Source organism: Chitinophaga pinensis (assembly GCF_007896845.1).
GTDB lineage: Bacteria > Bacteroidota > Bacteroidia > Chitinophagales > Chitinophagaceae > Chitinophaga > Chitinophaga pinensis_C.
Genome location: NZ_VOHS01000021.1, coordinates 1 through 57,671, shown reverse-complemented (window position 1 = coordinate 57,671; position 57,671 = coordinate 1). Strand labels below are relative to the sequence as shown.

Annotated in this window: 48 protein-coding genes; 30 read left to right on the top strand and 18 right to left on the bottom strand. The window is 44.9% G+C overall.

What is annotated here, in order from left to right:
* The first annotated feature begins 642 nt into the window (after window positions 1-642).
* The 12 genes from FEF09_RS19415 (at window position 643) to FEF09_RS19360 (ending at window position 12,435) form a co-directional block, all read left to right on the top strand.
* Window positions 643-1,197 carry a peroxiredoxin gene (locus FEF09_RS19415; protein ID WP_012790730.1) on the top strand — a complete coding sequence of 185 codons (555 nt, stop codon included), beginning with the start codon at window positions 643-645 and terminating at the stop codon, window positions 1,195-1,197.
* 87 nt (window positions 1,198-1,284) lie between these two features.
* Complete coding sequence (locus FEF09_RS19410; protein WP_146306656.1) at window positions 1,285-1,872, top strand: carboxymuconolactone decarboxylase family protein; 588 nt, start codon at window positions 1,285-1,287, stop codon at window positions 1,870-1,872.
* Between the two features lie 247 nt (window positions 1,873-2,119).
* The gene (rpmB, locus tag FEF09_RS19405) at window positions 2,120-2,356 is read left to right on the top strand and encodes a 50S ribosomal protein L28 (RefSeq protein ID WP_012790732.1); all 237 of its coding nucleotides are present in this window, start codon (window positions 2,120-2,122) and stop codon (window positions 2,354-2,356) included.
* 32 nt (window positions 2,357-2,388) lie between these two features.
* Window positions 2,389-2,571, top strand: a complete 183-nt coding sequence (gene rpmG / locus FEF09_RS19400; RefSeq protein WP_012790733.1) for a 50S ribosomal protein L33 — start codon at window positions 2,389-2,391, stop codon at window positions 2,569-2,571.
* 111 nt (window positions 2,572-2,682) lie between these two features.
* Window positions 2,683-2,856 carry a DUF4295 family protein gene (locus tag FEF09_RS19395; protein WP_089814156.1) on the top strand — a complete coding sequence of 58 codons (174 nt, stop codon included), beginning with the start codon at window positions 2,683-2,685 and terminating at the stop codon, window positions 2,854-2,856.
* A gap of 239 nt (window positions 2,857-3,095) precedes the next feature.
* Window positions 3,096-4,058, top strand: coding sequence for a signal recognition particle-docking protein FtsY (ftsY, locus tag FEF09_RS19390; protein ID WP_146306655.1), 963 nt, complete (start codon window positions 3,096-3,098; stop codon window positions 4,056-4,058).
* A 213-nt stretch (window positions 4,059-4,271) separates the two neighbouring features.
* Entirely contained in the window at window positions 4,272-5,147 is an 876-nt protein-coding gene (locus FEF09_RS19385; protein ID WP_146306654.1) for a cupin-like domain-containing protein, read from the top strand.
* Window positions 5,148-5,405: 258 nt separating this feature from the next.
* Window positions 5,406-6,713, top strand: coding sequence for a 30S ribosomal protein S12 methylthiotransferase RimO (rimO, locus tag FEF09_RS19380; protein ID WP_146306653.1), 1,308 nt, complete (start codon window positions 5,406-5,408; stop codon window positions 6,711-6,713).
* A 123-nt stretch (window positions 6,714-6,836) separates the two neighbouring features.
* Window positions 6,837-8,582, top strand: a complete 1,746-nt coding sequence (locus FEF09_RS19375; protein WP_146306652.1) for a DEAD/DEAH box helicase — start codon at window positions 6,837-6,839, stop codon at window positions 8,580-8,582.
* Between the two features lie 151 nt (window positions 8,583-8,733).
* Window positions 8,734-10,674 (top strand): 1,4-alpha-glucan branching protein GlgB, encoded by a 1,941-nt coding sequence (gene glgB, locus FEF09_RS19370; RefSeq protein ID WP_146306651.1) that lies wholly within the window; start codon window positions 8,734-8,736, stop codon window positions 10,672-10,674.
* A 154-nt stretch (window positions 10,675-10,828) separates the two neighbouring features.
* Window positions 10,829-11,725 (top strand): DUF4382 domain-containing protein, encoded by an 897-nt coding sequence (locus tag FEF09_RS19365; protein WP_146306650.1) that lies wholly within the window; start codon window positions 10,829-10,831, stop codon window positions 11,723-11,725.
* Window positions 11,726-11,820: 95 nt separating this feature from the next.
* Window positions 11,821-12,435 carry a toxin-antitoxin system YwqK family antitoxin gene (locus tag FEF09_RS19360; RefSeq protein WP_146306649.1) on the top strand — a complete coding sequence of 205 codons (615 nt, stop codon included), beginning with the start codon at window positions 11,821-11,823 and terminating at the stop codon, window positions 12,433-12,435.
* A gap of 192 nt (window positions 12,436-12,627) precedes the next feature.
* Here FEF09_RS19360 and FEF09_RS19355 read toward each other — a convergent pair whose 3' ends face one another.
* The 4 genes from FEF09_RS19355 to FEF09_RS19340 form a co-directional block, all read right to left on the bottom strand.
* A complete protein-coding gene (locus FEF09_RS19355) occupies window positions 12,628-13,296 on the bottom strand; it encodes a phosphatase PAP2 family protein (protein ID WP_146306648.1) in 669 nt (222 codons plus the stop codon).
* Between the two features lie 117 nt (window positions 13,297-13,413).
* Window positions 13,414-13,815 carry a KGG domain-containing protein gene (locus tag FEF09_RS31640; RefSeq protein ID WP_222597040.1) on the bottom strand — a complete coding sequence of 134 codons (402 nt, stop codon included), beginning with the start codon at window positions 13,813-13,815 and terminating at the stop codon, window positions 13,414-13,416.
* Between the two features lie 622 nt (window positions 13,816-14,437).
* Complete coding sequence (locus FEF09_RS19345) at window positions 14,438-16,750, bottom strand: glycoside hydrolase family 31 protein (RefSeq protein ID WP_146306647.1); 2,313 nt, start codon at window positions 16,748-16,750, stop codon at window positions 14,438-14,440.
* A 295-nt stretch (window positions 16,751-17,045) separates the two neighbouring features.
* Window positions 17,046-17,954 carry a WD40/YVTN/BNR-like repeat-containing protein gene (locus FEF09_RS19340; protein ID WP_146306646.1) on the bottom strand — a complete coding sequence of 303 codons (909 nt, stop codon included), beginning with the start codon at window positions 17,952-17,954 and terminating at the stop codon, window positions 17,046-17,048.
* Window positions 17,955-18,262: 308 nt separating this feature from the next.
* On the opposite strand from FEF09_RS19340, the gene FEF09_RS19335 reads away from it, so the two are divergent.
* Window positions 18,263-21,376, top strand: coding sequence for a triple tyrosine motif-containing protein (locus tag FEF09_RS19335; RefSeq protein WP_146306645.1), 3,114 nt, complete (start codon window positions 18,263-18,265; stop codon window positions 21,374-21,376).
* Between the two features lie 108 nt (window positions 21,377-21,484).
* Window positions 21,485-22,117: a response regulator transcription factor gene (locus tag FEF09_RS19330; protein ID WP_044221676.1), complete on the top strand. Its 633-nt coding sequence runs from the start codon at window positions 21,485-21,487 to the stop codon at window positions 22,115-22,117.
* An 89-nt stretch (window positions 22,118-22,206) separates the two neighbouring features.
* Here the strand turns inward: FEF09_RS19330 and FEF09_RS33270 are convergent, their stop codons facing one another.
* Complete coding sequence (locus FEF09_RS33270) at window positions 22,207-22,329, bottom strand: hypothetical protein (RefSeq protein WP_261387605.1); 123 nt, start codon at window positions 22,327-22,329, stop codon at window positions 22,207-22,209.
* Window positions 22,330-22,360: 31 nt separating this feature from the next.
* Window positions 22,361-22,516, bottom strand: a complete 156-nt coding sequence (locus FEF09_RS30810) for a hypothetical protein (RefSeq protein WP_012790749.1) — start codon at window positions 22,514-22,516, stop codon at window positions 22,361-22,363.
* Between the two features lie 435 nt (window positions 22,517-22,951).
* Between FEF09_RS30810 and FEF09_RS19325 the strand changes: the two genes are divergently transcribed.
* The 5 genes from FEF09_RS19325 (at window position 22,952) to FEF09_RS19305 (ending at window position 31,482) form a co-directional block, all read left to right on the top strand.
* Entirely contained in the window at window positions 22,952-24,874 is a 1,923-nt protein-coding gene (locus FEF09_RS19325; protein WP_146306644.1) for a DNA topoisomerase IV subunit B, read from the top strand.
* Window positions 24,875-24,894: 20 nt separating this feature from the next.
* Window positions 24,895-25,764, top strand: a complete 870-nt coding sequence (locus FEF09_RS19320; protein ID WP_261387604.1) for a DUF1835 domain-containing protein — start codon at window positions 24,895-24,897, stop codon at window positions 25,762-25,764.
* A gap of 10 nt (window positions 25,765-25,774) precedes the next feature.
* Window positions 25,775-26,173, top strand: a complete 399-nt coding sequence (locus FEF09_RS19315; RefSeq protein WP_146306643.1) for a hypothetical protein — start codon at window positions 25,775-25,777, stop codon at window positions 26,171-26,173.
* A 4-nt stretch (window positions 26,174-26,177) separates the two neighbouring features.
* Window positions 26,178-28,718: a DNA gyrase/topoisomerase IV subunit A gene (locus FEF09_RS19310; RefSeq protein WP_146306642.1), complete on the top strand. Its 2,541-nt coding sequence runs from the start codon at window positions 26,178-26,180 to the stop codon at window positions 28,716-28,718.
* 115 nt (window positions 28,719-28,833) lie between these two features.
* Window positions 28,834-31,482, top strand: a complete 2,649-nt coding sequence (locus tag FEF09_RS19305) for a carbohydrate binding domain-containing protein (RefSeq protein WP_146306641.1) — start codon at window positions 28,834-28,836, stop codon at window positions 31,480-31,482.
* Between the two features lie 47 nt (window positions 31,483-31,529).
* Here the strand turns inward: FEF09_RS19305 and FEF09_RS19300 are convergent, their stop codons facing one another.
* From FEF09_RS19300 to FEF09_RS19260, 9 genes are all read right to left on the bottom strand, one after another.
* Window positions 31,530-32,513, bottom strand: coding sequence for a hypothetical protein (locus FEF09_RS19300; protein ID WP_146306640.1), 984 nt, complete (start codon window positions 32,511-32,513; stop codon window positions 31,530-31,532).
* A 51-nt stretch (window positions 32,514-32,564) separates the two neighbouring features.
* Window positions 32,565-33,104 carry a D-glycero-alpha-D-manno-heptose-1,7-bisphosphate 7-phosphatase gene (locus FEF09_RS19295; RefSeq protein ID WP_146306639.1) on the bottom strand — a complete coding sequence of 180 codons (540 nt, stop codon included), beginning with the start codon at window positions 33,102-33,104 and terminating at the stop codon, window positions 32,565-32,567.
* An 18-nt stretch (window positions 33,105-33,122) separates the two neighbouring features.
* On the bottom strand, window positions 33,123-33,818 hold the full coding sequence (locus FEF09_RS19290; protein ID WP_146306638.1) for a nucleotidyltransferase family protein: 696 nt from the start codon (window positions 33,816-33,818) through the stop codon (window positions 33,123-33,125).
* On the bottom strand, window positions 33,815-34,390 hold the full coding sequence (locus FEF09_RS19285; protein ID WP_146306637.1) for an SIS domain-containing protein: 576 nt from the start codon (window positions 34,388-34,390) through the stop codon (window positions 33,815-33,817). Before FEF09_RS19285 ends, FEF09_RS19290 begins: the two co-directional genes overlap by 4 nt.
* Before the next feature lie 28 nt (window positions 34,391-34,418).
* Complete coding sequence (locus tag FEF09_RS19280; protein WP_146306636.1) at window positions 34,419-35,438, bottom strand: dehydrogenase; 1,020 nt, start codon at window positions 35,436-35,438, stop codon at window positions 34,419-34,421.
* 163 nt (window positions 35,439-35,601) lie between these two features.
* Window positions 35,602-36,735, bottom strand: coding sequence for a glycosyltransferase (locus FEF09_RS19275; RefSeq protein WP_146306635.1), 1,134 nt, complete (start codon window positions 36,733-36,735; stop codon window positions 35,602-35,604).
* 6 nt (window positions 36,736-36,741) lie between these two features.
* Window positions 36,742-37,689, bottom strand: a complete 948-nt coding sequence (locus FEF09_RS19270) for a glycosyltransferase family 2 protein (protein WP_146306634.1) — start codon at window positions 37,687-37,689, stop codon at window positions 36,742-36,744.
* Between the two features lie 50 nt (window positions 37,690-37,739).
* The gene (locus FEF09_RS19265; protein ID WP_146306633.1) at window positions 37,740-38,279 is read right to left on the bottom strand and encodes a DUF4199 domain-containing protein; all 540 of its coding nucleotides are present in this window, start codon (window positions 38,277-38,279) and stop codon (window positions 37,740-37,742) included.
* Between the two features lie 15 nt (window positions 38,280-38,294).
* A complete protein-coding gene (locus tag FEF09_RS19260) occupies window positions 38,295-39,554 on the bottom strand; it encodes a dihydroorotase (RefSeq protein ID WP_146306632.1) in 1,260 nt (419 codons plus the stop codon).
* Between the two features lie 420 nt (window positions 39,555-39,974).
* Here FEF09_RS19260 and FEF09_RS19255 point away from each other — a divergent pair, with 420 nt between their 5' ends.
* The 5 genes from FEF09_RS19255 to FEF09_RS19235 all read left to right on the top strand — a co-directional run bounded on the left by FEF09_RS19255 (window position 39,975) and on the right by FEF09_RS19235 (window position 48,956).
* Window positions 39,975-40,517 carry an RNA polymerase sigma-70 factor gene (locus FEF09_RS19255; protein ID WP_146306631.1) on the top strand — a complete coding sequence of 181 codons (543 nt, stop codon included), beginning with the start codon at window positions 39,975-39,977 and terminating at the stop codon, window positions 40,515-40,517.
* A gap of 127 nt (window positions 40,518-40,644) precedes the next feature.
* Window positions 40,645-41,589: a FecR family protein gene (locus tag FEF09_RS19250; RefSeq protein ID WP_146306630.1), complete on the top strand. Its 945-nt coding sequence runs from the start codon at window positions 40,645-40,647 to the stop codon at window positions 41,587-41,589.
* A 253-nt stretch (window positions 41,590-41,842) separates the two neighbouring features.
* Window positions 41,843-45,208, top strand: coding sequence for a TonB-dependent receptor (locus FEF09_RS19245; protein WP_186774414.1), 3,366 nt, complete (start codon window positions 41,843-41,845; stop codon window positions 45,206-45,208).
* A 21-nt stretch (window positions 45,209-45,229) separates the two neighbouring features.
* On the top strand, window positions 45,230-46,696 hold the full coding sequence (locus FEF09_RS19240; RefSeq protein WP_146306628.1) for a RagB/SusD family nutrient uptake outer membrane protein: 1,467 nt from the start codon (window positions 45,230-45,232) through the stop codon (window positions 46,694-46,696).
* Window positions 46,697-46,769: 73 nt separating this feature from the next.
* A complete protein-coding gene (locus FEF09_RS19235; protein WP_146306627.1) occupies window positions 46,770-48,956 on the top strand; it encodes an alpha-N-acetylglucosaminidase in 2,187 nt (728 codons plus the stop codon).
* A gap of 56 nt (window positions 48,957-49,012) precedes the next feature.
* Here FEF09_RS19235 and FEF09_RS19230 read toward each other — a convergent pair whose 3' ends face one another.
* The gene (locus FEF09_RS19230) at window positions 49,013-49,381 is read right to left on the bottom strand and encodes a winged helix-turn-helix transcriptional regulator (protein ID WP_146306626.1); all 369 of its coding nucleotides are present in this window, start codon (window positions 49,379-49,381) and stop codon (window positions 49,013-49,015) included.
* Window positions 49,382-49,490: 109 nt separating this feature from the next.
* On the opposite strand from FEF09_RS19230, the gene FEF09_RS19225 reads away from it, so the two are divergent.
* Complete coding sequence (locus tag FEF09_RS19225; RefSeq protein WP_186774413.1) at window positions 49,491-50,435, top strand: alpha/beta hydrolase family esterase; 945 nt, start codon at window positions 49,491-49,493, stop codon at window positions 50,433-50,435.
* A gap of 6 nt (window positions 50,436-50,441) precedes the next feature.
* Here FEF09_RS19225 and FEF09_RS30805 read toward each other — a convergent pair whose 3' ends face one another.
* On the bottom strand, window positions 50,442-54,137 hold the full coding sequence (locus FEF09_RS30805; protein WP_186774412.1) for a glycosyltransferase family 2 protein: 3,696 nt from the start codon (window positions 54,135-54,137) through the stop codon (window positions 50,442-50,444).
* Window positions 54,138-54,231: 94 nt separating this feature from the next.
* Entirely contained in the window at window positions 54,232-55,329 is a 1,098-nt protein-coding gene (locus FEF09_RS19215) for a glycoside hydrolase family 2 TIM barrel-domain containing protein (RefSeq protein ID WP_186774411.1), read from the bottom strand.
* 538 nt (window positions 55,330-55,867) lie between these two features.
* Here FEF09_RS19215 and FEF09_RS19210 point away from each other — a divergent pair.
* The 5 genes from FEF09_RS19210 to FEF09_RS19190 all read left to right on the top strand — a co-directional run bounded on the left by FEF09_RS19210 (window position 55,868) and on the right by FEF09_RS19190 (window position 57,528).
* A complete protein-coding gene (locus FEF09_RS19210; RefSeq protein ID WP_146306623.1) occupies window positions 55,868-56,059 on the top strand; it encodes a hypothetical protein in 192 nt (63 codons plus the stop codon).
* A complete protein-coding gene (locus FEF09_RS19205; protein ID WP_186774410.1) occupies window positions 56,046-56,438 on the top strand; it encodes a hypothetical protein in 393 nt (130 codons plus the stop codon). The genes FEF09_RS19210 and FEF09_RS19205 overlap by 14 nt, the downstream gene beginning before the upstream one ends.
* Before the next feature lie 8 nt (window positions 56,439-56,446).
* Window positions 56,447-56,674 (top strand): hypothetical protein, encoded by a 228-nt coding sequence (locus FEF09_RS19200; RefSeq protein ID WP_146306621.1) that lies wholly within the window; start codon window positions 56,447-56,449, stop codon window positions 56,672-56,674.
* Between the two features lie 164 nt (window positions 56,675-56,838).
* Window positions 56,839-57,195, top strand: a complete 357-nt coding sequence (locus FEF09_RS19195) for a hypothetical protein (RefSeq protein WP_146306620.1) — start codon at window positions 56,839-56,841, stop codon at window positions 57,193-57,195.
* Between the two features lie 105 nt (window positions 57,196-57,300).
* Complete coding sequence (locus FEF09_RS19190) at window positions 57,301-57,528, top strand: hypothetical protein (protein WP_146306619.1); 228 nt, start codon at window positions 57,301-57,303, stop codon at window positions 57,526-57,528.
* The last annotated feature ends 143 nt before the right edge of the window (window positions 57,529-57,671 follow it).

The window sequence follows — 57,671 nt, the reverse complement described above, 5'->3', positions numbered from 1 at the left end:
GTTCATCCTTTGATAAAAGGAGCGCCTATATACGTTCGCTATGCGGGTAGTTCCCCGCTGATAGCTACTAATGAGACATTAGTAAATTGGCAGAGGAAGAATACTGACCAGCATAACGGCGCCAGCTCTCCGTGAGGAAAGTCATTCTTACAGGATACGGCACCATCTGCGCGTTAACCATTAGATGAACAGGTCTTGTGTAGCATCAAATTCATCATGTTTACCCAGACCGTTTTTAATTAACGGGATAAGTGCAATACCAATCGTAAAAATCACCAAGAGTACGTTTTTTAGTTTCATAGCCTGTCGTTTTATAGTATTCGTTAAAGTTTTGGTACTATATATAACTAAATAGCGTGCCAAATTGTTCCGTTTGGCTTCACATTATGTTAAGATTGTATTAATGAGACAAAATAAAAATTAAAAAACGTGCTAAAGTTAGGAGGAGGGCCATTTTTAGCCTCATATAGAGAATTTCAATGCACAGGTATTCAAAATCTATTTGATTAATAATAAGGAGACATGCAATTTTGCACCCGAATAACCATAAAGGACATATGTAATTCTTGTGAATGTAATACAGGTCCGGAAAGTTGGATATATAAAGAGGATATAACGTAAATAATAAATCATATACGCACAATGAAGAATGTAACATTATCTTTAGGAGCAAGCTTTCCTGAGTTCAAGAAGACCGCTGTAGTATCTATCGAGAAAGGTAAAGAGTTCTATGAACTGTCTTCCGAAGAGCTGAAGAATTCCGGCAAATGGTTAGTAATGTTCTGGTGGCCAAAAGACTTTACGTTTGTTTGTCCTACTGAAATAGCTGAATTCAACAAACATTATCAGGATTTCGTTGACCGTGATGCAATCTTAATTGGGGCTTCTACTGATTCTGAATTCGTACACGCTGCATGGAGAAGAGACCATGAAGATCTGCGTAACCTGCAGTTCCCGATGCTGGCTGATACTTCCAAGTCTCTGGCTGAAGAGCTGGGTATCCTGGAAGCAAATGAAAAAGTTGCTTACCGTGCTACATTCATCGTTGATCCTCAGGGTATCGTACGCTGGGTATCTCTGTATGACCTGAACGTAGGTCGTAGCGTGAAAGAGGTACTGCGTGTACTGGATGCACTGCAGACAGACGAGCTGTGTCCTTGTAACTGGGAAAAAGGCCAGGCTACACTGAACGCTTAATCTTTTTTAAGGTCCATAGTCAGTACCTGAAAGGGTCGTCCGGCTATGGACTTTTTATTTTTTACAGACATTTGAAAAATAATTATTATGTTCGCAACTTCAAATACTGATACGGCTGTACAGTTGCTGGAAGCAGTAGGGTTAACCGACGCGCATCTTTCTGATCGTTTACGTACCCTCGCCAACACTGATGCCCGTTATCTGAAAGATCTTAAGATAAACGTTACCAACTCATTATCAGCCTCTACACTGACCAAAAAGGAAGCTTACCTGTTGGGTCTGTCAGTAGCAGCAAATGAGAAACACGTTGACCTGCAGGCGGCTTTTGAAAAGCTGGCTACACAGGAAGGTGCTACAGACAAGGAGATTGCTGAAATCTACAGCTGTACATCCCTGATGAATGCAAACAACGTGTACTACCGTTTCCGTCACTTCGTGAATAAGGAGTTCTACACTGCTACACCAGCAGGTATCCGTATGAGCATTATGGCGAATCCGGTTTTAGGTAAAGAGTTTTTCGAACTGGTGAGCCTGGTGGTATCGGCGTTGAATGGCTGTGAAATGTGCGTGACTTCACACGAAGATGCGTTACTGAAACACGGTACTTCACAACAGCGAGTGCTGGAAGGGGTGAGATTGGGTGCTGTATTGAGAAGCCTGGTAGTACTGCTGTAAGGCAGCAAAGGATCGCATAAATTGGCCCTGTTGTAAAAATAGATCGCTGATTTTGTGCGAATTTCAAAATGTGGATATCTTTATACTTCAGAAATTCTACCGATGGATTCTGTTGATATTCAGATATTTACGCGATGTGAATTCTAATTTAGATTTACACATTGCGTAAGTGTTAATAAAATCGGATTACAATTATTTGCAAAATCCACAATAAAGTGCGACTTTTGCAATCCAAAATTTTTCTATCATGGCAAGAGTATGTCAGGTGACAGGAAAGAAGCCGATTACGGGTCACCATGTTTCCTTCTCTAATATTAAGACAAAGAGGAGATTTCTGCCTAACCTGCAGAAAAAGCGTTTTTTCCTGGCGGAAGAAGATCGCTGGATTTCTTTGAAAGTATCAGCTGATGGTTTAAGAACCATCAACAAGAATGGTTTGTATGCAGTAGTTAAAGACTTGCGTGCAGCTGGAGAGAATATCTAATTGTTGGCATTCAACTTTAATTTGTATACAAAATGGCAAAAAAAGGTAACAGGGTGCAAGTGATATTGGAATGTACAGAGCATAAGACTTCAGGTCAGCCAGGTACTTCCCGTTATATCAGCACCAAGAATAAGAAGAACACTCCAGAGCGTCTGGAGCTGAAGAAGTACAACCCAATCCTGAGAAAGGTAACTGTACACAAAGAAATTAAGTAATTGATCGTTAATGTTGAGCGTTAATCGGTAGCATGTTGGTGCATTCGGTCGCGATTAGCAATTAACAGGTAACTTTTGACGATTCACTTTAACTTTTAATCTAATAATATTATGGCAAAAGCGGCATCTAAGAACTCGAAAGTAAAAGACGCGAAGGCAGCAGCTGAGTCCAAAGTTTGGACAAAAGTAATCAGAGCTGTACGTTCTCCTAAAACCGGTGCATACTCTTTCAAAGAGGCTATCGTGCACAAGGATAAAGTTGTGGAGCACATTAACCAGAAGTAATTCGGCTTTACCAATTATACTATAAAAGCTGTCCGTTATCAGGACAGCTTTTTGTGTTGGTAATAAGTAAGGCCATCGTAGTTATAGCTTAATTTGCATATAACGATCATTAATCGCTGAGCCCCAATAGTCAATACTCTTCTATTATGGAGTATTTTCTGTAACTTAACGCCTTAACAATCGACTACCGTCAATACATATCCTATTGACGCCAGACTGTCGGTCGCAAAAGAATAACCATGAGTTTTTTCAATAAGCTATTTTCAAGGGAGAAGAAAGAAAGCCTGGACCAGGGATTACAGAAGACGAAAGATAGTTTTCTCACCAAAATCGGCCGCGCCATTGCAGGTAAAACCACTGTTGATACAGAAGTACTGGACAGCCTGGAAGAAGCACTGGTATCTGCTGACGTAGGTGTAGATACAACCGTACAGATCATTGACCGAATAGAAAAGCGCGTATCGAAAGATAAATACCTGGGTACCGCAGAACTGAACAAGATCCTGCAGGAAGAAATTGCAGGTCTGCTCGTAGATGCTCCGGATAGCGGATTCCGTGATTTCGATGTTCCGGCAGATAAGAAGCCTTACGTAATTATGGTTGTCGGTGTGAATGGTGTAGGTAAGACCACCACCATCGGTAAACTGGCCTATAATTTCAAAAAAGCGGGTAAGTCCGTATTACTGGGTGCCGCAGATACTTTCAGAGCAGCCGCTGTTGATCAGCTGACTATCTGGAGTGATCGTGTAGGGGTACCTATCGTAAAACAACAGATGGGTTCCGATCCGGGAGCTGTTGCCTTCGATACCGTACAAAGCGGTGCTGCCAAAGGATCTGAAGTTATCATTATCGACACCGCAGGTCGCCTGCATAACAAGGCCCATCTGATGGATGAGCTGAGCAAGATCAAACGTGTGATGAAAAAAGTAATTCCTGATGCACCACATGAGGTATTGCTGGTACTGGATGGTTCTACCGGACAGAATGCACTTGAACAGGCCCGTCATTTTACAGCAGCAACTGAAGTAACCGCACTGGCTATTACAAAGCTGGATGGTACCGCTAAAGGTGGTGTCGTACTGGCAATAGCCAACCAGTTCAAAATACCGGTGAAGTATATCGGTATCGGTGAAAAGATGGAAGATCTGCAGGTATTCAACAAGGAGGAGTTTGTAGACTCGTTGTTTAGCATAAAAGACTAATGAACACATAAGTGTTTGCAGATAATGAAAAGAGACCTTAAGGGTCTCTTTTTTTGTTAGTAGCCATCAGGGCACAGGTGATAAAAGCAGCGGCATTATTATTGCGGTGTTTGCTGCTGCAGACGTTAAAATCTGTTTTACATACAATATCCTTACCCGGTAAAAGGCCGGTGTGTATCTATTGTTTCACGTACGTATTAATGTCTCTTCTTTATGCATTTAACCTCCATAGATCGCGTAGAGAGTATTTCAGCTGAAGTATTCCGTAAAGAGTATTTTGAACCACGGAAACCATTAGTGATCACCGGACTTAGCAAAAGCTGGCCGGCGTATCAGAAGTGGACATGGGATTATTTCAAATCCATCGTGGGACAGCAGACAGTAGGCTTATACAACAATGAACGTGCAGGGGCCAAAACCCTGGTAAATGGGGCAGATGCCTTCATAAGTTTTGGGGAATACCTTGATATGGTCAGAAAAGGACCTGTACAGCTCCGCATATTCCTTTTTAACATCTTTCAGCATGCCCCGGAAATAGTACAGGATTTCATCTGGCCGGATCAGCTCTTGTCCGGTTTTCTTAAAAAGTATCCCATGCTCTTTGTGGGAGGGGCGGGGTCCGTAGCGCATATGCACTACGATATTGATCTTTCACACATCTTCCATACACAGTTTCTGGGCCGCAAGAGGGTCTTATTGCTGGAAAACAGACAATCTCCGTATATATACCGGATGCCTTTTACGGTGGAGAGTGCGGCCAGTTTTGTAAACTGGCATGAACACCTCGATACAGAGCACTTTCCGGCACTCGAAAAAGCAGAAGCATATACCACGGTGCTGGAACACGGAGATACTTTGTTTATGCCGGGTGGTTACTGGCACCATATGGAATATATGGACGGCGGTTTTGCGATGAGTCTGCGGGCATTGGATGAAACTCTGGCGGGAAAGCTGAACGGATTATACCATATTGTCGGGCTCCGGAGCATGAACAATCTGCTTATTAAGCTGGCGCCGGAATGGTGGTATCATTACAAACGAAAAGTTGCCAGACGAAGAGCAGAAAGGGTATTGGCAGCTGCCGGATGAGGCCGGAGAGGGCTGATAATAGGAAGAATTCATATATTTCACATCATCAAAATATTGTTTTAACATACAATTCGCAATTGGTAATTGACAATTCACAATTAAGTATTACCTTTGCAATTCTTTAGTTAAATAACCCCCACTTAGGCTCATAGTCACATAACAGTAAGTCTCGCTGTTCTCTTCAATTCGTGTCTGGATGTCTTCGTGGCGGTAAGCAACCGGGTGTCAGGCCCTTTTGCCAGATTAAAATATTCGCGCTTGAAGACAAAAACTTTAAAGAAAGATAAGGTTAATATTATTACGCTTGGCTGTTCCAAGAATATGGTTGATTCTGAAGTGCTCAGCGGTCAGTTACTGGCCAATGAAATCGATGTAGTGCATGAAAGTGCCAAAAAGGATCACAATATTGTTGTTGTCAATACCTGTGGCTTTATTGATAAGGCCAAGGAGGAATCTATCAACACCATCCTGGAACAGATCGAGTTGAAAAATCGGGGCCGACTGGAAAAAGTATACGTAACAGGTTGTCTTAGCGAGCGTTATCGCGGAGATCTGGAAAGTGAAATTCCCGGTGTGGATGCCTGGTTTGGTACAATGGAGTTGCCATTGATCCTGAAAAAGTTCGATGCTGACTACAAGGCAGAGCTGATCGGTGAACGTCTGCTGGCTACTCCGACGCATTATGCTTACCTGAAAATTGCTGAAGGATGTAACCGTACCTGCTCATTCTGCGCTATTCCGTTGATGCGCGGTGGTCACGTATCGCGTCCTATCGAGCAACTGGTAGCAGAAGCAGAAAAACTGGTGAATTCAGGTGTGAAAGAGATCATGCTGATTGCACAGGAGCTGACCTACTATGGTCTGGATCTGTACAAAGAGCGCAAACTGGCCGAACTCTTAAGAGCGCTGGCACAGGTAAAAGGTCTTGAATGGATCCGTCTCCATTATGCTTACCCGCACAAATTCCCGATGGAAGTGCTGGACGTAATGAATGAATTCCCGAACATTTGTAAGTATATTGATATGCCGTTGCAACATGCGGCCGATAATATGCTCAAATCCATGAAACGTCAGATCACACGCGTTGAAATGGAGGATCTGATTACCGCTATCCGTGCAAAAGTACCCGGCATCTGTCTGCGTACCACGCTGATCACCGGTTATCCGGGTGAAACGCTGGAAGACGTGGAAGAGACCAAACGTTTCCTTGAAAAGATGCGTCTGGACAGGGTGGGCGTATTTACGTATAGTCACGAGGAAGGTACCAGTGCTTACGAGCTGGAAGATAATATCCCTGCAGAAGAGAAAGAACGCAGGGCGCAGGATATCATGGAAACGCAACAGGAAATTTCTCTCGAGAAAAATCAGGAAAAAGTTGGCAAGGTATTCCGTGTAATCGTAGACAAAAAAGAATCAGGCCGTTATCTGGCGCGCACAGAATTCGATTCTGTGGAAGTAGATAATGAAGTAATCATTAACACCAGCAAACGCCTGAAACCCGGAGAATTTGTTAATGTCAGGATCACTAAGGCATATGATTATGACCTGGAAGGGGAACTGGTGTAAACAAATAACAGTGCGATCCATTGTGATTGTTGACCGGCACTAAATTTTATTTCAAGAGTAATCAGTTTAACAAAACTGAATAGTATACCAAGGCTCCCGACGGGGCCTGATCAAAGCAAATCAATGACTACATTTGAAACTTTAGGCTTACAGGAGCCCATCTTAAAAGGAATCCAGGACCTGGGATTTATTGCACCTACGCCAATTCAGGAAAAAGCTATTCCTGTGTTATTGGGTGGAGACCGGGACTTTGTAGGTTTGGCCCAGACGGGTACAGGAAAGACGGCAGCATTTGGCCTGCCTCTGTTACAGCAGATTGATATTAAACAGCGTCATCCCCAGGGATTGATTTTGTGCCCAACACGTGAATTATGTTTACAGATCACCAATGACCTGAAGAATTTCAGTAAACATCTGGGTGATGTAAGCATCGTGGCTGTGTATGGTGGTTCAAGCATCGTACAGCAGTTGCGCGATCTGAAAAGAGGAGTGCACATCGTAGTGGCTACTCCCGGCCGTTTGCTCGATATCATCGAAAGAAAGGCAGTTAATTTTGCGAATGTACGCTATGTTGTACTGGACGAAGCAGATGAAATGCTGAACATGGGTTTCCAGGAAGACATCAACAATATATTATCCAATACGCCTGAAGAGAAAACCACCTGGTTGTTCTCAGCTACCATGCCTCAGGAAGTACGCCGCATTGCGCAGAAGTACATGTCAGATCCTTTCGAACTGACCGTAGGTAATAAAAACAGCGGTAACGCTAACATCGAACACGAATACTATGTAGTACGTCCGCGTGAAAAATACGCAGCACTGAAACGTATCGTGGATTTCAATCCTGAAATCTTCGGTATCATCTTCACCCGTACTAAAATAGAATCACAGGAAATCGCAGAATCACTTATCCGTGACGGTTATAATGCAGATGCTCTGCATGGTGACCTGACGCAGCAGCAGCGTGATAAAGTAATGAAACGCTTCCGTGAAAAATCATTACAGGTACTGGTAGCAACTGATGTTGCTGCACGTGGTATCGACGTTGATAACGTAACACACGTAATTAACTACGAACTGCCTGATGACGTAGAAAACTACACACACCGTAGCGGTCGTACTGCACGTGCCGGTAAGTCTGGTGTTTCCATCGCGATCATCACTGGTCGTGATACCGGAAAGATCCGTCAGATCGAAAGAGTGATCGGTAAGAAATTCACCAAAGTTGATGTGCCAGATGGTTTCGCAGTATGTGAAAAACAGCTGTTCGGCCTCGTTCATAAAGTACATAACGTAACCGTAAACGAAGAGCAGATCGAACCATATCTGGAACGCATATTCGAAGAGTTTGCATCCATGACCAAAGAAGAGATCATCAAACGTTTCGCTTCTCTTGAGTTCAATCAGTTCCTCGAATACTATCAGGATGCACCTGATCTGAACGTGAAAGAAGAAAGAAGATCTGCTGAGGGTGGCGAGCGCAGAAGCAGCAACGGTAAATTCACCCGTCTGTTCATCAATCTGGGTTCAGTAGATGACTTCACCCGTGGTGATATGTTACGTTATCTGTGCGACACCAGTGGTGTACGTGGCAACAAAATCGGTCGTATCGATCTGAAAGGTGTTTACTCCTTCTTCGAAGTAGAAAACGATGTTGTGGAGAAATTCCAGCAGACTTTCAAGAAAGCAGAATACAACGGTCGTAGCGTGCGTATCGAAATGTCTCAGGATGGCGATAAACGTCGTTCCGGTGGCGGTGGCCGTCCTCCACGTGAAGGTGGTAGCGGTGGCAGACGCTGGGAAGGTAGCAACAGCGGTGGCTCCGGCTCCGGTGGTAGCCGTCCCGGTGGTTTCAGAAAAAGATACTAGTCGGTAGACTGAAGTAATAATAATTGAGCGTCCGTAGGAGATAGTAAAACTATTTCTTACGGACTTTCTCTTTTAATTATGATTCTTTCCGGTCTGATACTTGATGGTGTTAGTATTTACGCTATATTGTTACTCTTAGCAGTACCCTATTATGACAGCAAATAAAAAGTCGAAGTTACAGCCGGTAGTACCCTTTTCCCTGCTTTCCGCAAGGGATGTAGAACTGTTTCAGGAAGGAACCCATGCGCATCTGTATGAAAAATTCGGGGCGCATACATTGGAATATGAAGGCGTAAAAGGAACCTATTTCGCTGTCTGGGCACCGAATGCTGCTTACGTCTCTGTGATCGGTGATTTCAACGAATGGGATCATTATAGTCACACTTTGTACCCAAGATGGGACAAGTCCGGCATATGGGAAGGTTTTATCCCACAGGTTAAAAAAGGCACACTCTATAAATATTTTATCAGATCCAATTCCGGGGAAGAACTGCGAAAAGGAGACCCTTATGCCAACTACTGGGAACAGCGTCCGCTGACGGCTTCTGTGACCTGGCAGCTGGATTATAAATGGAAAGATAAACGCTGGATGGAACAGCGTCACAAACATAATAGTCTGGAGAGTCCTTTCAGTGTATATGAAGTACATCTGGGCTCATGGCGTCGTCCGGATAAATCAAACCACGAAGTATTCTACACATATGCGGAGATTGCCGCCATGCTGGTGCCCTACGTAAAAGATATGGGTTTCACGCATGTGGAACTGATGCCGGTAATGGAACATCCTTTTGATGGATCGTGGGGCTATCAGGGCACCGGTTATTATGCGCCTACCTCCAGATATGGTTCTCCACAGGATTTCATGGCTTTTGTAGATGCTTTTCATCATGCAGGAATTGGTGTGATACTGGACTGGGTACCATCCCATTTTCCTTATGATGCACACGGTTTATACCGCTTCGATGGTGCACATACTTACGAGTATGCGGACATGCGTAAAGGCTATCATCCTGACTGGAACAGTTATATTTTCAATTATGCCCGTAGCGAGGTACGTTCATTCCTTTTGAGTAATGCCGTATTCTGGCTTGAGAAATTTCATATAGATGGCCTGCGTGTAGATGCAGTAGCCTCCATGATACACCTGAATTACTCCCGTGAAGCGGGCGCATGGGAACCCAACGAACTGGGAGGTGAAGAGAACCTTGAAGCGGTTTCGTTCCTGAAGCTCATGAATGAGACGATCTACAAGTTATTCCCCGACGTGCAGACCATCGCAGAGGAATCTACCAACTTTTATGGCGTATCCAGACCTGTATATATGGGCGGACTCGGATTCGGAATGAAATGGATGATGGGTTGGATGAATGATACCCTCGCTTATTTCAAACGGGATCCTGCACATCGTAAATGGCATCAGGACCAGCTGACCTTCAGTATTGCCTATGCATTTACAGAGAATTTCATGCTGCCTCTCAGCCATGATGAGGTGGTACACGGGAAGTCTCCTATGATGTACAAAATGCCGGGCGATGACTGGCAGAAACTGGCGAATCTGCGCCTGATGTACAGCTATATGTTTACCCACCCGGGTACGAAGTTGCTGTTCATGGGAGATGAATTCGGGCAGACAACTGAATGGAACTATAAATCAGAACTGGACTGGCACCTGCTGGAACATGTATCTCATCAGGGATTACAACGATACGTGAAGGCACTGAACCATCTGTATACTTCAGAGCCTGCGTTATATATCAAACAATTCGAGTACTATGGCTTCGAATGGGTGAATGTATCCGATTATGACAATAGTATACTGGCCTATCTCCGTAAAAGCTACAAACCGGAAGAGGACATGCTGATCGTCCTGAATATGACCCCGGGTGCCCATGAGCATTATCAGCTGGGTATAGACGGCGCGGGAACATGGCGTGAGATCCTTAACAGTGACAGTGAAGAGTTTTTCGGTAGTGGAGTAGTGAATAACGGTCTGCTGGAAGCACAGGCACATCCCCTGAATGGTAAAAACCATTCTTTACAGCTGCGCATACCCCCGCTGGGCGCGGCTATTTTCAAAAGAGCAATAAAATAATCATATAAATGGTTGATAGTCCCGATGTTTAAGAATATATAACAGTTTTTCCTATTCTGTTAAACTTTTGTTTATTTTTGCCATCTAAATACTGCCTTACTCAGAGAAGTACTCTTCTGACGCGGCGTATTATTAACCATAAACCATTCTTTTTATGAAGACCTATCTCCGAACCACCGGATGGGGACTAGCCGCATTATTGCTGTTGGCTTTCGTTTTCCATGCCTGCCAGAAGGACAATTCCGCGTCCTTGTCACCTGGTCCAGGGCAACAAAGACTAAACATTTATTTGTCAGATGATCCGGGATTTTTCGACAATGTATTTCTGGACATCCGTAGTGTGAAAGTGCTGGTAGATACCTGCACAAGTACCCGCGACAATGACGACAACTGGGGCGATGATTATCACCGCTGCTGGTGGTGGGAAGACCGCCGTGACGACAAAGACAGTTGTCAGGTATGGGACTCTCTGGGTATCCGCGCAGGTGTGTACGATGTACTCTCCCTGCGTAATGGTACAGACACCATTCTGGGCGATGGTATTGTTCCAAAGGGAAAGATCAAAAAGATCATGATCACTCTGGGCGACAACAATTATCTGGTAAAAGACAGTGTGACCTATCCGCTGAAGTCAGCTTCCGGACAGGTACGTCTGGTGATCCAGGTACGTCATGATGAATGGGAAGAATTCTCGGATAACAATTTCCGCCTCTGGCTGGACTTTGACGTAGATCGTTCCATCATTCAGACGCGCAGGGGAGAATTCTTACTGCGTCCGGTGATCCATGTATTCACGGTGAAACAGACAGGTAGTATTTCAGGTAAAGTCAGCCCATGGCAGGCATTCCCTGTGATCACTGTTTACAACGATCAGGACACGGCCTATGCATTACCATGGAAGAATGGAGAATATAAACTGAGAGGGTTGAAAGCAGGTACTTACAAAGTGTTTGTAAATGCTTCCAATGGTTACAAAGACACTACAGTCACGGGTGTTACTGTAAGCAGAGGTGATAATACGAAGGTAGAAGAGATTAAGTTGAAGAAATAGGAAAATCAGGTTTAAGCAAAAAGACGACTAATGATACCCGGCGCAACTTTGTTGTGCCGGTTTTTTTTATACCTACTTTTGTACAAATTAATCCTATGAGAAAACTGAGTGTATTTTTAATGCTGCAATTCATGGTACTGGCGGCTTTTGCCCAGATGCCAAAAATGCGGGTCAACAAGGTGGACGAGCAGCAGCGCAAACAAGGCGAATGGCAGGAGGAAATGCCTGAAGTGCGCGGAGAGCCGGGCTATAGCTGGGAGGGTACGTATGTCGATAACAAGAAGGAGGGAATATGGAAGAAATATGCCTTATCCGGATCCATTATCGCAGAAGAGACCTACAAACACGATCAGCTGAATGGCTACGCACGTTACTTTTATCCCAACGGTAAGATCAGTGCGGAAGGTGCTTTCGTTGCAATGGACATTAATGGTGAGGTAGACTATTTCAGAATAGTGGATCCGATCACCGGAGATGAAAAATTTGAAGAAGTAAAAAGAGATGGTAGTTCCCAGCGTAATGGTATGTGGAAAGTGTATGATGAGGATGGAAAGATGATAAAAGAGTACTACAGACGCGGAGAACCAGTAACAGAAGAAGAATTTGGGAAAGCACCGGCAAAACCGGCCGCCACTGAAAAACCTGCCACACCTCCGGCACCACCTGCATTACCTCACCAGAATCAGAAGAAAAAGGGTACTAAAGGATAATCATTCAGGTACTGTATCAAAAAGTCTCAATAGAAGCATCGAGGGCATTAGCAACGAACTGACTGTAGCCAATCAGAAGGTCTCATCACAACGAAAAGGGCAGACGAACCTACAATTTTGAACGAAGTAACCAATCATCTAAGGAGAAATATTTTGGGCGCCCTGGTCTATATGACCAGGGCGCTTTTTATGTTATGCAGCAATTTTCTTTCTGCTCAGAGAGCCATCCCAGCGCGGATCTTTAAAGAATGACCAGGTATCGGACCATGTCAGCCAAAGTAAGGTCACCACTGTTGCAACAACCGAACCTCCGGTAACATCTTCCAGAAAATGCTGACTCATATACATGCGGGAATAAGCGACCAGCAAGGCAAAGAGCAGATAGAGATATCCCATCTTTTTGTTGGGGGTGATATAGGTGAGTACTATCGCAATGGTGAATGCGCAGGCGGTATGTCCTGAAGGGAAGCTGAAGTTGTTGGACAACAGTTCCACATTTGGAACATAGTATATCGGATGCGTGTGATCAGCGAAGTAAACGCTGGGTCTGGGCGCATTAAACAGGTTTTTAAGCGTGACATTGACTGCAGTGCTCAGAATGAGGCTGGAAGCCATTAAAAAGCTGCTACGATAGCTAAAGAACAGGAGCAGCAGGCATATGACTACCGCTGAAACGGAGCTGCCCAGTTCTGTCATGTAGGGAAAGAATACATCACCTGCGGGAAAGTGCAGGCCATTGATGAAAAAGTAGATGTCTTCTTTAGACTGTAAAAGTTTAACTGCCAATATGAGTAACAGTATACTGAGATAGGGCAGGAGGAAGGGATAAAGACGACGGGAATTAGCAATAAATGTTTGCAAAGGATGCTCGTTTTAACAATTAAATATTTCAGACAAATGTATAAAAAAAGGAACGCCCGGTATGTACTTAAATACGTACCAGGCGTTCCAGTTAAAGGAAATAAACTGTGTGTTGTATTACACAGAAGAATTTGTATTATCCTTTTGTCTTTTTTTGTGAGCAGCCTCCCCGCCTTTTTTCCCTATTTCAGCCATGTGCTGTCTGTTTCTGCTAACAGCAACACCACCTTTACGGCCTGCTTCGCGGGCTTCGGCGGAATTAAACTCGTGAGCAACACCCTGTGCGTGAGCTGCGCGTCCGCCTTTACTGGCTATAGCGCGTTGCATCGCTGCATCCATGGATGCGAAACCACGTTTATCTTTACGGCTTGTTGTCGTTTTGTCTTCTGAGGGAGTTGAATGTTTGTTCTCTGCATTACTTCCATGTGCTGTTGATTCTCTTGATTCACGGTCTTGATTGTGATTTTCCCTTTCCAGTTTGTCCTGCTCTGTGAAGTGATTGCTTTGTTCTGCAGCCATAAGAAATGAATTTTGAAAGGTTAAAAAATGGGTTCCATCTAACGTAGGAAATAGAATCTGATTCGTGAAAGTAGGCACAACTATTATGCCGCGTATGAAAGATCCGTTGTATAACCCATTGGATAACAACTTTACACGTTTGATTTCTCACATTTTTATAATTAACGTGGAGTAGAATTGACAAACTGTAGCGTGAGAACGCCAGTTGAAATTAGATAATATAAAAAGTGAATGAAATGTTAAGAAATGTCACATTGACGATAGTGATTATCGGTTTGTAACGTGGCATTAACATAAGCTGAGCCGTTCACAGATTTTGCATCTGTTCATTTTGTTCATTTTGGTTATACGACGTTTGTATGCTTTGCGTATAAGTTATAACATCCTAATTTTGGATAACTCTAAAGTTGGCATAGGTTATGAAAAGGCACTAAGATCTCAATCTACAGTGCCCTTTTTTTAAATAGGGTTTAAAACTACAAAACCCAAATTCTGTGAAAGAATTTGGGTTTTATAATCAGTAACAAGTCTGTTTCTGTTACTTATCTGATAATGAGATTTTCGAATTTACGTTCCACCACAATGTTCACTACATTCCCCACAAAGTTAGCAGGAGTCAGCTTTACAACGTTTCCATCCAATACGTATTCTTTCGCTTTGAACGGTAAGCCATGTACGGAAATATTATGTTTTCTGTAAGCTGCATTGTATTGGCCGAAGTATTTTTTCTCAGAGCAAAATGAGATTTTTCTGACCGTTGTTTAAAACGGATATCATTATACTGACCATTTTTATAGCCGTAATGATCGCCTGCATCTTCGTATAATGAACTGCTATATTCTTCTGTTGAATAATAAACATGCAGCATCATTTCTTCGGTATTGCGTTCATCTACATGCTGTATCTTCGGATAGTTCGGAATAACGGCACCGGCTTTCACGAATAGTGGCATTTCATCCAGCGGTGTGGCAATCTTAATGACCTGACCGCCGGTATAGGTCTGATCATTCCAATAGTAATACCATTGTCCTTCCGGCAGGTATACTTCTTTTTCTTTCATACCCTGTTCAGACACATGACTGATCAGCAAAGAATCACCTAACATGAATTCATGCGAGCGGTCATAAGTTTGTTTGTCATGTTGTGCCACGAATGCCAGCGGACGAAGCATTGGGGTACCAAAACGGGAGTATTGCCAGAAAGTAGTGTATAAGTAAGGCAGCAGGCTGTAGCGCAGCTGAATGAACTTTTTAGCGACGGCTTCGTATTCAGTACCGAAACTCCATGGTTCCTGATTAAAGCCGGTTTCATTACTTGCGGAGTGCGTACGCATCAGCGGATGGAATACTGCCAGCTGTATCCAGCGTACGTAGAGTTCGCCATCAGGTTCTCCGATAAAACCGCCGATATCACTTCCGACGAAAGAAATACCGGACACTGCCATGCGTTGTGCCTGTACAGATGCCAGCCACAGGTGATCCCAGCTGGAAACGTTATCACCGGTCCAGAAGGATGTCCAGCGTTGTGCGCCGGCATAACAGGAGCGGGAGATTACAAACGGTCTGTTGGGCATGAGGTACTTTTTCATACCGGCAGCGGTCGCTTTACTCATCAGATGTCCGTAGACATTGTGTGCCTTACGATGGCTCACGGCTTCTCCGTCATAATCATGGCGTACATCTTCAGGGAAGGTACCCATTTCGAATACGGCGGGTTCGTTCATATCATTCCAGACACCTCTCACACCTACATCGACAAGATCCTTAAACAGACCAGCCCACCATTTACGTACTTCCGGATTGGTATAATCAGGGAACACACATTTGCCCGGCCATACATCACCTTCCATCAACGCACCATCTGCGCGTTTACAGAAGTAATTATTTTGAATACCTTGTTTATAAATGTTGTAATCCGGATCTACTTTGATACCGGGATCGATGATTACGACTACCTTGAAGCCTTGTGCCGCCAATTCTTTAATCAATCCTGCGGGCTCAGGGAAACCTTCCTTACTCCAGGTGAAGCAACGGAAACCTTCCATATAATCAATATCCAGATGGATCACGTCGCATGGAATCTCACGTTTACGGAATTCTGCGGCTATTTCTTTCACACGTGTATCCGGATAATAGCTCCAGCGGCACTGCTGATAGCCTAAGGCCCACAATGGGGGTAATTCGGCTGTGCCTGTAATGCTGGTATATCCTTCTGCCACTTTCAGCAGTTCAGGTCCGTAAATGAAGTAATAATTCATTTCTCCGCCTCTTGCCCAGAAGCTGGTAGCATTATCTCTTTCTTTACCGAAATCGAAAATTGTACGGAAGGTATTATCGAAGAAAATACCGTATGCCTTACCACGATGTAAACCATAGTAGAAAGGAATATTACGATATAATGGATCAGTATCTTTCTGGAAGCCATAAGCGTCTGTACCGAAGTTTTCCATACGCTTGCCATGCAGGTTAAGATCGGTAGGTTTATCACCCATACCAAAGAAGCATTCGTCTTCCTGAATCTGTTTACTGCAATACACGATCTTACCGCCTTTCTGCAGGTAGTACTGCCAGTGGAAGCCCAGTTCGTCCTGATTGATAATACAACCATCCAGGTCTGTGATGGTAAGACGCAGATCATCTCTTGAGATGTAAATGCGTAATGCCTCTGTATAGATTTCGAAATTTTCTTCAAACTCGTGCAGCCCGAAGTTTACAGGCGATTCTTCCAGTCTGTCACTGACAGCGTAAGAGAAGTCTCTCTGGAAATTACCGTCAGCTGCGTAGCGGAAACGAACGATCTTGTCTGAGATGATCCTTACTTCCAGGATTGTTTCTGTTGTATAAAAGTAGAAGTAGTTTCCTTCTTTTTTCCAGTCTTTGATATTATCCGGATAATGTTTCGCCGAATATTTCCCCGAGGAGGTTGTTACTTGCATTAGATCGCTTTTAAATTTCCTGAATCAATGTTCAAGTGTTACGTTTGGTTGTAGGACTGCATGAACAAGTTGATTCCCTTTCCCTGTCACTACCCAAATTAGGTAAAAAATATTGTTTTAACACGCTTTTGCGGTGGAGGCTGTTTACCAGCCGTTTACCGGTAAAAATAACACATTCGCTAAAACGTGTATGTAACATATTCGTGTATATCCTACCTTGAGTAGCATTAATGTACTTTTTGCTTTAACCTATTTTTTTCCGGGGGTGTTTTTTTGCACCCCTTCTTCATAAATATTACTGTTGCATTGTACGGAAGTGCCCGGTTTTTTTACTACCTGCCAGCCATACAAATACACCACCCGGTGCTACACCTGCAACATGAAATCCTTCCTTGCTGATATTGCGCCAGTTCAGACCGCCATCTTCAGAAATATCGGTACCTGAAGGACCTGTAGCGATGTATTTTTTACCTGCAATATGTTGCACGCAGGAGCGATAACCGCCCGGAGAAGTTGTTGCTACCTGCCAGCTGCGACCACCATCTTTTGTGATAAAGCAATTATTTGTTGTAACAGTATCCTTCAGATAATCTCCGCCGACAGCCACACCATTCAGCTGATCAGCAAATGCAACAGAAAAAGCACCCTGACTGGATTCGCCTTGTATGAAGTGCCAGTTGCTGGTTTTCCATTTGTCCCATCCTATAAAAAAGCGGCTCTGTTTGCCACCGGTAATAAAGCAGGCCTGTCCATCGGGTAACATCCGCAGACTGGTACCGCTGGCAGCAAAAATAGCTTCCCCTTCTTTAGCTACAGGTAATTTAGCAGGTGGGTCAGCCTGCCAGGTCTTACCGCTATCCTTTGTACGGATAATGGTAAATTTTCCATCTACCGGATCCCCGATGGCCATCCCTTCAGCGGCGTTCTTAAAGACCATGCCGTCAAAGAAAATACCTTTTGCTGTATTAGTGTAGACTTCTTTCCACGATTGACCGCCATCCGTGGTAAGTACAATGTGAGCAGGTTCACCTGCGTTCAGCAGCAGCGCCCGCTTATCGCTGAATGCTACCAGTGAACGCCAGTCACAGGTATCATAGCCAGGAACAGTCAGCCATTCCCAGTTGGTACCGCGATTTGCAACAGAACGTCCGACCTTTCCTTCCGTACCTGATACCCAGATAACGCTATGGTTTACAACGTTCATACCTCGAATACTCTTAATAGGCGCCTGTTCCGTCCGGATAACGTAACCGGACTGGGCAAAGAGCGGAAAAAAGGCAAATGAAAAAAGAAAGCTTAAAAAAAGTGTTTTACAGTGGGAAACCTTTACTGTGGCAGGTGTCGTTTTGCTGTACATGATGTTTTCTGGTTTGAATGGGTTAGGTTGCGGGAAGAAAAATACAAAATCATTAGAAAGTGTGCGGTAGATTTATATATTTGCAAGCACTGCGTTATGTGACTCAGTATTTTTATAACCTCTATTACTAAATAGCATTGCAATCGCGGGCGCAGATGACGAGGACCTTATTACTTTTCTTCCTATGTACCTTATCCGTATCTGTGTTGATCGCACAGGATAAGCCCTACATTTTCGACTCTTATGGCGTGAATGAGGGTTTGTCTCAGAATTCTGTCTATGATATCCTGGAGGATAATCAGGGCTTTATGTGGATCGCAACGCATGATGGCATTAACAGGTTCGACGGGTATGGTTTCAATGAATACAGGTTCAATCCGAGTTTACAGGAACGGGCCGGACAGGGGAAAGGAAACCTGGTAGTCCGGAATAACAATGGGGGACGTGCATTGATTAACCGCTTTGCCCTGAAAGGGTACAAAGGGTATTCCCTTTACCGTAACAGAAGGCATCAGCTGATGCTTACACATAATTACGGTATCAGTGTCTATGACGAGTACAAGAACTCTTTTGAGACAGTACTGGAAGACACGATGTATGAAAATAACGGTGAGCGCGACAGTGGCAATAAATTCAGAATACTCGGTGAAGACTCCTTAACCAACAGTATGTGGGTATGGCGCCCCTCCAAAGGCCTTTATATACTCGATGATTCCACTTATGTCAAAAAAAGGGTGATTCTCTATCCCAAAGCAATGTTACAACGGGGTGTTGCCGCCAATTCAATGTACAAAGACGGGAATACAATCTGGATGAACTTTGAAGCAGGTGAACTGCTGGCGATGAATACCCAAAACCTCCGCTTAACCACGTATTGTCTGCCCGGTATCACTTCTCATACAGTATTAAAAAACCTCAATAAAGATTCTTTGATCATTGCCTGCAGAGGACATCTGATCATTTTCAATAAAAAGCAGAATAAATACACGGATATACCTTTTGATCAGCGTGATCCGAAGGATGCGAATTTTATTCCTTTATGCCTTGAGCTGGATCAGAACGGTAACATCTGGATTGGTGGTACAGATGGTATTATGATCTACAATGTGAAGCGCAATGAGATTGTGACCCGGATCGTCAGCTTTAATGGCTCAGAAACACGCTCATGGAATGTAGTCACTTATCTGTACAGAGATGCTTCAGATAACATGTGGGTAGGTACAGATGGTGATGGTATCAAGAAATATTCTCCCAATAAGAAGGTCTTTAATCTCTATCGTTCGCCGGCCACTACACACAATATGGTCAGGGCTGTTTACAAGCATGACGATGGTAAATTATACGTAGGACTACTAAATGACGGACTGGATATTTACGAGAGAGGAGGGAAGTTCCTCGAGCGTATACCAAACGATGAACGCAAAGGCGTATTCCCTGCCAGAAATCTGAATGCAATCTGCCGGGAAGATTTTGAGCACCTCTGGTTCCACTTTTCTGATATGCATATTGGCTTGTTCAATGTGCATACCAGGAAATTTGAAGACCTTACCAAATATGTAGCCGCACTGGGTTTACCGCCACAGGAAGATATCTATCCATTCCTGTTTAAACGGACCACCGGTGAGGTGTATTTTAACTACGGACGTTATCTGCTGCAGATCATGCCGGGTGAACGGGGAGGATATAAAGTGGCAATTGTACACGAATTCCCTGATGAAATACTGACTACGTATTACGAAGATCTGATGGGCAATAAATATGTGGGCACGAAGGTGGCCGCATATGTAAAACGAACAGGCAGTGCGGGATGGGATATGATTACCCTGCCACAGGGTACTATTGTGAAATCGATCAGTAAAAGAGCCGGTAAGGAACTGTTGCTGGCCACGTCTAAGGGGCTGTTTGTACTGGATGAAAATAACCACAGAAAGAAGCACTACAATAGCTACGATTATCCTGCATTGATCAATGATTATCTGTATGGTGTACTGCTGGATGAGAAGGATAAAATATGGGTTAGCCACAATAAAGGTCTTTCACAGATAGATCCTTCTGATGATGAGATTACGACTTATAATCATGAGGATGGTTTGCAGTCAAATGAGTTCAATACGGGCGCCTTTTTCAAATCTGTAGACGGAGAATTGTTCTTTGGTGGCATAAGAGGTTCCAATGGTTTCTATCCGAAGGATTTCAGGAAGAATACGTCCAAGCCGAAGGTAGTAATCATGCGTATGGAAGTGCTGGACAAACCTTATGAGTCAGATACGGCCCTATCACTGTTACGCAGAATAGAATTGCCTTACAATCACAATACGATTGCGATTGAGTTCGTACCACTGGAATATACCAATCCGCTCAAGAACAAGGTGCAGTACAAGCTGGACGGGGCGGATGAAGACTGGGTACAGGCAGGTGCTTTCAGGATGGCGCGTTATACCAATCTGCGTCCGGGCACTTATACTTTTAATGTGCGTGCTTCCAATAACGACGATATTCTGAACTCGACACCTACCACGCTGGAAATCACCATCAGAATTCCATTCTGGCAATCATTGTGGTTCAGGTTCCTGCTGCTGTTGTTATTATTGGGGGTTGCTTATTATTTCTCTACGCTTTATCTTGATTACAAGATTCGTCATGAAAAACTGAAACTGGAGAAAGAACAGGCTGTGGATCAGGAGAGAGCGAGAATTTCCAGTGATATGCACGATGACCTTGGATCCGGATTGTCTACGATACGTCTGCTGAGTGAGATTGCCAAGCGGAAGATTACAGATACTTCGCAGACGAAGGAGCTGGAACGTATATCAGAAGCAGCGGGAGAGCTGGTGGATAAAATGAGCGAGATCATCTGGGCGATGAACTCTTCGAATGACTCGCTGGAGAATCTGATTGCTTACATGCGCAGTTTTGCGGCTGATTTTCTGGAACATGCGCATATTACTCACCAGTTTTACATTCCGGAAAGTATTCCAAATATTAAACTAAGTGGGGGCACCAGGCGTAATATATATCTGGCGGTAAAGGAATCCTTACATAATGTGGTGAAACATGCACAGGCATCTGAGGTAGTAATACAAATACAGATGCATAAGAACATGACGATTATGATAAAAGATAATGGCAAAGGCTTTGATCAGGAGAAAGTAAGATTGTTCGGAAACGGGTTAAAGAACATTCAGAAGAGGATGCAGGCAGTTGGCGGAAACGCTGACATCAAATCGCATCACGGTACGATAGTTTTGCTAGATATCCCGTTAATTTAATATAGATTTGTAAGATAACATAAACGTGGTATTATTACGTTGACCTCTCTCTAAACATAACAACTGATATAGATGACTGTATACTCGAAAAAGAAATCTCAGGATAACATGGATATTATTTCTGTGGCGATTGTTGAAGACAACCATGATATCCGTACAGCCATGGAATTGTTGATTAATGGCTCGGATGGGTATGCTTGTATAGGCGCTTTTAATAACGCGGAGACTGCGGTAGAACAGATCCCCAGTTTGTTACCAAACGTTGTGCTGATGGACTTTAACCTTCCGGGCGGGATGAATGGAATCGAGTGTATTGCGCGCCTGAAAGGAGAGTATCCCGATATGCATTTCATGATGTTGACGGTGTATGAGGATGATGACAAGATCTTTCAGGCACTGGAAGCCGGTGCAAGTGGTTATATATTGAAAAAAACGCCTCCCAGCGAGCTGCTGAGTGCTATCAGGGACCTGCATGAAGGCGGTTCTCCTATGAGCTCGCAGATCGCGCGCAGGGTAGTGGCTTATTTCCAGAAACAGGCGAAGCCTAATCCGGCACTGGAGGCATTGACTTCCAGAGAGAAGGAAATTCTGGACCAGCTGTCCAAAGGATTTCTGTACAAGGAGATTGCGAGCAATCTGTTTATCAGTATAGAAACGGTGCGCAGACACGTGCACAATATTTACGAAAAACTGCATGTAAGAAGTCGTACAGATGCTGTGAACAAGTATTACAACAGATAATTACGTTTTATCGTTTACATAGCGAAGAGAAAAGGGCGAAAGACAATTGTCTTTCGCCCTTTTCATTAAGTTAGTTGTTTACTGATAAATTATTTTGTTGGATTGTCGGTATTAGTCCCCAGTTTGCTCAGTGCTTTGCGTACGAAATGTGCCGCCAGCACCATAGAGGCGATCAGTAAACAGGCCAGTTTAAACAGCAGTCCTGCTTTCATAGGAAATGACTTATTAAATAACTAAATATTGTTATTTCATCATCTGCCAGGAATTGAATTTCTGGACAAGTTTGATGAAGCGTGCGCTGAGCTGACTCATGGAGCGTTGCTCTCTTCTAACCATGTAAGTAACGAGTAGCGCGATGGACAACACTGTTGCCAGTGAGATTAGGAATGTAGTTTTCATAGATCAGGAGTTAGGTTTTATCAGGTTTTTATCTCAAAAAGACGACTAACTGTAAATATAAAATATTTAGTTATATAAACTATCATTTCCCAAAAACTTTTATGGACAATTTCTTTTACAGGGGGGCGCAATATTTTGAAGAAAATATATTTGTCTTATCTTGGCAAAATCAGGCCCCGGTCTGATTGGAAAAGTCCGGTATCGGAACGGTCCTCAAATAACTGTTATTCATATATTTAAGCGTAGTGTATAACTAATACTTGGGATGAAACGCCGAAACCTGTATTTTTGCCAGCAACCGGATTTTGCTAAAAGTTTTAGTAAATTCGCTGCCCGGACATCATGCCGCAGAAATGACCCTGAGAAAGACTGGCATAGATGGTGCATTGATAGTCCGCTTGTTATAAAACTGTAAATTGGAATTTCTATATAATTATGGCTACTACGGATAAGAAAGATCTCTCTGCTGCCTATACCGAAGATTCGATCCGGTCGCTTGACTGGCGTGAGCATATCCGCCTGCGTCCGGGTATGTACATTGGTAAGCTGGGCGACGGCTCAAGTATGGACGATGGTATCTATATACTGTTAAAAGAGGTTGCTGACAACTGTATCGATGAGCATACAATGGGTTTCGGCAAGCAGATAGATATCAGGGTAACTGAACACAACGTAACGATCCGCGACTTTGGTCGTGGTATTCCGTTGGGGAAAGTGGTGGATGTGGTGAGCAAGATCAACACCGGCGCCAAGTACGACAGCAAGGCTTTCCAGAAGTCTGTTGGTCTGAACGGTGTGGGTACCAAAGCAGTGAACGCTTTGTCCAGTTATTTCAGGGTAGAATCTTACCGTGACGGACGTGGTAAAGTAGCTGAATTTGAAAGAGGTAATCTGACAAAGGAACATAAAGAAAGTAACACCAGCGAGCCCAATGGTACTCTGGTAACATTCACGCCGGATGATACCGTTTTCCGTAACTACCGCTTTATTCCGGAGTTTCTGGAAAACCAGATCTGGAACTATTGTTTCCTGAATGCAGGATTGACTGTCAGCTTCAACGGCAAGAAATATATTTCTAAAAATGGTCTGCTGGATCTCCTGCAACGTAAAACCAACGAAGATGAGCTGCGCTATCCGATCATTCACCTGAAAGGAGAAGATATCGAAGTGGCGATCACCCACGAAAATCAATACGGTGAAGAGTATTATTCTTTCGTGAATGGCCAGCACACCACACAGGGCGGTACGCATCTGGCAGCCTTCCGTGAGGCATTTGTAAAGACACTCCGTGATTTTTATAAGAAAGACTATGAAGCAACAGATATACGTGCGTCTATCTGTGCTGCTATTTCTGTGAGAGTACAGGAACCGGTGTTTGAATCCCAGACAAAGACCAAACTTGGTTCATTGACTGTATTCGAGAATGGTCCTTCAATGAAGGCTTTTGTACTGGATTTCCTGTCCAAACATCTGGATGATTTCCTGCATAAGAATCCGACTACGGCAGAAGCTCTAAAGAAACGTATTGAGCAGAGTGAGCGTGAGCGTAAAGAACTGGCTGGTATCAAAAAACTGGCAAACGAGAGAGCGAAAAAAGCAAACCTGCATAACCGTAAGCTGCGTGACTGCCGTATTCACCTCAATGAAGAGGTAAGCGGAAAAGATAAAAACGATCTGGAAACCAAACGTCTGAATACGACCATCTTCATCACCGAAGGTGACTCAGCGAGTGGTTCCATCACCAAGTCCCGTAACGTGGAAACTCAGGCTGTATTCAGTCTCAGGGGTAAGCCTCTGAACAGTTTCGGTCTGACGAAAAAGATCGTGTACGAGAATGAAGAGTTTAACCTGCTGCAACACGCACTGAATATCGAAGAAGGTCTGGAAGGACTCCGCTACAACAGGATTGTGGTAGCGACCGATGCTGACGTAGATGGTATGCACATCCGCCTTTTATTGCTGACCTTCTTCCTGCAGTTCTTCCCTGATCTGGTAAAGAATGGTCACCTGTATATACTGGAAACGCCTTTATTCCGTGTGCGTAATAAACAGCAGACAATCTACTGTTATACCGACGAGGAAAGGATAAAAGCGATCAAGAAACTGGGCAATAAGCCTGAGATCACCCGATTTAAAGGTCTGGGAGAGATCTCTCCGGACGAATTCGCTAATTTCATCAATGATGACATGAAAGTGGAGCCGGTGATCCTGTCCAAAGACACGCATATACAGAAATTGCTGGAATATTACATGGGTAAGAATACACAGACCCGTCAGGAGTTTATCATCGGTAATCTGCGTTATGAGAAAGACCTTGTTGACACGGTAGATGAACCTGTAGAAGCAAGCGGCAAATAATCAGCATATTAAAGAATTCAATGGCACTGCTACATATCGTTTTCGGTGAATCATCTGCCACTGCACTGTCTGGTGCATTTGAGCTGGATGAAAAGCTGAAAGGAGACATACTTTATTTTGAAGATGACCTCTCCATAGGTCCTCTTTTTATCCTCGATACAAAGGATGGTCAGATCGCCCGCAAACAATGGTGGATGCAACTGGCAGGCATTCAGCCACAGCCGGTAGCAGAAATATTTACTGAAAGCGAACAGTCTGTTCCGGTGCCTGAGCCGGAAGAGGAGAAAGGCGATCAGGAAAAATTCCGTCAGCTGAAAGCTCTGCTTAAAGCTGATCCTGAACAGGAGGTTTATCTCTGGGCCGGCCAGAATGCCAGAGACGTATGTGGTTACTATTGGCTGATCAGTCAGTTATACGACTTCGCCGGACGTATTCATATCATCTACCTCAACAACCTTCCATTCCTCAATGAAAAAGGAAGTGTGTTTTATCCGACTCACCTGCATCAGATCCTCGCAAAAGAATTCCTGAAAGCAAAGAAACTGGCAAGACCGGTCTCTCTGGCAGAATTTGAAATAGATGGTGATGAATGGAGCCGTATGATGAATGAAAATGGCGGTATCCGTCTCCTTGAAGGCGGTAAAAAACTCAGAGGAGAACCTGCGACCTTCTATGACAAGGAGTTGTTGCAGGCAGCAACCGCAGAGTTCCAGAAAGCGTCAAAAATAGTAAATGCGGTGACCGGAAAACTGAAATATCCGGTAATGGATCAGTTCCTTGGATGGAGAGTGAAAGAGCAGGTGAAACAGGGTAAACTGGAAAGCAGAGGAGAGCTGAAAACGATTAAAGATTTCGAAGTAAAAATACCTTCAGAAATAACTAACGCCTAATATCCGGAAAATGGTAAAAGTAACGCCAGTACAGCTGAGTGGAGAAGATGAAAGAGGGAGTAACTATGAGTGGAATACAGACCGTAGCGGCGATTTCATTTTGTGTTACAGAAAGGCAGGCAGTAGCAGTGGACAACATTACCACGAAGGAAAGGCAGACTATAAAAATCCGGAAATACTTTATCTGCTGACCGGTAAAGCCAGTATGGACTGGTGCCCGCTGGACGGCAACAAGATAGAGACCATCACGATCGAAGCACCGGCCCGCATAGAGGTGGCCGTAAATGTCTGGCACCAGCTGATAGCCGTGACAGATTGCTGCTTTATCGAACTGAACTCCATGGCTGACGTACGGAAAGATTCCATACGCATCTGGAGAGATGAATTTGAAAAGATGATCAATAAATAAGATTATGAGCGACATCGATAATACACAACCGGCAGACGAATCATTACAGAATATTCTCCACCTGGGGGATATGTATGAGAATTGGTTCCTTGATTACGCGTCCTACGTGATCCTGGAGCGTGCGGTACCCAGCGTGGAAGATGGTTTAAAGCCTGTTCAGCGCCGTATCCTGCATGCGATGAAGGAAATGGATGATGGCCGTTTTAATAAAGTGGCCAATGTGATAGGTTCTACCATGCAGTTCCACCCGCATGGTGATGCTTCTATCGGTGATGCAATCGTTAACCTCGGACAAAAAGACCTGCTGATAGACACCCAGGGTAACTGGGGGGATGTGCGTACAGGTGATGATGCAGCCGCCGCCCGTTATATTGAGGCACGTTTGTCTAAGTTCGCACTGGAAGTAGGGTTTAACAATAAAACTACCCAATGGCAGCTGAGCTATGACGGTCGTAAGAATGAACCACTGGCATTGCCTATGAAGTTTCCTTTGCTGCTGGCACAGGGTGCGGAAGGTATCGCTGTTGGTTTGTCTACCAAGATTTTACCGCACAACTTCATAGAACTGCTCGAAGCGTCTATCAAATACCTGAAAGGAAAGAAATTTGAGATCTTCCCGGATTTCCCTACTGGTGGTATGATAGATGTGGCCAACTACAACGATGGCCGTCGTGGTGGTAAAGTACGTGTACGTGCACACATTGAAGAGAAAGATAAAAAGACACTGCTGATCAAAGATGTACCATATGGTGTTACGACTACCGCTCTTATGGAGTCAATCGTAAAAGCCAATGATAATGGTAAGATCAAGATTAAGAAAGTAGTTGATAATACCGCGAAAGATGTAGAGATCGAAGTGCAACTGGCGCCCGGCATTTCTCCTGATATTACAATAGATGCACTGTATGCGTTCACTGATTGTGAGATCTCTATATCTCCAAACGCATGCGTGATCATCGATGATAAACCACGTTTCCTGACAGTAAGCGAACTGCTGAGATCTTCTGCAGATTTCACACAGGCGTTGCTGAAACGTGAACTGGAGATCAAGCTCAACGAACTTCAGGATAAATGGCATTATACCTCACTGGAAAAGATCTTCTTCGAAAAAGGTATCTACAAGGAACTGGAGCAGAAGCACAAAGACTGGGAAGCAGTTATTGCAGCTATTGACAAAGGTTTCGCACCTTACAAGAAGAATCTGAAAAGAGAGATCACCCGTGAAGATATCCTGAAACTGACAGAGAAACCGGTACGCCGTATCTACAGACTCGATATCAATGAACTGAATGAGCAGATCAAATCCATAGAGGCAGATATCAAAGATGTGAAGCATGACCTTGCAAACATGGTTGACTTCACAGTTGCCTACTATGAGAACCTGCTGAAGAAATACGGTAAAGGCCGTGAACGTATTACTGAGATCAAAACATTCGATACGATTCAGGTACAGCAGGTTGCGATTGCCAATGCGAAAATCTATGTGAACAGAGCAGATGGTTTCATAGGTACTTCCCTGAAGAAAGATGAATTCGTTGCTGACTGTTCTGACCTTGATAACATCATCGTCTTCAAAAAAGACGGTAAGATGATCATTACCAAAGTGGCTGATAAAGTCTTCGTAGGTAAGGATATCATCCATGTAGATGTATTCAGAAAGAATGACGAACGTACAACCTATAACATGATCTATGTGGATGGCAAGACCGGTATGAGTTATGCCAAACGCTTCAATGTAACTGGTATTACGCGTGATAAGGAATACGATCTGACCGTGAAGGGCGAAAAGAATTCAAAAGTGCATTACTTCTCTGCTAACCCGAATGGTGAGGCAGAAGTGGTAAGCATCCGTCTGAGTCCTAACTGCGCGGCGCGTAACAAAGAGTTTGACCTGTACTTTGAAACCATTGCTATCAAGGGACGTAACTCTCAGGGTAATCAGGTAACGAAATACCCGATCCGCAACGTGAAGTTCAAAGAGAAAGGTGCTTCTACACTGGCAGGCCAGAAGATCTGGTATGATGCGGAGATCGGCCGTCTGAACATGGAAGAACGTGGTGTTTACATCGGTTCCTTCGATGGTGATGACAAGATCTTTGTAGCGTTTAAAAATGGTACTTATGAGCTGACTAACTTCGAACTGACCAACCGTTACGATCCGAATGAGCTTGTATATATTGAGAAATTCAATCCGGAGAAGGTAGTATCTGCTATCTACTTTGATGCCGACAAGAAACAGTTCAATGCGAAACGTTTCAAGATCGAAACGCAGACAATGAACAACAAGTTCCTGTTTATCAAAGAAGGAACAGGCAACTATCTGGAAATGATCACTACCCACTCAGAACCGGTTATCCTGCTGAAAACAGGTAAGAAACGTAATCCGGATGAAGAGGAGATCAACCTCGCTGAATTCGTGGAAGTAACCAACTACAGAACAGTAGGTACACGTATCTCCGGAGAAGAGCTGATCAGCGCTGAACTCGCCTCTGACGAAGAAGAACCAGATGAGGGAGGTGTACAGGGACAGGGAGAATTGTTCTGATAATATCTTATCAATCTATAATAGCCGTCTCGCATTCAGCGGGACGGCTTTTTATTTTACCAGAATTAGCAGGATCTATTGTCTAACTTGTATGTACTAAGTTATTACAGGTCCGATGAAGAATATCATGCTATGGCTGCTCCCGCTGCTGGGAGTATTGCCGCTACGTGCGCAGGAGCGTACCAATCACCTATTTAAAATATTCAGCAGATATGATTATTACCTGCCGGGACAGGCGGGTAGTGTTATCTGTGTTATTCCGGACAGCCTTTCTGCCGGTGGATATCAGCTTCTTTTATCCTTGCAGGGACATGAATTATCGCGCAGTACTGGCTTTACAGGGCATTACTTAAATGCACCCATTGCGGTGGACGCACTGCCAACAGACAGGACGCACCTGCAGTATACTATATTACATGGGCAGCAGTCCGTTGATAGTGGGGCGCTGACGATAACGCGTTTGCCGGCAAAAGCGAATGCGGTTCAGCAGGATCGTCTGACCGGCGGTTTACTCACCGATGGTATGCCTTTTTTCCCTTTTGGTTTTTATTGCGTTGGCGTGGGAGATCTGGCTGAAAAGGAAGTTGCCCATGGCTTTAATATGGTGGGTCCGTATCAGAGCAATCTGCCGGAAACCTTTGCCGAAAGAAAGGCATATATGGATCGCTGTGCTCAACTGGGTGTACGGGTACAGTATGGGGTCAACTCGCTGGTAGGAGCTGGTCACAACGGCGACAAGGGACTGGATAAAACGGAAGAGGAAAAGCTGGCTATTTTGCGTAGCGAAGTACTTGCATTCCGTGATCATCCTGCTTTATTGTCGTGGTATATCAATGATGAACCTGACGGACAAGGAAGACCACCGGCAGTGCTGGAAAGGGCCTATCAGCTGATTAAAGAGCTGGATCCTTATCATCCTGTTGCTGTGGTATTCATGATGCCGCAGAAAATAGACGAATTCAGACATACTATGGATATCGCTATGACGGACCCTTATCCTATACCCGGCGCAGCTGACAAGGTAGCTGAGGATGTTGGCTTTCTGAATAAGCGGTTGCGGTATGAGAAGTCTGTCTGGCTGGTACCGCAGGCTTTCGGTGGACAGGAAATGTGGTCCCGCGAACCTACCGCCCGGGAAATACGCGTCATTACCTATATGGGACTGGTAAAAGGTGCTAAAGGTATTCAGTACTATGTACATGCACCCGGTAATCTCAATCCGCAATCAGTCGCTGCATGGTCAGCCTGTAGTGACATGGCTGTAGAAACAGCCCAGATGACGCCATTCCTGCTTTCTGCAGATCCCGCACCGCAGGTACATAGTGATGACAAAACCATACTGACAAGCGCTTTTACCTATAAGGGGAATCTGCTTGTAATAGCTGTCAATAATGAGAATAAGCCCAAACCACTGCTCTTACAGACAGACCTGAAAAGCGCGGGTATGGCCATCACCGGGAAAAGCGGCGGACTATCCGCTGAAGCGGAATTATGGTTTGAGAACAGAACGGTACCCTTTACTGGTGGGAAGATCAATGATATCATTGATGCTTATAGTACAAGGGTATACCTTATCCGTGCAGTGGAAGAGGCCGTGTCTCCTTTATTGTATGCCGGCAATCTCACAGTGAATCCGGGTTTTGAAAAAGTGGTTAGTCCGGGACTACCAATAGGATCTAATGTAACCAGTACCGTTCACGCCAAAGCGGACCATGGCGCTACCTTTTTTGCAGATAGCAGAACCAGTAGGGAGGGATTATTCAGTTTGCGTCTGATCACACCGGTAGACAGCGGTGGAAATAAGATCCGTCTTGTGCCGATGGTGATCAATGCAGGTAATAGTTATACGGTGTCTGTATGGGCGAAGGCAAAGGAACAGGTAAAAATGCCGTCTTTTCGTATGGGACTGGCGGCAGCGGGAGAGGAGCATGTTTATCCGCTGACGAACGACTGGCAGCAATACAGTTTTACGTTCCGGGCAACTACTTCTTCTACAAATGCTATTCTGACGCTGGAACTACCAGATCCGGGAACGGCGTGGTTTGATCTGTTGCAGACATGTCCGGATCCTGTTATCAGATATGAGATCAATCAGGAACATACTGCTACCGTCAGTATCAGCAGCAGCAATAGTAAAGCTGTATTACGGTATGCAACAGATAAACTGCCGGATGCGCATGGAGCGGAATATAAGGGGCCGTTGAGCGTGAATACGGCGAGTATTGTGTACGCAGCTTTGTTTGACGGAGAAAAGATGATCGCAGCGAGTCAGGCATTTATTCCGGTGAATCGTGCATTGGGTAAACCCGTAACGTTGGAGAATCCGTTTCATACTGCCTATCCGGCGGCAGGAGCGGCTACCCTGACAGATGGGATCATGGGTACTACAGCATTTAAAGATGGCCGCTGGCTGGGTTTTTCAGGCAAAGACCTGCAGGCAGTAGTAGATATGCAAGCGGTAAGCAGTATCAATAACGTCAGCGTAAATTTTCTGGCAGATCCTAACAGCGGCATCTTTTTGCCATCGGAGGTGTCTGTATACATTTCTGCTAACGGGAAGAAATATGAATTGGCGGGTACGCAAAAGAACCTGAAAGGTTCTGTAAGGGGTGAGCCCTATCTGGAGTCATTTCATGTCAATATCAGGAAGAAAAAGGCACGTTTTATACGGATTGTAGCGAAGACAATAGGCACTATCCCCGAAGGGTATCTTTTCAAGGGAAGTACGTCGTGGTTATTTGTGGATGAAATGCTGGTGCAATAAATAAAAAGAGGCTATCCGCCGTATGAAGGATAGCCTTTTTATTTAATTTATTGTTTCTTGCCTTTTGGCTTTTTCGGTTGTTGTAAGCCCTCATTGATCTCCTCAGCAGTACGTGGATCCATCATCCTTTTCTGCTTCTGATTCATCGGCTGGTCTACAGGGACCTTGCCTTGTGGCAGTGCATCATGGAAGACTTTCTCAATGTGTACCCATTTACCGGCTTTCCATTTAAAGCCCTCATAATCGAGATCCGGTACGAAGGTGGATGGCTTGGATGGCTGATTGGTTTCAGAGATCAGGTGATCATACACGATCATATCCATTTCCGGGTTATAGCTCAGACTGATAGTCGCGTCTTTTTTATATTCCAGAATAATGCGGTTACGTGTTCTTTTCGGAACGGTATCTTCTGCAAAACTGAAATACGGACCACCGAATACCGGTTCGCCGTCTTTGAAGGTCAGCATATCCAGCATTTTCTTCTGACTACGGATATTATTGGCATCCCAGCCGAAGAGTGTATAGTAATCCTTGTTGAAATAGCGGCGGTGCTGTACTTTATAATACAGGCAGCCATACCATTCCTTATTATTGGTGATAGTATCCTGATTATTAATGTAATCAGATCTGTCAAACAGCGGGAACAGCTTCAGTTCTCCTCCTTCAGTTCTCATCTGTATGGCTCCGTAGTGGTGATAGAAGCTGGTTTCCTGCTCCAGTCCCCATGTGAAGATGCGGAAGGTGCTATCTGCCGGATATTGGATGGAGATAGTGCTCAGAGAGTCAAATCTGAAGTTAAAAGAGTAGGGCGTTTTTAATGCCTGCACCAGTTTCGGAATAAAACGGTCATTTGCATTCTGTCTGACGGCCTCATCCCGTCCACGGAGGATCAGGTCTGAAAGGACCTGTAATGAATCCTGCTGTTTACGCAGGACTTCTTCGTTAGCGGGACTGATCCTGACCTTCTGGGCCTGCAGGCCGGTATAGGAGAGAAATGTGCAGCATAACAGTAGAAAGCAGGTTCTGATCATAATTTTATTTGAAATGAAAACTACAGGCTTATTACGTTATATGATACAAAATTATTGTATGATTGATGAAAATTCCAGTAGTCCTTTACAACGATAGTCCATCTGAGGGTGTGGGAAAGGAAGATCCGGTTTGGTCGAAGGAATAAAGACGGTTGTCATCCCCTGATCTTTACCGAATTTCATATCGCTCAGCGTATTACCCACCATAATGGCTTTGGAAAAGTCTATTTCGGGAAAATCGGCTTTAGCCTGTAGCGCCATACCGTCGTTTGGTTTACGGCAGGGACTGTTACTGTCTATATCCGGGCAATAATAGATCCTGTCTATTCTTCCTCCATTGGCGCTGATCGCTTCCAGCATTTTTGTATGTATTTCCTGAAGTCCTTCCGGTGTCAATAGTCCCCGGCCAATACAGCGTTGGTTAGTCACCAGTACAATACGGCTGAATTTTTTCGCCAGCTTGCTCAGAGCAGGCAGGACGCCTTCTTCGAAGCGGAACATATCCCAGCTGAGCACGTATCCGTCTTTGATCTCGTTGTTGATCACTCCATCTCTGTCGAGGAACAATGTCCAGGAAGCATCAATCTGCATATTCTTCAATTAGTAGGCTTATGAACGGAAATCCATCTGGACCTGTTCATAGTCGGTTGGTATTCCGATGTCTATAAAATAGGTATCGCTGACAAAGCCGGATACCTGATTGTTTTGTACCTGTGGTTCCAGTACTTCCTTTTCAAAGGAAAACTGCTGTGGCAGACCAAGGCTTTGCAGATATGCTTTGGAGGCAAGGTATACGCCGCCGTTGATCAGTCCTTCTTCACAATACTTCTTTTCCAGAAAGGCGGTAATACGTCCCTGCGGATCCAGCTCTACACTGCCGTAACGTTCAAACTGGCGCATTGGTTTCAGGGCCAGAGTGAGTTTACTTTGTGTCTGCTGATGAAACTGATAGAAGTCGGATAGTGATATATCGAAGAAAGTATCACCATTGACAATAAAGCATTCATCTCCATTGATATGGGAAATGGCGTGCAATATAGCGCCGCCGGTACCTAATGGCTCTTCTTCAATAGCATAGGAGAGTGTCAGCGGTAATTTCGCCTGTTCACACCATTCGATCACCTGTTCTGATTTATATCCGAGGGACAATACTACATGGGTAATGCCCTGTTTAATAAGATACTGCAGGAGGTAGAACAGGAATGGCTTGTCATTGACAGGGGCCATACATTTTGGTTTATCGGCCACTACGCTGCGCAGACGTGTTCCAAGTCCGCCGGCAAGTACAATACATTCCTGTATCATGGGAAAAGATTGTTTTCAACGATTTCGCAGATGATATGTCCGACAGTAATGTGTGATTCCTGTATACGCGGTGTATCTGAGGAAGGCATATTCAGCAGATAATCGCTGCCATCTTTCATTTTACCACCTGAGTGACCGGTCATACTGATCACGATCATCCCCTTGCTTTTTGCTACTTTATAAGCTTCCAGAATGTTGGCGGAGTTACCGGAGGTAGAAATACCTACCAGTACATCACCTGCCTGACCGATACCTCTGAGGATACGTGCGTATACCTGATCATAGCCATAGTCGTTGCCTACGGCGGTCAGGTAAGATGTATTGCAATGAAGTGCCTCTGCGTACAGGGGCGTTCTGTCTTTATAAAAACGTCCGGAGAATTCAGCTGCCAGGTGTTGTGCATCTGCTGCGCTGCCGCCATTACCACAGAACAGGATCTTATGACCCTGTTGCAGGCTGCTGGTGATTACATTGGCAACCTGTTGTATGGCATTGATGAGGGTTGCATCTTCGCAGATGGCCTGCTTTACTGCGATGCTTTCCTGTATTGTTTTGATGATATTGTTACTCATGAAATGATGTCGTTGTTCAATTGTAGAATTACATGCACCAGCTATTCACGCCATTGTGCGTAAAGTGATAGCGTTTAACTTGTCCGCCGAAAGCATTCAGAGCTTCCACTACCTGATAGCGGGTGTTACCCGGGCAATAGAAGATCATGAATCCGCCGCCGCCTGCACCGGAAATCTTTCCACCAGATGCGCCGGCACGTTTGGCTGCTTCATAGATATTATCCAGCTGTGAGTTGGTAATACCTTTCGCCATGTTCTTTTTGTGCTGGAAACCGTAATCAAGAATGTCGCCAATTTTATCGATGCTACCACGAAGAAGGGCTTCTTTCATCATGACTGCTTGTTCTTTGAGGTGGTGCATCGCTTCAATGGAAGCTTCTTTCTTTTCGTGTACATTTTTCTGTTGTTCGGAAATGATACTGCTGGAAAGACGGCTGGTAGAAGTATAGTACAGTACGAGGTTGTTTTCCAGTTCATCAAGGTATTTATCCTTGATGCGCAGTGGATTCACGATTACTTTATCGTCATGGTAGAACTCCATGAAGTTTACACCACCGAAGGTAGCCGCATACTGGTCCTGTTTACCGCCCGCCTGTTTCAGGTCTTCTCTTTCGATCACGTAGGCCAGATGTGCCATATCGTATTCACCCAGCGGGAGCTTCAGCCATTCAGCAAAGGCGCCCAATACAGCTACTACCAGTGTCGAAGAGGTACCCAGACCGGAACCGGCAGGTGCATCTACAAACGTGGTCAGTTTAAAGCCGGAAGGGATGCCATAGTCTTTATGTATACGGTTGATCACACCTTTCAGTATCTCCAGTTTACCATCCAGCGGAAGCGGGAAGTTAGCATCGCATACCAGTGTTTCATTCCTGTCAGCACAATCGAAGTAAACCTTGTTTTCAGTTATTGGTTCGATGGCTGCACGGGCATAAAGGGAAATGGTGGCATTAAGGATTGCGCCGCCGTACATGTCAGAGTAGGGGCTTACATCTGTTCCGCCTCCGGCCAGGCCCAGGCGTAATGGTGCTTTGCTACGATAAATCACAGTAATTCCGTTTTTATAAGTGCTGCAAGATAAAACAATTGCGCATGCGTATCTCGCGATCTTGTTTAAAAGAAGTTAAAATATTACTTATATATCTGGTGCAAAAAAATAACCGGAATGACCTTTTACAGATCTTTCCGGTTATAGGGTATAATAAATGAGCTTATTTACTGTAAACCAATCGGTTAATCTCTCCGGCCAGTCTTTCCCATGAATATTGCTTTTTCTCTGTACGGACAGCGGCGGTCATGTCGGCCTCGCGGTTATCGGTATAGTATTTTGCAATCTTGGCGGCAATATCGGTCGGTTCCGGTTCGCACTGGAAACCAACGATGTTGTCTGGCACCATTTCAACAAGACCCCCTACGCGGGTAACTACCATCGGCTTTTCGAAATGATAGGCTATCTGGGAAATACCGCTTTGTGTAGCGCTTTTGTAAGGTTGTACCACCAGATCAGCTGCACAGAAGTAGTCCTTTACAGCGTCTTCTGCAATGAAGTCCGTGTGCAGGATAACCCGTTCACCCAGTTTCAGTTCATCCAGCAATTTCATAATAGGAGCAGAGTCTCCATAGAATTCGCCAGCAACGATCACCCGTACGTCCATTGCTTTCAGACGTTCGTCGGCCATCGCTTTCAGCAACAGATCCAGTCCTTTATATTCACGGATAAAGCCGAAAAACAGGATGTATTTTTTATCCTGCTCCAGTTTCAGGTGTTCTCTTGCCACTGCTTTAGAGACAGGAGTACCGTAGTTATCATATACCGGGTGCGGAATGAGAGAGGCTGGTTTACCGGGCTCAAACTGACGCAGATCGTCCAGTACAGACTGGCTCATCGCAATAAACGCATCTACGGGTTTGAGAAAATATTTTGTAAATGGCACATCACCGGGTCTTTTCTCATGAGGTATCACATTGTCAAGAATGGACACTGCCCGTGTATGTTTACTTTTACCCAGACGGAGTAATGTACCCAGACATGGTCCCATGAGTGGGAGCCAGTATTTGGTGACGATCAGATCGGGCTTCCATTTACGGATCATGCGGCCTACCTTGATCCAGTTCAGCGGGTTGACAGAATTGATCAGTCTGCGGATGCGTAGGTTTGCAGGCGCCGGAGCATCTGTAAACTGGCTTTTTCCCGGAAAAAGGAAAGAGGGGTACTGTACGGTAAATGTCCAGATTTCAACCTCTGCATCTTTTTGCAGTTCTTCCGCGAGTCTTTCATTATAGGCAGACAAGCCACCTCTGAATGGCCACGCCGGACCGAGAAACAGAATTTTCTTTTTTGCCATCTGCTGTTATTTAGTTCGATCAAGGATAGATTCGACAAGATATTCATTCCTTTCCGGTGCATTTCTGGTGACCAGCTCGGCGATAAAGCCGGTCAGGAACAATTGTGACCCTATGATCATTGCCAGCAGGGCCAGATAGAAGAGAGGACGCTCGGTCATCTTATACTGGGAGTAGGCAAATTTCTGAATGGCGAGGTATACAGAGATACCAAAACCGAGTATAAAGGAAAGTGTGCCCAGTGCACCGAAGAGGTGCATCGGACGTTTTCCGAATTTGCTGATAAACATGATGGAAGCCAGGTCAAGGAAGCCATTGATAAAGCGTTCCAGCCCAAACTTGGAGGTGCCGTATTTACGGGCACGGTGTTCTACCACTTTCTCGCCGATCTTTCTGAAACCGTTCCATTTGGCAATAACCGGAATGTAACGGTGCATTTCTCCATATACTTCTATGCTTTTAATGACCTTACGGCTGTAGGATTTTAGTCCGCAGTTCATGTCATGCAACCTTACACCGCTCATGCGGGTAGTGGTATAGTTATATAATTTTGAAGGAAGGTTTTTGGTGAGTGCACTGTCGTAACGTTTCTTTTTCCAGCCGCTTACCAGATCAAAGCCATCTTCTTTGATCATGCGGTAGAGGTCCGGAATTTCGTCAGGACTATCCTGCAGGTCGGCATCCATGGTGATCACGACGTCACCCTGTGCAGCTCTGAAGCCTTCATTAAGGGCGGCGGATTTACCGTAGTTACGTTGAAACTTGATGCCTTTTATATTTGGATTGCCGGCTGCGAGTTGCTGAATGATATCCCAGGAATTATCAGTGCTGCCATCATCTATCATCCATACCTCATATGAATACCGATGCTCCTGCATGACACGGTCAATCCAGGCAGCCAGTTCAGGCAGTGATTCTTCTTCGTTTTTTAAGGGAACGATTACGGAAATATCCATGTTTTATAACAATGTGTTTAGGATGCTTATCTATCTAATTAAGTGCCAATCTATGCAATACGCTTTCTGCGGATAACAGCCGCCAGTATTGCAGCAATCACAAAGTCAAGGAATAATCCGGTAAAATAGGATAGCATGCTTCTTACGAAGGTGATACTGTAGTCGCTTTGTTTCAGTTCGGTCAGCCGGGCGTCGAGATCTGCTTCTGTAACGCCGGGGCCCTGATGGGTTTTTGACATCTCATCGAGTATCTTCAGGTCCATTGCTTTCATACGGGCCGGCAGTTCCGGATCTACAAAGTTGACAATGATATAGGTAAGGACTGTACCCGCCAGCGTGCCGATCACAAAAGTCATGAAGATGGGCTGCAGACCGGCTTTGAAACCGATAAAGCCACCCTGACGTCTCTTTTGTTCCAGACCAGACAGTAAACCGGCGATAGCACAGATCAGTAGCTGTATAAAGTTGAATCTCAGGCTGAAAAATATAGGCTGATCCGTATAATACAGGGCGATACCGGTAGCAATAACCACTACAGCGGCTATCAGTCCCCATTTTATACCGGGATTAGGATATGTTGCATTACTCATACACGAATGACTGTTTTAAAGTTGGGCATATTGGCCGTTGATGATTCCTTTCACACTGCCTTTCAATTCCGCGCCAATATACGCTGAATTTTTAGACTTGCTGGCCAGATGCGCTGTGCTGAGTACCCACTCTTCTTCAGGATTGAATATAGTCAGATTGGCAGTCGCGCCTTCAGAAAGTGACAATTCCGGCAGTCCGAAAATCTTTCTTGGTTGTGCGGAGAGCATCTCTACCAGTCTTTCAACCGGTACTTCAGGCAGGTGCTTATGCAGTACCCCGAAAGCGCTTTCCAGTCCGATCATACCATTCTTTGCATATTCAAATTCAACCTGTTTGGCATCCCAGTCCTGTGGCAGGTGGTGGGTGGCAAAGCAGTCGATAACGCCATTCTTTACTGCATCCCGCAGGGCCTGTACATCTTCTGCGGTACGCAGCGGAGGATTCAGTTTCAGATTGGAGTCGTAAGAGAGGAGATGAGCATCTGTCAGGGAAACGTGATAAGGCGTCACGGAACAGGTCACTTTAATACCTTTTCCTTTCGCGTTTGCAATGAGTTCTGCTGATTTACGTGTACTGATACCCGTGAAGTGGATACGGGAGTCGGTATATTGTGCCAGCTCGATGTCGCGCTGGATGATCAGTTCTTCTGCGATAGCAGGTTTACCCGGCATACCCAGCTGGGTGCTGTAGATACCTTCGTGCATCAGACCGTGAGCGGAGATGCTGTGGTCATCCGGTAACTGGATGATCGTACCATTGACTGCCTTTACATATTGCAGCGCTTTGAGCATGATGCCCGGAGACTGGATTGGTTTCAATCCGTCTGAGAAAGCGACTGCACCCGCCAGTCTCATTTCGTACATCTCTGCAAGGGAAGTCCCTTCCAGATTTTTGGTTACCGCACCGATAGGCAATACCTGTACCGCGCTGTGGCGTGTACGGCTGATCACATACTCTATCTGTGCTTTTGTATGAAGGGCCGGCTGGGTGTTTGGCACAATCATAACGGTAGTATAGCCACCTTTGGCAGCAGCGTCAACACCACTCTGCAGGTCTTCTTTATATTCCTGACCGGGATCGCTGAAATGAGCGAAAAGGTCTGTCCATCCGAGGGATACGTGCAGATTATCTCCGGAAACAACCCTTGCCTGAGGAGCGGAAAGCCCTGTCCCTATCTGGCGGATGATGCCGTTTTCAATTAAAATATCCTGCTGCTGTCCGTGAAATGGGGACGATGGAGCGACTACCTGAACGTTTTTGAGTAATATATGCATGCTTTACTAACTGTGTCTATACCTTTTCTTAGAAAAAATACCGGCTGCAAAAGTAATAGAAATTCGCATTAGGCAGCGCATCTGGCGCTATTTTACTTTTCCCCGATGAATCACTGGAAATGAATAGAATTAATGATTAATTATTTAATAATCATATTGTTATGTGCATTATTAGGCTGATGCAGCCTGTTTTTATATGTCGCACATTCAGTATAAAAAGCGTCCGGTTCTGTCAGGGACTACCTGTTGCATGTAGTGATATATTACTTTTGTTTGTATTATTGCAGGTTGGTATCAGCTGTGTGGGTGCTAAGGAAGTAGCAGAGATACAGTCTGAATTAAATTTATATTTTGCCGGTAAGCGGTGTATTGGAATTGAAAATTATTATTGGTACTTTGAGTCACTTTTTACCGGCGCCTATGTCATACAGCGTATTGGAGGACAATGAATTATTCAACAGGGTCAGGCTTTCTGACGCAAAAGCCTTCGACGAAATTTACCTTCGCTACTGGCGTAAATTATATGCATTGGCGTTTTACCATCTGAAAGATAGTGAGGCAGCAGAAGATATTGTGCAGGAAGTCTTTACAAGCCTCTGGGCTGCCCGCGAACGCTCCGACATCAAATATCTGTACACCTATCTCGCCACGGCGACCAAATATGCCGTTTTTCATCATTTTGCACAACCGCATAATAGTACCACTTCTCTCGAAGAACTCCTGTCATTGCCGGTAGAACAGCCTTCCGCTGAAAGCAGATTGCTACAGGATGAAATCAACCGGGAAATCAACCGCTTACCAGAAAAATGCCGCCTTGTATTTCATTACAGCCGGGAAGAAGGGCTGGGAAATAAGAATATTTCCGAGAAACTGAATATCTCCACCAAAGCAGTTGAAAAGCACATTACAAGAGCGCTCCGTCAGTTGCGTGTACAACTGAAACATATGGTCTGGTTCCTCTGACCGGAAATTTTCAAAAAATATTTTTTCAGAGAGGTAGGGTAGGGCCCCTTTTTTTACACTATTACTAAGAATACGGTTTGCTGTGCTTTGTCAGGAAACGTTTCTTATCTGCATTTACTGTGAAATTATGACTAAAGAACAGCTGACTGATCTGACTGCGAAGTACCTGAAGGGTACCGCTACTCCTGAGGAGCATGCCTTGCTGGAAAAATGGTATTATTCATTTAATCAGCAGGAATTGAGCATAGCACTGCCGGGAGAAGAAGAAGCTGCACTGGAGGCAAGAATGAAAAGGCAGATAGATCAGAGGATAAAGGCAGTTTCACGCCGGTCATTGATGAAACGGTTATCAGTATGGCAGATTGCGGCAGGCGCATTGCTGCTGCTTACAGGGGGACTGCTGATCCTGTTCTCCAGCAACAGGCAGGTATACCGGGCCTCACAACATCCGCAGCAGATCGTGCTGAAAGATGGCAGCAAGGTGTGGCTCAATGCAGAAACCCGCCTTGTATATACCGATCTCCCTTTCTTCAGTGAACGTAAACTGGATTTGACAGGGGAAGCCTATTTCGATGTAGCCAGCGATCCGGAGAAACCCTTTATCATACAGTCAGGTGATATGACGACACAGGTACTGGGCACCGCATTCAATATCAAAGCTTATCCGGACGAGCCTTTTTATATCACGGTAACAAGTGGTAAAGTCAGACTGGAGGACAAACAAACAAAAACAGTTACTGTACTGACATCCAATAAACAACTGAAGTATGCGAGCCAGCATCCACCGGTACTGAAGGAAGTAGCATCAGCCACTGCACATGCCTGGACAAGCGGACAACTGGAGTTTTATGATCAGTCTTTCGGGGAAATCGCCCGTGCCATCAACAGAAAGTACAATGTTAAAGTAGTATTCGCCAACAACACGTTAGAGCAGTGTATGATCACTGCAAGTTTTGAGAAAGAATCAGCAGTATCCCGTGTGATAGATCTATTGTGTAAGATCAATAATGCAACGTATACCTTCAGTGCAGACAGTAGCATTGTGACGCTGGAAGGAAAAGGTTGTCAGTGAAACAGAAACCACGGGTTGTCATGTAATTAAGGAAGAGAAAAACCATCTGGACATATATGCCGCAGAGTATAAACAGTACGTAATATAAACAAAACGTCCCTGCACCTGAGTACAGGGGACGCCTGTACAGGGTATTTCATGTCGCCAAACCTGCATACCCTGGATTCATTATTTACTAACAACAAATCGTATTAAAGTTATGGAAAAAACAGCGCATACACGGGGATCGTGTATCCAATTCTTATTATTTCTCATGCGATGTTCGGTTTATATATTGATATTTGCCTTTACCTTTTCTTTTTCCCTGTTCGCCAATAATACAGACGGACAGGATATCCGGGAAGTAAAGATCAACCTGACTGTCAGCAATATGAAGCTGTCAGCGGTGCTGGAAAGGATCCAGCAGATGACACCATTCCGTTTTGTTTATAATTCCTCTCACATCAAGGCGGCTGCTCCGGTAAGCATGCATGTCAGCAATATGCCGGTTGATAAAGTGCTGGCACAGCTGCTGAATACATCTGATTTTAACTTCGAGCAGAATAAAACACAGATTATCATTACCAAAAATACCCGGAACGTCATCGCTGATATGGCACTGGCAGGCGATATGTTGTCACTGCCCGCAGATACAGCGATCACTGTAAAGGGGAAAGTAAAAGATGATAAAGGCCAGCCACTGATCGGTGTTACCGTAGGTGTAAAAGGCAAAAACAGAGGTGTTACCACTGACGCTACCGGTAGTTTCTCCATCAGAGTCGAAAACAATGACTCACTGGTGTTCAAGACCATCGGTTTCTCTCCGGTGACTGTCAGTGCATTGGGCAATCTGAATAATATTACCCTGTCTACCAGCACGACCAGCCTGAATGACGTAGTGGTTGTAGGTTACGGTGTACAGACAAGACGTGACCTGACCGGTACCATCTCCACCGTAAAAGGTGCAGATATCAAAAACCTGCCGGTAAGTGATGCTGCACAGGCCATTCAGGGCCGCGTAGCGGGTGTTGATATCGTTCGTTCGGATGGATCTCCGGGTACAACGCCAAGTATCCGTATTCGTGGTACAGGTACTATCAATAACTCAGAACCACTGATCGTTATCGATGGTGTGCCCGCAGCTTCTTCTGGTCTGAGTGATATCAATAACAACGATATCGCCTCCATGGAAGTACTGAAAGACGCGTCTTCTTCTGCGATCTATGGTACCCGTGCTGCCAACGGTGTCATCATCATTACTACTAAAAAAGGTACTTACAACGAAAAGCTGAATACTTCCGTAAACATCTATCGTGGTGTATCCAACGTACGTAAATATCTGCCTCTGCTCACAGCGCCCGATCTGGTAAAACTGAAACAGGAACGTTATACCAATGACGGTCTGTCCGTACCGGCTATCTGGCAGGATCCATATTATGCTGTACAGCGTACCGACTGGCAGAAAGCATTATTCAACTCCGGTCATGTCACTAATGCAGATGTATCCATCAAAGGTGGTAGTGCATTTTCTAACTACCTGTTCTCACTGGGTTACTACGATGAAAAAGGATTGATCACTAATACCTATTTCAAAAGATTCACCGTACGTATCAATTCTGAACACAGAATCAACAGCCGTCTGAAAGTAGGAGAGAACCTGCAGCTGACCGCACGTAAGGGTAATTCACTGGATACCTATTCTTCACAAACAGGTCTTATCTTCAGCGCCCTGCGTTTCAACCCTGCTGTTCCTGTGAAGGATGAACTGGGTAACTACGGATCTGCTCAGGGTAGTAATGAACTGGGTGATATCAATAACCCGGTATATACCGCTGAAACAACAGATGCCTGGATAAAGAACTACCGTATCCTTGCAAATGCGTTTGCAGAAGTAGAGATCATCAAAGACCTGAAACTGCGTCTGAACTACGCATTTGACGGAACACTGAGCAACTCTTTCAGCTTCCTGCCAAAAACGCTGACACAGGTACGTACTCGTGATGACGCGGAATTAAATCAGGCGAACACCAGCACCAACCAACATCTGGGAGAGGCTTTCCTGAGTTATAATAAGACCCTTGCACAGAAACACCAGATCTCCCTGACAGGCGGTGTTTCCTACCAGAAATATACCGGTAGCTACTTCAATGCACAGCGTAATGGCTTTGATGATGAATCTCCTTATGTGCTGGTACTGGATAATGGTTCTATCGTATATAATGCAGCTGGTAACTATTATGCAACCAACATACTGGCATCAGGATTCGTAAGAGGTTTCTATAGCTTTAAAGGTAAGTACCTGCTGACCGCCACCATGCGTGCAGATGGTTCTTCCAGATTTGCACCGGGTAACCGCTGGGGATATTTCCCTGCCGTATCTGCAGGATGGCGTATTTCTGATGAAACCTTCTTCAGGAATAATGTACATACTGTCAGCAACCTGAAACTGACTGGTGGCTGGGGCGTACTGGGTAACCAGAACGTAACTGAATTCCAGTACCTCGCTACTGTTGTCAAAAACCGTAAATATAACTTCGGTGATGTACCGTATACCGGTATCTGGAACTCCAGTCTTGCCAACAACGCTATTACCTGGGAAAAGGCACACATGACCAACATCAGCATGGAAATCGGATTCCTGAATAACGCGCTGAATGGTACTATCACATACTTCAATAAGAATACTATTGACATGCTGGTACCTGCTGCAAAGCCGGACCTGCACGGTACATCTACTGTACCTGATGAGAATATCGGCCGTCTGAATAACCATGGTTGGGAGTTTGAAGTTTCCTATCAGGGTGGCAAAAAAGCATTTACTTATTTCTTAGCTGCTAACGCCACTTTACTGAAGAACAAAGTAACCAGACTGTATTCAAGCAATTCTTATATCGGTTCATCTAACTACGGTCGCCAGAATCAGGAGATTTCCCGTACCTACGAAGGACAGCCTATCGCTTCTTTCTATGGATGGAAAACAGCTGGTCTGTATCAGAATCAGGCACAGATTGATAACGACCCTTACATTGCTAAAGATGGCAGGAAAGCGAATATCAAACCGGGTGATGTACGTTTCGTAGACGTTAACAACGATGGCGCTATCACTGAAGCTGACCGCGTTTATCTGGGTGACCCTAATCCTCGTATGCAATATGGTTTTCAGGCAGGTGGTAACTTCAAAGGTTTTGACCTGAACCTCTCCTTTACCGGTGTTGCAGGTGTAAAACTGTATAACGCTGATAAAATGCAGGGTCTGGATCCAACCTATTCATACAACTACTATGCAGAACAGCTGAACCGCTGGCATGGTGAGGGTACCAGCAACAGCGTATCCCGTATGACACTGAGCGATAACAATGGTAACTATCGTACGTCAGACAGATTCATTGAAAAAGGTAACTATTTCGCACTGCGCAACGTTTCACTGGGATATACCATTCCTGCGAAAGTATGGGGTGGCCAGTCAAATGCACCCGGTATCCGTGTGTATGTTGCCGGACAAAATATGTTCATCATCACCAACTACTCCGGTCTGAATCCGGAACTGGGTTATACAGATGGTAACAAGCAGAGAGGTGTGGACGTAGCAACCTATCCACAGGCAAGAAGTATAACATTTGGTGCTTCAATGAATTTCTAAGTTTCATTTAACCAATGGATCATGACAACAAAAAATCGTAATAAACTTTTAATTATAGCCGCGGTACTGTTTACTTCCATGACTTCCTGCGATAGCATTCTGGATGTAACACCAAAAGGTACCTATACGACCGCTACGTACTGGCGTAACCAGTCAGACGCCATCAATGGTATCACCGGTATTTATAACGTACTGCTGGAAGAAGATTTCACAGGACACGCCGAATTTACCTTTGACGATCCTTCTGATGATCAGTATCGTGCGGGTGACCACTCTGAAGATGTAGCCATCGAAAATCTCACCTATGATGCGGCGAATGCACAGGTGCGTTTTGGCTGGAGATGGAAATATGAAATGATCAACCGTGCAAACAGTGCTCTGATATACATACCAAAGATCACTTCCATTGATGAGGCAATCAAAAACCGTTGTCTGGGTGAAGCCCGCTTCCTGCGGGCATTTGCTTACTGGAGACTGATGCTGGTATACGGAGAAGCGCCGGTAGTATCTGAAGATGATGTACTGACTGGTAATTACAACAAACCGAAAGTAAGCATCGACAGTCTGCGTGGTATGATCCAGACAGACCTGCTGGCTGCAGCAGATCTCCTGCCTGATAGTTACGAAGGTGCTGACAGGGGTCGTGTATCAAAAGGTACTGCATGGGGGTTACTGTGTAAGCTGTATATGTATTGGGAGAAACTGGATCAGGCGATCATCTATGGTGAGAAAGTGATCAACAGCGGCAAGTATAATCTTGCACCGACTTATGTAGCTAACTTTACACCAGAGACCAGTAACAATGATGAAATGCTGTTTGCGGTGCAGACAAGCGATACCTGGGGTTATTCAGATTTTACTACCTACTATACGCCGCGTGAATGGAACGGATGGAACTTCCACCAGCCATTGAAGCAGCTCGTAGATGAATTCGAACAGAATGATGCGCGTAAAGCAGTATCGATTATGTCTCCGGGTGACAAGATCAATATCGGTTCTTCTATCGCAACATACAATGCAAACATGTCAGAAACCGGTTATCACTTCCGTAAATTCTCTTACTGGAAACCTAACGGTGGTCTTAACTATTCACTGAAAACGCCTTTGCTGAGAACAGCAGATATCATGCTGCTGGTAGCGGAAGCAAAGATCCGTACCACAGGTGCAGGTGCTGGTGATGCAGAGATTAATAAAGTTCGTAAAAGAGCTGGTCTGGGCGATGTAGCCGGTGCTGGTATGCCAGCTGTTATTCACGAGCGTCGTATGGAACTGAGTGGCGAAAATGAACGTCATCAGGACCTGATGCGCTGGGACAAAGCCGGTCTGCTGGATATCACCACCTACTATAACAAACCTAAGTATGGCAGAGATGGTAATATTCTGGTACAGGCACGTAATTTCATCAGACCTAAGCATTATTATTTCCCATTGCCACAAACAGAGATTGATAAAAGCAATGGTGTACTGAAGCAAAACGAGAATTACTAACACAACTATCATTCATCAAACTGAAGGAAAATGGTTGGCATTGTCCGCCATTTTCCTTTAAAGTAGTTTCTTCATGCAATTGAAAAAGATCATTGCTGCCTTGTTACTCAGCACCGCAGGATTACCTGCGTTTGCACAGCTGGACAAGGCCGCTACGGAGGCGTTTTTGAAAAGGGTCGTAAAGGACAGAGCTACTGCTTTTACCTGCGAGTACCTGCCGGCAGATAACGGAAAGGATGTATTTGAAATAGAAAGTAATGGCAACCGTATTGTGTTGCGTGGAAACAACGGCGTAAGCGTAGCGTCAGCATTGAACTACTATCTCAGAAATTACTGTAATTCAATTATTACCTGGAACGGTACAAATCTGCACCTGCCGGCTGTATTGCCTGCTGTAAAGGTGAAAGAGCATCATGTGACGCCGTATAAATACCGCTATTATATCAACTACTGTACCTTCCAATATAGCATGAGCTGGTGGAATTGGGAGAGATGGCAGCAGGAAATAGACTGGATGGCGATGAATGGCATCAACATGCCATTGGCGCTTACCGGTGAGGAAGCTATCTGGCAGGAAGTTTATAAGGAAATGGGCTTTACAGATGCAGAACTGGACAAGTTTTTCAGCGGACCGGCTTATTTCTCCTGGCTATGGATGGGGAATATTGATGCGTGGGGTGGTCCGTTGCCACAACATTGGAAAGATAGCCACAAAGCTTTACAGCAACAGATTCTGGCAGCAGAACGTAGTATGGGTATGTTGCCGGTATTACCTGCTTTTACAGGACACGTACCACCAGCATTTAAAGACAAGTATCCGGATGAAATCGTAAAGCCGACCAACTGGGACGCAGGTTTCCCGGATGTATATATACTCGATCCAAACAGTCCGATGTTTGATAAGATCGGTAAGAAATTCCTTGAAGCACAGACTAAAGCTTTTGGTACGGATCACTTTTACTCAGCTGATACTTTCAATGAGAATGTGCCGCCTTCCAGTGACTCTTCTTTCCTCGACGCTATGAGCCGCAAGGTATATGCGTCTATGGCAGCCGCTGATCCGAAAGCAGTCTGGGTAATGCAGGGATGGATGTTTCACTATAATGCCAGTTACTGGCATCAGCCACAGATCCGCGCTTTGCTGAATGCAGTGCCTGATGATCATATGATTGTACTGGATCTCTATAGTGAAAGTCATCCTGAATGGAAGAATACACAGGCCTATTATGGCAAACCATGGATCTGGAACATGCTGCACAACTTCGGTGGCAATACCGGTATGTGGGGTAGTATGGATGCAGCTGCGCACGATCCGGCTACGGCATTACATGATCCGGCTTCCGGTAAAATGTCCGGGATTGGTCTGACACCGGAAGGTATTGAGCAGAATCCTGCATTGTACCAGCTGATGATAGATAACGTATGGAGAGATCAGCCGATCAACGTAGATGCATGGTTGCAATCGTATGCAAAGCAGCGCTACGGTGTAGAAAATGAAGCGGTGAACAAGGCATGGCAGATCCTGTATCATACGGTGTACGTGGGTGGTCCGACAGAAGGTGCACCTGAGTCGATCATCGTTGCCAGACCAACACTGGAAATAGCCGCAGAAAGAGTAAAAACAAAACTGGAATATGATCCCACTAAATTAGTACCGGCATGGGATCTTTTCATCAGTGCGGCCGCACAGGTGAAACCAACGGAAGGATTTAAGTATGATCTGGTAGACGTGACCCGTCAGGCGCTGGGTAACTATGCCAGTCCTTTACAACAACGGGTAGCTGCTGCTTACCGTAATAAAGACCTTGCGGCGTTTAAACAATATAGCGCACAGTTCCTCGGATTGCTGGATGATATGGACATGTTGCTGGGCACACAGGAAGGATTTCTGTTGGGCAAATGGGTCAGTGATGCCCGCAGTAATGGTATTACACCGGCAGAGCAGGACCTGTATGAGTTCAATGCAAAAGATCTGGTGACTTTATGGGGAGATAAGGATAGTCCGGTACATGAATATTCAAACCGTCAGTGGAACGGACTGATTAAAGGCTTTTATAAGCCTCGTTGGCAGCAGTTTTTCACTTTGCTGGAGTCCAGCCTTAAAAAGGGCGAAACAGCCGATTTAAAGGCATTTGAAGAGCAGGTGAAGACATTCGAATGGAAGTGGGCAAACGGGCATGATAAATATGCCGTAAAGCCACAGGGAGATCCGGTGAAAGCTGCCGTACAATTACACAAGAAATATCGTAAGATGATGTAATAAAGATTTTCTGTTTTAATCTAGGCCGTTCCCCATTCCTGGGGGGGCTATTTTTTTCAATCTTTATGCATGATCTTTTTCTTATGCATCGTGCCCCATTCATTCAGCGAAAAAATGACATTCGTCAGCGTGTGACTGTATTCCAGTAGTTCATATTCTACCAGTAAGTTACTGGATTCACTACGTTCAATTCTGCGGACAAAACCGTTCAGCTCAAGATCCTTCAGATCGTTTGACAACACCCTCGCAGAAATACCATTCAATGCCTTCTGCAATTCATTGAAACGTTTCTTTCCGTTGGAAAGTGCGATGATGATCCTTAGTTTCCATTTTCCTCCGATAACATACAGGGAATCTCCCACAGCATTGATCATGTCTACACATTGCTGATCGGATATCGGATCCTTTAAATTACACTCGTGCATAGTTCAGGCAGTTACTTTAAGGTTAGCGCTAACCTTTTACTTATCAATACGAAAGCGGGAACTAATGTACATAAGTTTGCGGCATTACAGGAAATTAAAACTATCAGCAATGTATTTACTGAAGATCGGACTTATCAGCCTCGCCGTATTACTGGTCATTATTACCGCTTTGTACAGTTACTATATCTATGCACCGATACCCCGAATCCCGCAACTCGGTGCCAACATCAGCTCATCCACTATAAAGGTCGGTGAACTGGAACGCCGCTTTCTGTCATATGTGCCGGCTAAACCACTTCCCCGGCCTGCACTCGTCATTATGTTGCATGGCTCCGGTCTGGACGGGAAACGTTTCAGGGAATGGACCGGTTATCGCTTTGATCAGCTGGCAGATAAAGATGGTTTTCTCGTAGCTTATCCTGACGGATATAAAGGCAACTGGAATGATTGCCGTATAGATGCTCCTTTTGAGGCAAAGCAGCTGAATATTGACGATATGGGCTTTTTGCACGCATTGATTGCCTATTATGAGCGTCAATACCATGTTGACCCGGAAAAGGTCTTTGTTTTTGGTTATTCCAACGGTGGACAAATGGCGTTCCGGCTGGCCATGGAAACGCCTGAAAAAGTAGCGGGTATTGCTACCGTCTGTGCCAGTCTGCCGGATGCAGCTACCTGCTCCTGCACCATGAATGGCACTACTCCACCAGTACTGATGGTTAACGGTACAGCGGATAAGATCATTCCTTACAACGGGGGAGAAGTGAACCTGTTCTTTAAGAAAGTAGGCACCGCTATTTCAGCGCTTGCTACCGCACAACATTTTGCAGCAAGGAACAACGCTATGGAAGAGACACCTGCAACCGCATCCACCGTTGTATCACAACGTAAATGGACCAAAGAAGGACGTACTATTGTTCAATTCATCAGTATTTCAGGTGGCGGACATACAATTCCTCAGCTGACATTCAGGTTTCCCAGACTATTGGGACTGACAGCAACGGAGTATGATAGTCCGTCGGAAGCCTGCCGCTTCTTTGGACTGGATAAATAATGAGTACTATTTTATCAGTGGTGTATTCAGGTTAGAAAGGGCAGTCGTTACGTATTGTCCTTTCCCTGCTACAAGATACAACCGGTATAATTCCGGCGATTCCGGAACAGATAATTGCAGTACAGGTCCACTACCTGCATGTTCCATATAAATACCATTTTCCCATCCGTCTGTTTTGTACAGGTACCATTCAAAATGCAATGACGGATCGAAGTAACCATCGAGGTTCCATTGTCCTTTTTCAAATACCAATGCGCTATAGGTCAGCACAGCACCGGGATCAGTCACTTTTGCCGGTTTCAGTATTTCTATAGCAGGTAGGGATGGTGCCTGCATACGACCATGCCAGTATTGTGCAAGGCGCACGGCATCGGGTTTGTAATTACCATCAAGGTCTGTCAGTCCGTTAAAAGTAAGCGCGTCCCTTGTCTGCGTATCCTGCCATGCCACTATAAAAACCGGGCCTTTCCTCTTGGCTGAAATATAATTATCGACATCAATGCCGCTGAAGAAATAAGGAATATCTGTAACCGTAATGCTACCACCGCCGGCATCTTCTGGTGATACAAGTCCTATTGCGGAGAGTTCCGGAATAGCATCTGCGATAGTTTGTACAGTGAGCGAGAACCGGCGTCCCTCCGGTACATCAAGTGTAACAGGCCTGCCGGGATCGGCTGCTTTTATCTGCTGTACCAGCTTACGCAGCCATAGTATGTACTGGTCCTGATGATAAAGTAAGGATGGAGCAATATACCTGTCGTCCAGCGCTTCCCAGTAATTATTTCCGAGGTGCCATCCGATGATATTTTTGTTGTCTTTATTTTTTCTGACAGTATTTACAACAGTATGGATATAGTCTTCCGGCCATTTTTCCACTCCCTGATCAAGGGACGGTTCCGGCATCCAGAAACCATATTGTATCAGCATGCCCAGATGAGCAGCAACAGAAAAGATATTGTGATCATATACGCCGGGACCATATCGTCTGATTGTATTGATGCCGACGCGTTGCATGGATTGCAGATCCGCCATCACTTCCTTCCGCGTCAGTGTATGATGGTTTCTGAACCAGGGTATTCCTTTTGAATAAATAACGCCTCTGATGGTGTCGCTCAGTAGTGTGTTTTGTCTGTGCGTCACCATATTGACAGCGGGTAACATGACCTGACTATTCATTGGCGCCGCACTATTCTTTTGCAAATCATTGAGCAGTGACAATGGTGCAGAAGGTTCGAGTAATTCCCAGTTCAGCATATCTACAGTTGTGCCGCCAATGGTGTTTTTATCAAAACTGCTGTTGAAGAGAATCGTGCTTTTTACCTCCGGAAAATGATCAGTAATATCGGCAAAGGCGTCCTGTAACCAACCACTTTGTCCCGGTTCTCTTGCGAGAGAACCCGTTTCGGCAATCATCACCGGTAATCCCGACCGGAAAAGCGTCTGTGCATGAAAAGGCTGGTATAACTGGCTGAAGCTATACCATTGTCCGTCGGGATTCAGTCGTCCATAATTAAGAATAGTCACTGCCAGCCAGTCAACATATTCTCTGCCGGGGAAATACCTGTTTACCGCATCTGCTTTCCATGGGTTCCATACCCATACTACATTTCTGGCGCCCGCATGCTGAAAGAAGTCATGTACATATCTCCATGCCGCAATATACTCCGTCGCTTTGTTATGTCCTTTTGCAGACCATGGATAAGCCGGATTGTCCGGCTCGTGGGCAAAGCGTATGAATACAGGCCGGCGCAGGGCGATAATACGTTGTGCGAACTGCTGCAGGTAGCTATCAAAATCTCCGTTGCTGATATGCGCCATTATTTTCTGCTCTTTACGCAGAGAAGAATCTTTACGGTCGTCTTTAAAAAGGGCTGCCCATGGTTCCCAGGTGATCATCGGAACAGCATGAAATGCATAGATCTCGTTCATCAATGAATCATCTGGTAAACAGGCAGGAGTGTCTCCCCATGGGATATAACAGGAAATAATATTGAATGGAGCACCTTTTACGGCAACATAATGCATCACATGTTCCATAGCAGTCATTCCGCCTGTATCTGCCGGACTGAATATCCCTGTATAGAAAACATTTTCTTTGTAAGTGTGTGCCGACTGATAAGCAGGAGGCGGTTTATTATCTTCGTAAATAAACCATGAGGTGAAGCCACAGACGATCAGCGTGAGTGACATAGCTGACTTACGCATCATCACATAGACGCCGTGTCTTAATTTCCATAGTCTTACTTTGACGGCGTAGTAGTGGTGATATATATACTCCATGGTCGTCTGTGGTGCCAGATCACTCATACGGCCTTTCCAGATACCTGCGAGGATATTAAACAACATGATCAGGCAATTGATGCATGCAATGCCTGCCATCACCCATGAATAAGGGTTCCAGTCCAGCCATAGTCCATAGACAATTGCTGTCACAGAGACCAGCAGAATAATGCCATTAGGAATAAACAGTTTCCAGCTGGTAGCTTCCCTGTCATCTTTTGGCGTCGGTATATAGGGCACTTTTTTACGGATGATGGTATAAAACAGACCCAGTACATAGATCCACCACGTGCCTATCTGTAGTAAGCCGCCGACTATATGAAAACCACTTTCCTCTTCTGCCATCACCCAACGTTGTACAAAATGTCTGACCAGTATCGTACTGGCCAGAAAGGGGATACTGATGATACCAAAAGAAAGCAGGTCGAACTGACAGGGAATAATCCCGAGTACCAGTGCGAGCACCGGTACCAGAAAGTTAATGAAAGACATTACACCAGAGAAGTAATGAAAAGGAAGTGTACCGTAATGTAGCTTTTGTCGCCACGTAAATTTCCGGAACAGTCTTGGATAGGTAGTGACCAGCAGTTCGAAGGTACCCCTTGCCCATTTCAGTTGCTGTTTATAATAGGCCGATAGGGTAGCAGGCACCAGCCCCAGTGTCAACACTTCCGGTACATATACTGATTTCCATCCTTTGGCGTGTAACTGCATGGCGGTATGCATGTCTTCTGCGAGTCCGGCGGCATGACCGCCGATAGCATCGAGTGCGCTTCTCCTGAAGGTACAATTAGCGCCTATGGCCTGTACGGTACCATAGGTGTTCATGGTCATCATCATGGGACCATAGAACTGAAAGGTTTGTTGTGCGGCACCTTTGGCAATGATATTGTCGCCGATGTTACCGTATGCCTGTACGATCTGTACAAATCCAATGTCCGGATCAACGAAATAGGGGACCACCCGGTCCAGAAATTCAGGCACAGGTACATGATCAGGGTCCATTACCACACAGAGTTCGCCGGTAGCATACTGTAAGGCGTTATTGATATTGCCGGCTTTGGCGTCTTTGCGGTTGGTTCTGGTTACGTGTCGTACACCCAGTCGTTTACATACTTCTATGAGATAAGGATCATCCGCTTCATCACAAAGCCATGTGGTATGCGGGTAGGTAATAGCCTGCATCGCGGTGAGCGTTTCTATGATCATTTCATAGGGTTCTCCGGCGCAGAAGGTGGTAAATATATCTACGGTAGGATTTATTTTAGTACGGGGGCGTGTGGGTATGGAGATGTAAAAGTAGTGGTACCATTCGTGCAGCACTTTCAGGCAAAAGTAAATGATGCCCGACATCATCAGCCAGTATAGGGGTTTATTTCCTATGTTGGCAGGATTGAAGAGGCTGTACAGGAGTATACCCATACTGATTGTCCCGGTTACAATAATAAACCGAAGGATCAATAACTCAATGCGCGTAGGACGGGATACGCGTACCCGTATTTTTTTTTTGTTTCAATTATGTAAAAGGGGGTATTAGCCGTTGCAATATTTCCATATCTGTCATAGACCCATGAATAGATGCGATAAGGGCCTTCTTTTTCGGGCGTGCGGAAGGTGATCCGTGCGCTGTTCTGAGGAGTGATACCCGCATCGTAGACGTGCATGGTCGCGATGTATCCGGGTCAAAGTCCTCATCTGTCACTTCCCATAGAATACGGAGCCGGGCGGTATCCGTCGTTGCCAGTTTCAATTCAGCTGTTTGTACCGTGTCGGGAGACAGGAAAATGTTATCTATTGGTTTCTTGCCGTTTATCAGCAGGCGTTCCACAGCCGGAGCCGGATGCTGCGGTTGCCTGTCGGTCCAGCAGGATTCCATTTCCTGCATCATGGCTGTCCGTGCGCCCTGCTGACCGACTATACTGTACCAGGTAGGTGTAACTTCTGTCTTATATCCCCAATAAAAGGTAAGTGCGCCAAGGAAACGTGGATTGTTGACCGGGAGGTATTTCGTATAGAATTCATGATAATATTTTGCTTTTTCTGTACTGGTAGGCTCAATAGGAGCACTCCATGCTGTGGTCCGTGATTCCTGCGGAGAATAGATACCCCATTCCGAAATAAGGAAGGGTCCTTTCCATAACCACTCATTAGCGGACAACTGTTCGTCAAGCTTTTTCAGGTCTCCGAAAGTATTAAAGGAGAGCAGATCAAGTCCACGTATCTTCAACCTGATATTCATGATATTTCTGAACTGATAGTTGATCATGGCCGTGGTAACAGGGTGGTCAGGGTCATCGGCATGTATCATGTCGAGCAGCCGGTTATAAACGGTATAAAAACGGTTGTATTTAGGGCTGTAAGGGAAGTCCACTTCGTTTCCGAGGCACCACATCAACAAAGCGGGATGGGAGCGGTAACGCAATACGACATTACGGAAGGCATTGTATTGTGCTTCCACTTTCTTTTCATCGCGGTAAAAATGGTCCAGATATTTGCTTTCAGGAACATAAAAGCCGGCAATGACGGCCAGGTTGTTGGCAGCAGCTTCATCCAGAATTGCTTTCAGATTGGTGGTATCCCAGGTACGGATGGTATTACCTCCTATTGCTTTCAACGTGGACATATTTGTGTAACCGGCTCCTCCCTTTACCAGGAACGGGGTACTGTTTCGATATAATGTATACTTACCATTCTCCCTGTAGATATACACCTTACCGGATGGCCTGATTGTTCTATCACCTTTGCAGCCATACAGTTGGAGTAGCAGCATACAGGGGAAAAGGAAGTACCGTCTGATACGATCTGGCGTCATTCGGTAGCTGATAAGATTAGAACATCATCAAACATTCACTGTTGTTATAAATGTAATGAAATTCAGGTGAAATTCCCGCAGTTTTATTTGTCAGTCAGTCTGCCGGTCAGATGAACGGTTTTTGAGCCGGAAAACCCCTGTTTTATAAATACAAACTGGTTGGTATTGCCGGTTATACAATAAGAGGTTAACTTTATAGACAACCTCAAAAAAGAGGCTCGTCGTTCCGGGCGGGCCTCTTTTAGTATTTGTGTTTAATCAGCTTTCGTTACCCCGGTTAAATTGCCCTTATGAATATACCTGTATTGTTTTATTCCACGGTTATGTAAAGCGGGACCCGTTGGATAATACACCACCTTTAGCCCGCATTATACTGGCTATTCTGATCAATGCAATCCTTTGCGCAGGATTTTTCCTGCTGACCGGGAAAAACCTGCATTTCCGCTCAACGATGGTACTAATCGTAATAGCTGCTGTTAACTGCCTCGTGTATGGTCCGGTAAATATCATGTTCGTAAATGTTCCTCGCTGATCACCGCCTTGCTGTATTTGCCCCTTTTTTTCTATATGATTTGTATCAGGAAAATCATTTCCGGCAGACTGACGCCATCCATCCTGCCCATTGGGAGTATGACAGCATTTTTATCTTCGCAGGGATGCAGCCACCGGTATTGCGATCGCTGTTGATATTTGCCATATATGCGCTGCTCTTTGGGGTATTATCAATCTGGTTGTACCGGATAGCAGCAAGATTGTTGTATGGGAAATATCAGGAGATCACCGAACCGGATGAAAGGGCTTATAAACTATTCTTCAGTGAAGCACGTTCTGCTGAGGAGATACCGAAACCCCGCAGAGATGTTGCTTTTTTAGCACTGCGGATATTGGGGTCGTTCTATCTTTTTATCTGACGGTACTGGTGACCGGCATCCCTGGTGAGCATGTCTGGCCGGGTCAGATACAGCAGCTGATAAAGATGACTTATGTTAATCCCGCACTGGCGATCAATACCTATTTCAAGATCATCCTGATGACAACGCTGGCCTTTGTGGCTGCGTATAATAAAAGCCTGCGTTATCACTGCTCCCTTGCTTATTTACCGGCCATCTTGTATCTACTGTTTATGCATTGGTATTTCATTATGTAAGTCCTTACAGCTTCAGATCCTACCAATTTCTTACTGACTTCTGCTATTACAGATGGTGCTTTGCTCGTGCTGTTTGTCTGGATTGCGATTGCTTATAAAAAGAAGCGGCCATTCATTCGGCATCAAGAGATCTGCCTATTAACTTTTCCGTACCACTTACACTGGTGAAATATCTGTATACCGGCATGTCTGTGCTCTTCCTCTTATTTTGTGCAGGTATTGTACTGATCCGTTTAAAAGCGTTTCCTGATGGCGGGATCGGCGCTGTCTTCGGTGCACCTGATCCCATGATTGGTAATACGGTGACACTTTATAGTACACTGGCAGTATTATGTCTGTTTCTGATCAATAAGGAAGCGTTACGCAACCACTTCTTTAACGCACTGATCATCCCGTTATTTGCAGGTGGTAGTATTGCGGTATTATGGCTGATCATCGGTGATCTGAATGGCGGCGTTTTTATCACCACCAGATCCGGCGCAGCCGTACAGGTCAACTGGTATTCCCTCTGTTTGCAGTAGTACATGCCTTGCTGGCTATACTGATGATCAGGGTCAGAAAATGTACTATGATATCGATTATACTACTAATACATTAAGTCCTTCTTCTGCTATCATGTGATGGCATTGAGTAACGCTTTTTTTGCCAGCGATAATCAGCAGCAGGCCAGTGATCTGGAACTTGTTGATAAATATGCAGGTGGTATCAAAGGTCGTAAAAGAGGACTATTGAATCTGCCTTTTGCGCTCTTTGAAAATATACTGAACCTGATCTATGGTATCCGGCCCTGTTTTTTCCTCCATGCAAAGAGACGAACAGAGGTATTATCTGAGCCGCTATTTTTTTCGTACTGAATGGCAGCGTAAACGGCGTTTATTCCTCCGTTGGCAGAATTGGCCTATCAGATAGGTTTATCTCTGAATTCCATTATCATGTTTGCACATTTTTCTACCATCACGTCCGCCATGCAATGGGCTATGTGCCTGTCAATGCAAGG

Coding starts and splice junctions, on each gene's coding strand:
- FEF09_RS19255 (WP_146306631.1), top strand. CDS start 39,975: ATGTCATACAGCGTATTGGAGGACAATGAATTATTCAACAGGGTCAGG.
- FEF09_RS19345 (WP_146306647.1), bottom strand. CDS start 16,750: ATGCAAGTAACAACCTCCTCGGGGAAATATTCGGCGAAACATTATCCG.
- FEF09_RS19310 (WP_146306642.1), top strand. CDS start 26,178: ATGAGCGACATCGATAATACACAACCGGCAGACGAATCATTACAGAAT.
- FEF09_RS19230 (WP_146306626.1), bottom strand. CDS start 49,381: ATGCACGAGTGTAATTTAAAGGATCCGATATCCGATCAGCAATGTGTA.
- FEF09_RS19275 (WP_146306635.1), bottom strand. CDS start 36,735: ATGGCAAAAAAGAAAATTCTGTTTCTCGGTCCGGCGTGGCCATTCAGA.
- FEF09_RS19205 (WP_186774410.1), top strand. CDS start 56,046: ATGTTCCTCGCTGATCACCGCCTTGCTGTATTTGCCCCTTTTTTTCTA.
- FEF09_RS19340 (WP_146306646.1), bottom strand. CDS start 17,954: ATGAACGTTGTAAACCATAGCGTTATCTGGGTATCAGGTACGGAAGGA.
- FEF09_RS19375 (WP_146306652.1), top strand. CDS start 6,837: ATGACTACATTTGAAACTTTAGGCTTACAGGAGCCCATCTTAAAAGGA.
- FEF09_RS30805 (WP_186774412.1), bottom strand. CDS start 54,137: ATGGGTATACTCCTGTACAGCCTCTTCAATCCTGCCAACATAGGAAAT.
- FEF09_RS19225 (WP_186774413.1), top strand. CDS start 49,491: ATGTATTTACTGAAGATCGGACTTATCAGCCTCGCCGTATTACTGGTC.
- FEF09_RS19270 (WP_146306634.1), bottom strand. CDS start 37,689: ATGGATATTTCCGTAATCGTTCCCTTAAAAAACGAAGAAGAATCACTG.
- FEF09_RS19290 (WP_146306638.1), bottom strand. CDS start 33,818: ATGATACAGGAATGTATTGTACTTGCCGGCGGACTTGGAACACGTCTG.
- FEF09_RS19295 (WP_146306639.1), bottom strand. CDS start 33,104: ATGCAGATTGATGCTTCCTGGACATTGTTCCTCGACAGAGATGGAGTG.
- FEF09_RS19395 (WP_089814156.1), top strand. CDS start 2,683: ATGGCAAAAGCGGCATCTAAGAACTCGAAAGTAAAAGACGCGAAGGCA.
- rpmG (WP_012790733.1), top strand. CDS start 2,389: ATGGCAAAAAAAGGTAACAGGGTGCAAGTGATATTGGAATGTACAGAG.
- FEF09_RS19410 (WP_146306656.1), top strand. CDS start 1,285: ATGTTCGCAACTTCAAATACTGATACGGCTGTACAGTTGCTGGAAGCA.
- FEF09_RS19265 (WP_146306633.1), bottom strand. CDS start 38,279: ATGAGTAATGCAACATATCCTAATCCCGGTATAAAATGGGGACTGATA.
- FEF09_RS19360 (WP_146306649.1), top strand. CDS start 11,821: ATGAGAAAACTGAGTGTATTTTTAATGCTGCAATTCATGGTACTGGCG.
- FEF09_RS19330 (WP_044221676.1), top strand. CDS start 21,485: ATGGATATTATTTCTGTGGCGATTGTTGAAGACAACCATGATATCCGT.
- FEF09_RS19415 (WP_012790730.1), top strand. CDS start 643: ATGAAGAATGTAACATTATCTTTAGGAGCAAGCTTTCCTGAGTTCAAG.
- FEF09_RS19320 (WP_261387604.1), top strand. CDS start 24,895: ATGGCACTGCTACATATCGTTTTCGGTGAATCATCTGCCACTGCACTG.
- FEF09_RS19245 (WP_186774414.1), top strand. CDS start 41,843: ATGCGATGTTCGGTTTATATATTGATATTTGCCTTTACCTTTTCTTTT.
- FEF09_RS33270 (WP_261387605.1), bottom strand. CDS start 22,329: ATGAAAGCAGGACTGCTGTTTAAACTGGCCTGTTTACTGATCGCCTCT.
- FEF09_RS19315 (WP_146306643.1), top strand. CDS start 25,775: ATGGTAAAAGTAACGCCAGTACAGCTGAGTGGAGAAGATGAAAGAGGG.
- FEF09_RS19385 (WP_146306654.1), top strand. CDS start 4,272: ATGCATTTAACCTCCATAGATCGCGTAGAGAGTATTTCAGCTGAAGTA.
- glgB (WP_146306651.1), top strand. CDS start 8,734: ATGACAGCAAATAAAAAGTCGAAGTTACAGCCGGTAGTACCCTTTTCC.
- FEF09_RS19240 (WP_146306628.1), top strand. CDS start 45,230: ATGACAACAAAAAATCGTAATAAACTTTTAATTATAGCCGCGGTACTG.
- ftsY (WP_146306655.1), top strand. CDS start 3,096: ATGAGTTTTTTCAATAAGCTATTTTCAAGGGAGAAGAAAGAAAGCCTG.
- FEF09_RS19285 (WP_146306637.1), bottom strand. CDS start 34,390: ATGAGTAACAATATCATCAAAACAATACAGGAAAGCATCGCAGTAAAG.
- rpmB (WP_012790732.1), top strand. CDS start 2,120: ATGGCAAGAGTATGTCAGGTGACAGGAAAGAAGCCGATTACGGGTCAC.
- FEF09_RS19325 (WP_146306644.1), top strand. CDS start 22,952: ATGGCTACTACGGATAAGAAAGATCTCTCTGCTGCCTATACCGAAGAT.
- FEF09_RS19250 (WP_146306630.1), top strand. CDS start 40,645: ATGACTAAAGAACAGCTGACTGATCTGACTGCGAAGTACCTGAAGGGT.
- FEF09_RS30810 (WP_012790749.1), bottom strand. CDS start 22,516: ATGAAAACTACATTCCTAATCTCACTGGCAACAGTGTTGTCCATCGCG.
- FEF09_RS19235 (WP_146306627.1), top strand. CDS start 46,770: ATGCAATTGAAAAAGATCATTGCTGCCTTGTTACTCAGCACCGCAGGA.
- FEF09_RS19365 (WP_146306650.1), top strand. CDS start 10,829: ATGAAGACCTATCTCCGAACCACCGGATGGGGACTAGCCGCATTATTG.
- FEF09_RS19300 (WP_146306640.1), bottom strand. CDS start 32,513: ATGATCAGAACCTGCTTTCTACTGTTATGCTGCACATTTCTCTCCTAT.
- FEF09_RS19335 (WP_146306645.1), top strand. CDS start 18,263: ATGACGAGGACCTTATTACTTTTCTTCCTATGTACCTTATCCGTATCT.
- FEF09_RS19305 (WP_146306641.1), top strand. CDS start 28,834: ATGAAGAATATCATGCTATGGCTGCTCCCGCTGCTGGGAGTATTGCCG.
- FEF09_RS31640 (WP_222597040.1), bottom strand. CDS start 13,815: ATGGCTGCAGAACAAAGCAATCACTTCACAGAGCAGGACAAACTGGAA.
- FEF09_RS19260 (WP_146306632.1), bottom strand. CDS start 39,554: ATGCATATATTACTCAAAAACGTTCAGGTAGTCGCTCCATCGTCCCCA.